Annotated in this window: 41 protein-coding genes; 22 read left to right on the top strand and 19 right to left on the bottom strand. The window is 35.1% G+C overall.

Annotated features, from left to right (window positions below; genetic code table 11):
• Positions 1-113: 113 nt before the first annotated feature.
• Positions 114-1,622: an acetyl-CoA carboxylase biotin carboxylase subunit gene (locus tag J2Y60_RS16485; RefSeq protein ID WP_309920186.1), complete on the bottom strand. Its 1,509-nt coding sequence runs from the start codon at positions 1,620-1,622 to the stop codon at positions 114-116.
• Positions 1,623-2,337: 715 nt separating this feature from the next.
• Between J2Y60_RS16485 and J2Y60_RS16480 the strand changes: the two genes are divergently transcribed.
• Positions 2,338-4,662 carry an LruC domain-containing protein gene (locus J2Y60_RS16480; RefSeq protein WP_309920183.1) on the top strand — a complete coding sequence of 775 codons (2,325 nt, stop codon included), beginning with the start codon at positions 2,338-2,340 and terminating at the stop codon, positions 4,660-4,662.
• A gap of 117 nt (positions 4,663-4,779) precedes the next feature.
• On the opposite strand, the gene J2Y60_RS16475 is transcribed toward J2Y60_RS16480, so the two are convergent.
• Positions 4,780-5,148 (bottom strand): hypothetical protein, encoded by a 369-nt coding sequence (locus J2Y60_RS16475; protein WP_309920180.1) that lies wholly within the window; start codon positions 5,146-5,148, stop codon positions 4,780-4,782.
• Between the two features lie 371 nt (positions 5,149-5,519).
• Between J2Y60_RS16475 and J2Y60_RS16470 the strand changes: the two genes are divergently transcribed.
• Positions 5,520-6,797: a pyridoxal phosphate-dependent aminotransferase family protein gene (locus tag J2Y60_RS16470; protein WP_309920178.1), complete on the top strand. Its 1,278-nt coding sequence runs from the start codon at positions 5,520-5,522 to the stop codon at positions 6,795-6,797.
• 150 nt (positions 6,798-6,947) lie between these two features.
• A complete protein-coding gene (locus J2Y60_RS16465) occupies positions 6,948-7,130 on the top strand; it encodes a histone H1 (RefSeq protein WP_309920175.1) in 183 nt (60 codons plus the stop codon).
• A 60-nt stretch (positions 7,131-7,190) separates the two neighbouring features.
• On the opposite strand, the gene J2Y60_RS16460 is transcribed toward J2Y60_RS16465, so the two are convergent.
• Positions 7,191-7,595: a MaoC family dehydratase gene (locus J2Y60_RS16460; protein WP_309920172.1), complete on the bottom strand. Its 405-nt coding sequence runs from the start codon at positions 7,593-7,595 to the stop codon at positions 7,191-7,193.
• A 405-nt stretch (positions 7,596-8,000) separates the two neighbouring features.
• Complete coding sequence (locus tag J2Y60_RS16455) at positions 8,001-8,429, bottom strand: nuclear transport factor 2 family protein (RefSeq protein ID WP_309920169.1); 429 nt, start codon at positions 8,427-8,429, stop codon at positions 8,001-8,003.
• 205 nt (positions 8,430-8,634) lie between these two features.
• Here J2Y60_RS16455 and J2Y60_RS16450 point away from each other — a divergent pair, with 205 nt between their 5' ends.
• Both J2Y60_RS16450 and J2Y60_RS16445 read left to right on the top strand, forming a co-directional pair.
• The gene (locus tag J2Y60_RS16450) at positions 8,635-9,501 is read left to right on the top strand and encodes a diacylglycerol kinase family protein (protein ID WP_309994693.1); all 867 of its coding nucleotides are present in this window, start codon (positions 8,635-8,637) and stop codon (positions 9,499-9,501) included.
• Positions 9,494-9,838: a translation initiation factor gene (locus tag J2Y60_RS16445; protein ID WP_309920165.1), complete on the top strand. Its 345-nt coding sequence runs from the start codon at positions 9,494-9,496 to the stop codon at positions 9,836-9,838. The genes J2Y60_RS16450 and J2Y60_RS16445 overlap by 8 nt, the downstream gene beginning before the upstream one ends.
• Here the strand turns inward: J2Y60_RS16445 and scpA are convergent, their stop codons facing one another.
• Complete coding sequence (gene scpA / locus J2Y60_RS16440; protein ID WP_309920163.1) at positions 9,839-11,971, bottom strand: methylmalonyl-CoA mutase; 2,133 nt, start codon at positions 11,969-11,971, stop codon at positions 9,839-9,841.
• 15 nt (positions 11,972-11,986) lie between these two features.
• Positions 11,987-13,378: a methylmalonyl-CoA mutase family protein gene (locus tag J2Y60_RS16435; protein ID WP_309920160.1), complete on the bottom strand. Its 1,392-nt coding sequence runs from the start codon at positions 13,376-13,378 to the stop codon at positions 11,987-11,989.
• Between the two features lie 317 nt (positions 13,379-13,695).
• On the opposite strand from J2Y60_RS16435, the gene dnaA reads away from it, so the two are divergent.
• Positions 13,696-15,138, top strand: coding sequence for a chromosomal replication initiator protein DnaA (gene dnaA / locus J2Y60_RS16430; protein WP_309920157.1), 1,443 nt, complete (start codon positions 13,696-13,698; stop codon positions 15,136-15,138).
• 125 nt (positions 15,139-15,263) lie between these two features.
• Positions 15,264-15,557 (top strand): hypothetical protein, encoded by a 294-nt coding sequence (locus tag J2Y60_RS16425; RefSeq protein WP_309920154.1) that lies wholly within the window; start codon positions 15,264-15,266, stop codon positions 15,555-15,557.
• Positions 15,558-15,594: 37 nt separating this feature from the next.
• On the opposite strand, the gene J2Y60_RS16420 is transcribed toward J2Y60_RS16425, so the two are convergent.
• Both J2Y60_RS16420 and recA read right to left on the bottom strand, forming a co-directional pair.
• Positions 15,595-17,196 carry a DUF3667 domain-containing protein gene (locus J2Y60_RS16420; protein ID WP_309920151.1) on the bottom strand — a complete coding sequence of 534 codons (1,602 nt, stop codon included), beginning with the start codon at positions 17,194-17,196 and terminating at the stop codon, positions 15,595-15,597.
• A gap of 123 nt (positions 17,197-17,319) precedes the next feature.
• Positions 17,320-18,396, bottom strand: a complete 1,077-nt coding sequence (recA, locus tag J2Y60_RS16415) for a recombinase RecA (protein WP_309920149.1) — start codon at positions 18,394-18,396, stop codon at positions 17,320-17,322.
• Between the two features lie 196 nt (positions 18,397-18,592).
• On the opposite strand from recA, the gene J2Y60_RS16410 reads away from it, so the two are divergent.
• Both J2Y60_RS16410 and J2Y60_RS16405 read left to right on the top strand, forming a co-directional pair.
• Positions 18,593-19,714, top strand: a complete 1,122-nt coding sequence (locus J2Y60_RS16410; protein ID WP_309920147.1) for a hypothetical protein — start codon at positions 18,593-18,595, stop codon at positions 19,712-19,714.
• Between the two features lie 67 nt (positions 19,715-19,781).
• Positions 19,782-20,225, top strand: coding sequence for a DUF4920 domain-containing protein (locus J2Y60_RS16405; protein ID WP_309920145.1), 444 nt, complete (start codon positions 19,782-19,784; stop codon positions 20,223-20,225).
• A gap of 199 nt (positions 20,226-20,424) precedes the next feature.
• Here J2Y60_RS16405 and J2Y60_RS16400 read toward each other — a convergent pair whose 3' ends face one another.
• Positions 20,425-21,198 (bottom strand): class I SAM-dependent methyltransferase, encoded by a 774-nt coding sequence (locus tag J2Y60_RS16400; protein ID WP_309920142.1) that lies wholly within the window; start codon positions 21,196-21,198, stop codon positions 20,425-20,427.
• A gap of 64 nt (positions 21,199-21,262) precedes the next feature.
• Positions 21,263-21,649, bottom strand: coding sequence for a Co2+/Mg2+ efflux protein ApaG (gene apaG / locus J2Y60_RS16395; RefSeq protein ID WP_309920139.1), 387 nt, complete (start codon positions 21,647-21,649; stop codon positions 21,263-21,265).
• A gap of 99 nt (positions 21,650-21,748) precedes the next feature.
• Here apaG and ung point away from each other — a divergent pair, with 99 nt between their 5' ends.
• From ung to J2Y60_RS16355, 8 genes are all read left to right on the top strand, one after another.
• Positions 21,749-22,414 (top strand): uracil-DNA glycosylase, encoded by a 666-nt coding sequence (ung, locus tag J2Y60_RS16390; protein ID WP_309920136.1) that lies wholly within the window; start codon positions 21,749-21,751, stop codon positions 22,412-22,414.
• A gap of 23 nt (positions 22,415-22,437) precedes the next feature.
• Complete coding sequence (locus J2Y60_RS16385; protein ID WP_309920133.1) at positions 22,438-23,091, top strand: GDSL-type esterase/lipase family protein; 654 nt, start codon at positions 22,438-22,440, stop codon at positions 23,089-23,091.
• A 294-nt stretch (positions 23,092-23,385) separates the two neighbouring features.
• Complete coding sequence (locus tag J2Y60_RS16380; RefSeq protein WP_309920131.1) at positions 23,386-24,828, top strand: TlpA disulfide reductase family protein; 1,443 nt, start codon at positions 23,386-23,388, stop codon at positions 24,826-24,828.
• Positions 24,829-24,983: 155 nt separating this feature from the next.
• A complete protein-coding gene (locus J2Y60_RS16375; RefSeq protein ID WP_309920128.1) occupies positions 24,984-25,604 on the top strand; it encodes a hypothetical protein in 621 nt (206 codons plus the stop codon).
• Between the two features lie 183 nt (positions 25,605-25,787).
• Positions 25,788-26,390 carry a cyclic nucleotide-binding domain-containing protein gene (locus tag J2Y60_RS16370; RefSeq protein WP_309920126.1) on the top strand — a complete coding sequence of 201 codons (603 nt, stop codon included), beginning with the start codon at positions 25,788-25,790 and terminating at the stop codon, positions 26,388-26,390.
• A gap of 78 nt (positions 26,391-26,468) precedes the next feature.
• The gene (locus J2Y60_RS16365) at positions 26,469-26,822 is read left to right on the top strand and encodes a YciI family protein (RefSeq protein WP_309920122.1); all 354 of its coding nucleotides are present in this window, start codon (positions 26,469-26,471) and stop codon (positions 26,820-26,822) included.
• 12 nt (positions 26,823-26,834) lie between these two features.
• Positions 26,835-27,251, top strand: coding sequence for a hypothetical protein (locus tag J2Y60_RS16360; protein WP_309920119.1), 417 nt, complete (start codon positions 26,835-26,837; stop codon positions 27,249-27,251).
• Positions 27,252-27,269: 18 nt separating this feature from the next.
• Positions 27,270-27,656: a VOC family protein gene (locus J2Y60_RS16355; RefSeq protein WP_309920116.1), complete on the top strand. Its 387-nt coding sequence runs from the start codon at positions 27,270-27,272 to the stop codon at positions 27,654-27,656.
• A gap of 84 nt (positions 27,657-27,740) precedes the next feature.
• Here J2Y60_RS16355 and J2Y60_RS16350 read toward each other — a convergent pair whose 3' ends face one another.
• Entirely contained in the window at positions 27,741-28,694 is a 954-nt protein-coding gene (locus tag J2Y60_RS16350; RefSeq protein ID WP_309920113.1) for a 3',5'-cyclic-nucleotide phosphodiesterase, read from the bottom strand.
• A 103-nt stretch (positions 28,695-28,797) separates the two neighbouring features.
• Positions 28,798-30,021: a hypothetical protein gene (locus J2Y60_RS16345; RefSeq protein ID WP_309920111.1), complete on the bottom strand. Its 1,224-nt coding sequence runs from the start codon at positions 30,019-30,021 to the stop codon at positions 28,798-28,800.
• A gap of 622 nt (positions 30,022-30,643) precedes the next feature.
• Between J2Y60_RS16345 and J2Y60_RS16340 the strand changes: the two genes are divergently transcribed.
• The 3 genes from J2Y60_RS16340 to J2Y60_RS16330 all read left to right on the top strand — a co-directional run bounded on the left by J2Y60_RS16340 (position 30,644) and on the right by J2Y60_RS16330 (position 37,596).
• On the top strand, positions 30,644-32,467 hold the full coding sequence (locus J2Y60_RS16340) for a DEAD/DEAH box helicase (RefSeq protein WP_309920108.1): 1,824 nt from the start codon (positions 30,644-30,646) through the stop codon (positions 32,465-32,467).
• Positions 32,468-32,975: 508 nt separating this feature from the next.
• Entirely contained in the window at positions 32,976-36,083 is a 3,108-nt protein-coding gene (locus tag J2Y60_RS16335) for a TonB-dependent receptor (RefSeq protein WP_309920105.1), read from the top strand.
• 19 nt (positions 36,084-36,102) lie between these two features.
• Positions 36,103-37,596: a RagB/SusD family nutrient uptake outer membrane protein gene (locus J2Y60_RS16330; RefSeq protein ID WP_309920102.1), complete on the top strand. Its 1,494-nt coding sequence runs from the start codon at positions 36,103-36,105 to the stop codon at positions 37,594-37,596.
• Positions 37,597-37,694: 98 nt separating this feature from the next.
• On the opposite strand, the gene J2Y60_RS16325 is transcribed toward J2Y60_RS16330, so the two are convergent.
• From J2Y60_RS16325 to J2Y60_RS16300, 6 genes are all read right to left on the bottom strand, one after another.
• Complete coding sequence (locus J2Y60_RS16325) at positions 37,695-38,717, bottom strand: nucleoside hydrolase (protein WP_309920099.1); 1,023 nt, start codon at positions 38,715-38,717, stop codon at positions 37,695-37,697.
• 366 nt (positions 38,718-39,083) lie between these two features.
• Positions 39,084-39,827, bottom strand: coding sequence for an ankyrin repeat domain-containing protein (locus J2Y60_RS16320; RefSeq protein WP_309920096.1), 744 nt, complete (start codon positions 39,825-39,827; stop codon positions 39,084-39,086).
• Positions 39,828-40,116: 289 nt separating this feature from the next.
• Positions 40,117-40,878, bottom strand: coding sequence for a tRNA(His) guanylyltransferase Thg1 family protein (locus J2Y60_RS16315; RefSeq protein ID WP_309920093.1), 762 nt, complete (start codon positions 40,876-40,878; stop codon positions 40,117-40,119).
• Positions 40,868-41,314, bottom strand: a complete 447-nt coding sequence (locus tag J2Y60_RS16310; RefSeq protein WP_309920090.1) for an ATP-binding protein — start codon at positions 41,312-41,314, stop codon at positions 40,868-40,870. Before J2Y60_RS16310 ends, J2Y60_RS16315 begins: the two co-directional genes overlap by 11 nt.
• A 393-nt stretch (positions 41,315-41,707) precedes the next feature.
• The gene (locus J2Y60_RS16305) at positions 41,708-42,142 is read right to left on the bottom strand and encodes an EVE domain-containing protein (protein ID WP_309920085.1); all 435 of its coding nucleotides are present in this window, start codon (positions 42,140-42,142) and stop codon (positions 41,708-41,710) included.
• 114 nt (positions 42,143-42,256) lie between these two features.
• The gene (locus J2Y60_RS16300) at positions 42,257-42,682 is read right to left on the bottom strand and encodes a response regulator (protein WP_309920083.1); all 426 of its coding nucleotides are present in this window, start codon (positions 42,680-42,682) and stop codon (positions 42,257-42,259) included.
• A 183-nt stretch (positions 42,683-42,865) separates the two neighbouring features.
• On the opposite strand from J2Y60_RS16300, the gene J2Y60_RS16295 reads away from it, so the two are divergent.
• Positions 42,866-43,555 carry a pseudouridine synthase gene (locus J2Y60_RS16295; RefSeq protein ID WP_309920080.1) on the top strand — a complete coding sequence of 230 codons (690 nt, stop codon included), beginning with the start codon at positions 42,866-42,868 and terminating at the stop codon, positions 43,553-43,555.
• A gap of 62 nt (positions 43,556-43,617) precedes the next feature.
• Positions 43,618-45,792, top strand: coding sequence for a S9 family peptidase (locus tag J2Y60_RS16290; RefSeq protein ID WP_309920076.1), 2,175 nt, complete (start codon positions 43,618-43,620; stop codon positions 45,790-45,792).
• A 106-nt stretch (positions 45,793-45,898) separates the two neighbouring features.
• On the opposite strand, the gene J2Y60_RS16285 is transcribed toward J2Y60_RS16290, so the two are convergent.
• Positions 45,899-47,563 (bottom strand): hypothetical protein, encoded by a 1,665-nt coding sequence (locus J2Y60_RS16285; RefSeq protein ID WP_309920073.1) that lies wholly within the window; start codon positions 47,561-47,563, stop codon positions 45,899-45,901.
• Positions 47,564-47,694: the final 131 nt, after the last annotated feature.

Raw genomic sequence — 47,694 nt, 5'->3', positions numbered from 1 at the left:
CCTCCTGTTTTTTGTGTTTGTCGTAATTCACAAAATAAACAAGGAGGTTTTTATTTGGCAAGCCATCCACAAAATTCGGGATGACTCATGTTTTAATTTCCCTTTCGTTATCCTTAACGATAGCTCAAACGATTTGCTTGCCAATTACTTGTTTTTACAACAGTTTGAGTGTCCGCTTGTACTTGCACTGAAACTTTTTTAGTAGTAATTAAATAATTAGCCAATGCCGCTGCTAATTTTTCTTCTTCAGGATTAGGTAATCCGTCCAACAGTGCTGGTGAAAAATATAAATTGATAAACCTCGTATCGAAATTTCCAGACAAGAATGCTTCGTGTTTCATCACAAATTTGCAGAAAGGTAAAGTCGTTTCGATGCCAGAGATTTTGAATTCATCAATAGCCCGAATCATTTTAATAATGGCTTCTTCACGGTTTTTACCATAAGTAATCAGTTTTGCAATCATTGGGTCATAGAAAATCGGGATGGTCATTCCTTGCTCAAAACCATCGTCTACTCTCACTCCATTCCCTTCGGGTCTGACATAAGTATTTAATGTTCCGATGTCTGGCAGAAAATTATTTTTGGGGTCTTCTGCGCATACCCTGATTTCTATCGCATGGCCGTGTATTTGTAAATCTTCTTGTTTGAATGATATGCATTCCCCCTCCGCAATACGAATCATTTCCTTTACTAAATCAATGCCTGTAATTAATTCAGTAACGGGATGTTCTACTTGTAGGCGAGTATTCATCTCTAAAAAATAAAAATCAAGCTTCTCGTCAACAATAAATTCTACCGTACCAGCACCATAATAATTACAAGCTTTAGCCACATCGACGGCACAACGCCCCATAGCCTCACGGATTTCAGGTGTTAATACAGCAGATGGAGCTTCTTCAACAACCTTTTGATGTCGACGCTGAATAGAACATTCTCTTTCAAATAAATGAACCACATTTCCGTGCTGGTCGCCCAATACTTGAATTTCAATATGCTTGGGAGCAGTAATATATTTTTCGATAAAAACTGCACCATTTCCGAATGATGTAATGGCTTCTGAAACAGCCCTATCCATTTGGTCATCAAAATCTTCCTCCTTTTCTACTACCCGCATTCCTTTTCCACCACCACCTGCGGAGGCTTTAATCAAAACAGGATAGCCAATTTCTAAAGATTTCTTTTTGGCAGTAGCTCTGTCTGTAACGGCATCGGGCGTACCCGGAACCATCGGAATATTGTATTTAGCGACAGTATGTTTTGATGTTAGTTTATCTCCCATCAACTCGATGCTCTCGGGCGAAGGCCCAATAAAGATTAACCCAGCTTCAATTACTTTTTTGCAAAAGGAAGCATTTTCAGAAAGAAACCCATAGCCTGGATGAATGGCATCTACCCCTAAGTCTTTGCAAATTTCAATGATTTTATCACCTAGTAAATAAGATTCATGTGAAGGCGGTGGACCAATGCACACAGCTTCGTCAGCAAAACGGACGTGGGGTGAATTTCTATCTGCCTCAGAAAAAATAGCTACTGTTTGAATATTAAGTTCGCGAGCAGTCCGCATAATGCGTAAGGCTATTTCTCCACGATTGGCTATCAATATTTTGTTTATTCTTGGCATACACTAGGCTCAGGTTTTATAGTGCTTTAGTATCTCTATCAAACAAAGATAAACTTTAGCTAGAAACTTATTGGTTTTTTTTAATTTTTTCTGGTAAGTGTTATATACCCAGTGAGAAATTTATTTAGCAAGGTTTGAAACTCAACAACGAAGTATTTATTGAGCACAAACCATCAGTTAGCTGATTTATTAAATATGTTATCTAATTATTTATTAGGTAGCTTTTTTTTGAAAAAAAGCGAATATTTTCTTTAAAAATATGTTATTTGGTACGGTAATTGCTTTTGAATAAGCGTTAATAATAAGGATTTCCTAAAACTAAATTTTAGTAATAAATACAAAAAATATTTTCTTGTATTTTTTTAGGAACACTAAAAAAAGTTATACGTATTTGATGAACGTTCCTTTATTTATATAAGCGAAGATAATAAATGAGGTTCAATAATGTGTTTGACTGAAAAATACAAGATTTATTTGTAATTTATTGATAATCAGTAGTTTATTGTTATAGTGATATACGTCTTTTGTCGTTTGAAAAATTAGAATTAATTTTGTAGTTAATATTTAAGGCAGAATCATTACATTATGCAATACTAAACTTTACCAAGATTTTAATAAAATAAAGAAATACTCAAAAATTACCATAGATTAAAAGATAAGTTACTAAAACTATCGTTAACTTAATGTTCTATTTATAGAACGAAAAATAAATAAAATGAAAACTAAAATTCTATCAATTGTATTCGCCTTAGGAATTATTGCTTCATCATGTGTATCCGAGCTTGTTGTTGACGATAAAGTTGCCAATGATATCAATAATTTAGTAGTGCCTGCAGGTTTCGATTGGTCAACTGCAAGAGACGTAAGTTTTAATGTTACAATAAGTGATATTCGTTTCAAGAATTCACTTCATGTAGTTGCTGTTTACACTGCTGATCCATCAACAGGTGTAGCTAAGGCGCTATCAAAAGGAACAGCTTCATTAGCTTCTTCATTCAAAACTAAAATTTCAATTCCAGCTGGTGTTAAAGAAGTTTACTTCGTTAAAACAGCTCCAGATGGTACTAAATATACTCAAAAAGTAGCTTTAACCGCTACTAGTAGTCTTGCAGTAGCTTTAGGGGCAACTCCTTCTGGAAGATTGAGTGCAAACACTGAATTATATGCTACTACAGAAACAAGTCCTGATTGTAATACAGGATGTGATATGTCAGTAAGCAGCTCAACAACTATCGACCTTGATTCAAAAACTGGTTCACAAACAATTTGTTTGACAGGTAGCGATTATACTGTAAACTTCAATCCAAATACATTAAATGGTGGTACGCTTCGTATTTGTGGTACTAACATTACGCTTAATAATTTGAATTTTAATTCAGGTGCTAAGTATACTGTAATCATTACTTCAAAAGGTTCAGCTAATTTCAGCAATGTAAACTGGAACTCAGCAGATGTAACAGTGAAAAACTTTGGTACATTGAATTCTTCGGGTAACCTTATCGTTGGTGGTACTTTCTATAACTACGGTGTTGTGAATGCTAATTCAGAATTACAATCTCGTTCAGGTTCAAACATCATTAACGAAGGACAAATCATTGTTAAAGGTGCTTCTCCATTAGATGGCGCAATGACAAACAATGCTGAAATTTCATTCGCTGGCGAAGTTAGATTAAATTCTTCTGGACAGACTGTAACTAACAACGGTACAATGACTGCTGCTGGAAACTTTATCATCAACAATTCTACTACGATGACTAACAATAGCTATATGACTGTTGCTGATATGCAAGTAAATAGCTCAGGTATTCTTAATAACAAATGTCATTTAATTATCAAAAATACATTAGGTATCGACAAAACTGTAAATAACGATAGCTATATCTCTGTAGGAAGCTGGACACGTATCAATGGCTCAGGTGTTGTTAACTTATACAATGGTGCTTTATTCGTAACTAACTCTTTATCAACTTACGATGGTAAAATTACGGGTACAGGGGATAACTATTCATTATTCAAAGTATTAACTGCTGCGGGTGGTAACATCAACAACGGAGGTGGTCAGAAACTTACAGGTACTGTTCAATTCTCAGAACCAAGCGATATTCTTAAAGCTGATTTCTTAGATAAATTTGCTCAGAAAACTAAAGATGGTGGTATTTATATCGCAAAAACATCTTGTAACGAAGGAAACGGAACTGCACCAGTATCAAGCAATGACTCAGATAAAGACGGTGTAATTGATTCGGAAGATGCTTATCCAAATGATCCTGCTAAAGCTTTCAACAACTACAATGTTCCTTCAACAGTAGCTTTTGAAGACCAATGGCCATCTGTAGGGGATTATGACTTGAACGACGTAATCCTTGCCTTTACTTACACAATCGTTACAAGTTCAACAAACCAAGTGGTTCAAGTTAAAGCAGATTATACACTTCAAGCAACTGGTGGTTCATTCAACAACGGTGCAGGTATTCAGTTTAACATCCCAACTGGTAATGCTAAAAACTTCACAGGTACTTCTACTATCGGTGCAGGCTTAGAGGCAGGTCAAGACAGTGTGGTTGTAATCTTATTCAACAACGCTAGAAACGAACAATCAGCATGGAATACACGTCCAAATGAACCAGTGGTAGCTTATAAAACTTACTCGTTCTCATTTGATGTAACAAACGGTCCTTCTATCGGAGCATTCGGGCTTGGTTCATACAATCCATTTATCTTCAATAATACATCTGGTTTTGGTAGAGGTTACGAAACACACTTATACGGTAAAAATCCTACAAAATTAGTAAACAAAGCATTGTTCGGAACGAAAGATGACGCTTCTACTGGAAGTGCTTATTATGCGACATCGAAAAAATTACCTTGGGGTATCGAAATATCAACAGCTAACTTCAAATATCCAAAAGAAGGAGTTAAAATCACTGATACATATTTGAAATTTGCTAACTGGGCATCGTCAGGTGGTACTTCAAGTATAGACTGGTATTCAAACACAGCGGATGGTTATAGAAATGTTTCAAATATTTTCAATCCATAGTCCTAAGTAGTTTAAACAAAAAGAGCTTCGGAAGTTAATTCCGAAGCTCTTTTTGTTTATGGGGTATATATATGATTAAACAATGAATCAGAATTCCCAAATCAAGACTCAAAAGTTTTATTCTTCTTCAAAATCTGCTCTATTAAACAAAGCTTTAAAGGTCTCAGACATAGCAATAAGGTCGTGAACCTTATTTTTAGCTAATTTCAATGTCCTAGTTTCTTGGCAATCATGAATTCTTTTATCGAAATGATTCCATAAATTAATCATGTCGTTCATATTTTCTGCAAAACGCTCTACGATATACCGTTCAAATTTAGGCTTTTCTCCCTCAGCCAAGTAAAGTATGATATGAAAGTTTTCATCAACAAAAAACCAAGAAAGATGACTTCTAGTAAAGTCCTTAATCATCGCATTGTTATCTACCAAGAAGTCTATGATATCAACTTCATTGTTGATGGAATAGAGGTTTTGATCGTTTTTCATATCATTATTGTATTTTTTTAAGAAGATACACTCTAAAAATTTTACAAATATTTGACTACTATAAACGTTAGGCATAATCAATATAATAATAAGAATTCATATTTTAGATAAAAAAATATAAGTTCTTGAAATATTACCAGAAATTATTAGGGAATTGTCTAATTCAAATGAAATAGCACTTAATATTCAGACATTTTTGCAGAAAGAAAATAATACCTTAACTTTGTGATTATTTAAAGATTATAAAATGTTTTTCTCTTGAAATATATAACAATATTTAGACAGCAGAATATTTTATAATTGAACTCATAGAATGCCCTGTTGCTTTCGTGAAGCTCATATTATTTTTAATCATTAAAACATAAAAAAAAGTGGATATTTTCGATAAAGTCAGCAAAGGTCTGGGACCTATCGGCGCCCATGCTCATTATTCTCATCACTACTTTACTTTCCCTAAGTTGACAGGAGAGTTAGGACCAAGAATGACCTTCATGGGAAAAGAAATGTTAAACTGGTCATTGAACAATTACTTAGGTTTAGCTAATCATCCTGAAGTTCGTGAAGCTGATAATAAGGGAACGCAAGATTACGGTTTGGCTTATCCAATGGGCGCAAGGATGATGTCAGGTAATTCAGATTTACATGAGGAATTTGAAGCTCAGTTAGCTGAATTTGTTGGAAAAGAAGATGCCTTTTTATTGAACTTTGGTTATCAAGGAGTAATGTCAGTAATTGAGTGTATTTGTGACCGTAACGATATTATTGTTTATGATGCTGAAGCACACGCATGTTTGATTGATGGTATTCGTTTGCACAAAGCTAAAATGGGTGATTATTATAAGTTTAATCACAACGACATGGATTCTTTGCGTAAAAACTTAGAAAGAGCTACTAAAAAGGTTGCTGAAACAGGTGGAGGTATTTTAGTAATTACTGAAGGTGTTTTTGGAATGTCGGGTAAAGTAGGTTCATTGGATGAAATTGTGAAAATGAAAGAAGATTTCAATTTCAGAATTTTAGTAGATGATGCTCATGGTTTTGGAACGATGGGACCAAACGGTAGAGGTGTTCATGAAGCCTTGAATTGTATGGATGGTATCGATTTATATTTCTCTACTTTTGCTAAGTCAATGGCAGCAATTGGTGCTTTTATTGCAGCAAGTAAAGAAATTGTAATGTTCTTGAAATATAATATGCGTTCACAAATCTATGCAAAAGCATTACCAATGCCATTTGTAGTAGGAGGGATGAAACGCTTAGAATTGATTAAAAAACATCCAGAATTCCGTGAGAAATTGTGGGAAAATGTAAGAGCTATCCAAACAGGATTTAAAGCGAAAGGATTTGATGTGGGTGAGACCACATCTCCAGTAACGCCGATTTTCTTACATGGAGACTACGAATTATCACACGTAACGGCGCTTGTACGTGATATGCGTGAAAATATGGGTGTGTTCTGTTCTATCGTAACTTACCCAGTAGTACCGAAAGGACAGATTATGTTAAGAATTATTCCTACAGCTTCGCATACTTTAGAAGATGTGGCTTATACACTAGATTGCTTTGAAAAGGTACAACAACGTCTGCAAGACGGTACTTATCGCAGAATTGCTGAAGAATTCTTAGCTCAGCAAGCAGAATTAGCATAATTTATATAGGTTTTTGACTTATTTCGCTTAAATTTTGGTGCTTGGATTTGTAAGATGTAATAAAATAGCTATATTTCGGACACAAAAAATGCGTCTCAACGCTATTAAAGGCTTTTTCAACCAATTATCAACTTAAATCCAGTTTCTATTATGAACAGATTTGCAGAAGTGAAGGACTTAATTTTGTCCTTAGAAGGAGATTTCGAGAAGTTTTATGACAAAGGCAATCAAGCTGCTGGTACTCGAGTAAGAGGTGGTATGCAACAATTGAAAACTTTAGCTCAAGAAATCCGTACAGAGGTTCAAGAGATAAAAAACAATGAAGCGAAATAATGCTAAATAGTTAAAATTCAATAAAAAGGCTCAATAATTATTGAGCCTTTTTATTTTGGGTTAAAATTCTTCTTTGTTCATGATTGATGCCGAACCTTCAGTAGTTTTCTTTCCAGTTTGTACATCAAAAATTTCTGTTGAAATTTCTCCTATGTGTTTATCAGCATTAATGGCTGTTACAGTGAATACTGCTTCATATTCAGTTTCTACAAACATTGGGCGTTTATACTCTGAACTCTGCTTTAAATAAACACTTCCAAAGCCAGGAAATTCTGTTCCCATGATTTTTGAAAAAACACTCGAGGCAAGTGCTCCATGTATAATTGGGCGTTTGAATGAAGTAGTTGCTGCAAATTCAGCATCCAAGTGAAGAGGATTATTATCACCTGATACTTTAGCAAATAAAATTACATCCTCTTGGGTAAATGAAAATTTATGACGGTAAACCGTTCCGAGTTGAATCATTGTTTAATAAATCTTAATCTTTATGATTGTACTTAAATAAAGAAGCTGTTTAAACTTTCCGTTTCTGAGGTGAAAGTATTGTATTTTTGAATTGATTTTTTCAAAATTTAGTAAGCATAGCATCGCTACGTTGAGTAAATTTTGGAACAAGCTATTCTAAAAGACTTAGTTTAACCCGAAAAGGAAAGTTTAAACAGCTTCAAAGGCAAAATTACGACAAATTATCTCCAATATTAAATGATAGGTCATTTGAATAGGTAATTGCGTATAGAATTAGTGATTGATAATTAGTAAATAGTAATTGGTAAATAGTGATTGGTAAACAGTCCGCCATCGTGATAGCCTTTCAAATTATAAGCCTTAAATGCTTTAAGCTCATTGCTCAAAGCTCATAGCTTAGAGCTTTTAAGATGAATGATCAGCAACAATTACCCATTCTCCTTTTATCTTGCGCCAAAGCAACGTATAATGTCCGCCAATATCACCTTTTTCAGGGCGAGTTAAATGCCATTTTCCTACTACAAAACAGGCATCTTTCGCAATAAAATTCACCTTGATAATATCAAATTTCAATTGCCCCATCGTGGCTTTATCGGGGTAGTTTTTACGGTAACTTTCTAAGGTTGCTTTGTAGCCATATTTAACGCCACTTTTGCCGATGTACATTAATGAATCTGAAACCCAGTAGCCATGCATGAAGTTTTCAACATCGCCATTGTTCCATGCTTTTGTCTGAGCATCCAAAATGTTTAAGATTATTTCCTTGTCTTTGCCCGTCTGAGCGAACACTTTCAGTGATATGAATGTTAATGAAAGTAAGAGTAATTTTTTCATCCCTTAATTTTTGTGTAAATTTGAATAGATATTAAAATGATATTCAAATATAAGCATATGTTTAAACACTCTTGATGAAGAGTTTGCTTCCTTATGAAATTCAAAGAATTTTACGAAAAATACAAAGATTATTATTTAGTTGACGGAATGATGTATTTATCATTCATCATTATGATAATATTGATGTTTATCTTTTTTAGCTGATATGGTTTGGTTTGTGATGAATCCTAAGTCGGGGACTACTACGCCCGCACAAAAAAATAAGATTACTAGTTTAGTAGCAAAACAGGCAAATACAAAGTTGTTTTTTACTGACTATAGTGGGCATGCTACTGAAATTGCCCAACAAGCAGTTAAAGAAGGAATTGTTAAAGTAATAGCTGTTGGTGGAGATGGCACTGTAAACGAAGTAGCACGTGGCTTGGTAGGCTCGCATACGGCTTTAGGTATTGTACCGATTGGTTCAGGTAATGGTTTGGCTAGGCATTTAAAAATTCCATTAAAGATAGAAAAGGCTATTAATTTTGCTCTTTCAGCCCATTTGTCTGCCATAGATGTATGCTTTTTGAATGAGATTCCTTTTTTTTGTACGGCAGGAGTAGGCTTTGATGCGTATGTAGCCAATGAATTTGCGCAGCAAGATTCGCGTGGGCTAAAGACCTATGCAAAGATGTCTTTGAAATCCTTTAGAACATACAAAGCTGAATCGTATCATTTAGAATCGAAAGAAAGTACAGCCATTAAAAATGCTTTTTCGGTTACTTTTGCCAATGCAACTCAATATGGTAATAATGCTTTGATTTCGCCAAAATCTAAAATTGATGATGGTTTAATTGAAATGGTTGTTTTAAAACCCTTTCCTTTTGGTGCTGCGCCAATCATTGGTGTACGTTTATTCAGAGGAACGCTACCGAACTCAAGGTATATTGAAACGGCATCTGACACAGAATTTATCTTGAAGGCAGATGAAAATTTATTGATTCATTATGACGGAGAACCCTTGCAGTTATCTACTAATGTGTTGAAAATTACGTTGAAACCCAAAGCTTTAAAAGTAATTGGTTATGTCTAAAAATAAAAAAATACCAGTTGGAGTAGTATTTTCTACCAATCCAGATTTTGATTTTGCCTTTGAAAATGATGCAGAAGTTGAAACTTTAGCACCCAATCAGCAAAATCTAAAAGTCCAGTTAGACAAAAAAGCACGTGCTGGAAAACAAGTAACGCTAATTTCGGGCTTTGTTGGCAAAGATGATGACCTAGAAGTATTATCTAAAAAACTCAAGAACCTTTGTGGCTGTGGAGGTTCTGCCAAAGACGGCGAGATTTTGATACAGGGAGATTTTAGAGACAAGATATTAACATTCTTGACTACGTCAGGATATAAAGCTAAAAAAGTAGGAGGGTGATTAGCCCTCCATTAAATCTTTCAAGATTTTCTGAGCAGCAATAGAGATAACCGTACCAGGGCCAAAAACGCCAGATACGCCAGCATCATACAAGAATTGATAATCCTGAGCAGGAATTACGCCACCCGCAATCACCATTATATCTTCACGGCCATATTTTTTCAATGCTTCAATCAAGGCAGGAATCAGCGTTTTATGGCCTGCTGCTAAGCTAGAAGCGCCTACAATATGCACATCGTTCTCGATGGCTTGTTTGGCTACTTCCTCAGGCGTTTGAAAAAGTGGCGTAATATCTACATCAAAACCAAGGTCGGCAAAACTAGTTGCTATTACTTTTGCCCCACGGTCATGCCCATCCTGTCCCATTTTAGCCACCATTATTCTTGGTCGCCTGCCATCCATCTTGGCAAATTCGTTGGCCATTTCTCTGGCTATTCTAAAGTTTTCGTCGTCTGTCACTTCTGCTGAATATACTCCTGAAATAGAGCGAATAATGGCTTTATGTCTGCTAAATACTACTTCTAACGCATCTGAAATTTCCCCTAATGTCGCCCTTAAACGAGCCGCTTCGATAGCTAATTGTAATAAATTTCCCTCTCCAGTTTTAGCCGAATCAGTTAATTTTTCTAAGGCATCCTTAACAGCTAAGGTATTTCTGGTGGCTTTAATCTGGTTTAACCTTTCAATTTGTGAAAGCCTCACCGCCTGATTATCTACATCTCTTACTTCCAGTTTGGTTTCTGTTTCAATTTTAAAACGATTCACACCCACAATAACATCCTTTCCTGCGTCAATCCTTGCTTGCTTTCTAGCGGCGGCTTCTTCAATCCTCATTTTGGGTAAGCCCGTTTCAATGGCTTTGGCCATCCCGCCCAATTCCTCTACCTCTTCAATAAGTTTCCAAGCTTTTTGAGCCAACTCTTGCGTGAGGTATTCAACATAATAAGAACCTCCCCAAGGGTCTATTACTTTCGTAATATTGGTTTCTTGTTGAATGTATAACTGCGTATTACGGGCTATTCTTGCTGAGAAATCAGTCGGCAATGCGATGGCTTCGTCTAGTGAATTAGTATGCAAACTTTGTGTATGCCCCAACGTGGCTGCCATGGCTTCAATACAAGTACGTGCTACATTATTGAAAGGGTCTTGCTCAGTAAGCGACCAACCAGAGGTTTGGCAGTGTGTTCTGAGCATCAAAGATTTATCATTCTTAGGATTAAATTTCTTGACTATTTTTGCCCACAGCAGTCTGCCAGCACGCATTTTAGCGATTTCCATAAAATGATTCATGCCTATCGCCCAAAAGAACGATAATCTTGGGGCAAAATTGTCAATGTCTAAGCCCGCTTGGATGCCAGTTTTTAAATATTCTAGTCCATCTGCTAAGGTATAAGCCAATTCTAAATCTGCCGTAGCACCAGCCTCTTGCATATGATAGCCGGATATAGAGATAGAGTTGAATTTAGGCATATTTTTAGCGGTATAAGCAAAAATATCGGCAATGATACGCATAGAAGGAATAGGCGGATAAATGTAGGTATTCCGCACCATAAATTCCTTTAAAATGTCATTCTGAATAGTGCCAGACAGTTTTTCTGGCGATACGCCTTGTTCTTCGGCCGCTACGATATAAAATGCCATAATCGGTAAAACAGCCCCGTTCATGGTCATCGAAACAGACATTTCGTCTAAGGGAATCTGATTGAAGAGTATTTTCATATCTTCCACAGAATCGATGGCTACACCAGCTTTGCCGACATCCCCCGTCACTCTTGGATGGTCTGAATCATAGCCACGGTGAGTAGCTAAATCAAAAGCTACAGATAGCCCTTTTTGTCCTGCTGCTAAATTCTTGCGATAGAAAGCATTTGATTCCTCAGCCGTAGAAAAACCAGCATATTGGCGGATTGTCCAAGGTTGTTGAGTGTACATCGTAGCATACGGACCTCTCAGAAAAGGAGATAAGCCTGCTCCAAAACCAAGGTGTTCGGCTTCTTTTACATCTTCAGCATCAAAGTAAGGTTTGATAAAAATACCTTCTGACGACCGCCACTTCTGCGTAGAAATAGTACTCGTCTTTTCTTCATCCTGACTTTGATTATCCAACGATATTTTTGATAGATTTGGTCTCATGGCTTTGCTTCGTTACTATACTTCAAAAATGGCTGATAGATGTAAATTCGGGAGTAAGACTAAATCACTATCATAATTAGGCGAACTCATTGCCTTTTTTTGAAAGGGCTTTTCATCAAACCTAAATTTATTTACACCCACCATTATGTACTTATGCTGTGCTAAATCCTCTTGTTTTTTCAGGTGTTCAAGGCTGATTTGCTCTTGAATAAATCCTTTTTTGAAAGCTTCCATAATGCCACCCATTTCTTCTACCTCTTTTAGGAGCTTAAATGCTTCATCGGCTATTTCTTTGGTAAGTACCTCAATGAAATAACTACCTGCCGAAGGGTCAATTACCTTATCAAAATAACTTTCTTCCTTCAATATAATAGAAATGTTGCGTGCTATTCTATCGCCAAAATCGTCAGCGTCTTCTTCTTCGCTATCAAAAGGTAATATGCTGATGGCATCGCACCCACCGATAATAGCAGACATAGCTTCGGTAGTAGTTCTTAACAAATTGGTTTGTGGGGTGATTGACGCATGATAATAGGAAGATGTTTGACAATGAAACGAAGTCGAGTTAGTCAAAGACGCATCAATGTCATAACCTTCTATTACTATTTTTTTCCATAAGAATTTTAATGCCCTGAGCTTGGCAATTTCAACAAAATAATTGGTGCCTACAGATACGGAAAATTCAATATTTTTAAGAATATCTTGTATCGCTACCCCTTCTTGACTAAGCTTATCAAGCACTTCAATAGCTTGAGCTAACGAGAAAGCCAGCTCTTGAACAGCATTTGCACCAGCATTATGGTAATGATGACTAGATAAATTAAGGGCTTTAAATTGAGGAGAATCTTGTACTTTTCTAAGAAGTTCTGCGGTGTTTTTCCAGTGATTTTCCTCCCAATTGCCCGTATACATCCATCTTTCAAAAGGATTATTGACGATGCCCCCTTTTAATTGATAGGGTGCAACCTTTTGTAACTCATTTACTAAATTTAATGCTTGATTTTCTACTTTAAAAAAAAAGGGTGTGTCAGATAGTTTGAAATTGTGTAACAATTTCTTAATTTCAACATCAGAAAGTAACACGTCGCTTAAGTCAATCAGAAAAGAATCAACACCCGATTTTAATAGTTTGAGTATCAATGAATTAGTCTCTTTTTCTGATGTATATCTAACCATTTCCCGATATTGCCAATTGAAGTTAACTCTTTGATTTTGAGCTTGTTGTATGTGTTTTGTGGATTGAAAGTCAATATCTTCAGAAGCATAGTAAGGTTCTATGTGAATATTTTTGTCGATATCCCAAATCATTGTTTCGTCGAAGTTTTTACCTTTTAATTCTTTGACGGCCTGTTGTTTCCATTGCTGTTTTGTATGAGCATGAAATTCATTAAAAAGTTTATTCGCCATATAATTATTTTCTGAAATATTTGACTTTTCAAAGTTAACGAAATTTATGAATTTTGACTTTTCAAAACAAAAAAACAAGGAAAGTTACCAAATATGCTGGTGTTATTGTACTTTACCATGATGTAAGGCTTCCATATTAAATTAATATTTATTTTAAGTGAGAATGAAACGAAATTGATTTTTCTCTCCAAGAAAATTCACTAATTTTGCCATCCTTTTGAGGGAATCAAATATAGATTTTCAGTTAGATAGCTAATCGTTTGAAAATCAAATATTTAATAAAGTGCTTTTTCTAAGAGCCGCCAATATAGCTTACTATGCATTCAACATCTCAACTTCAAGCAAGGCAAGTTTGGTCAAAGTGCCTTGAGATTATACATAATGATATCAACGAACAAAGTTTTAAAACTTGGTTTGAACCTATTATACCCCTGAATGTAAGTAATCAAACTCTTTCTATACAGGTACCAAGCCAATTTTTCTATGAATGGCTTGAGGAAAACTATATCCATGTACTTCGTAAGGCGATAGATTATACCTTAGGGAAAAACGGAATGCTTGAATACTCGATTATCGTTGATAAAGGAGACAAGAAAAACCCACCCATTGCTTATAATATCCCGAATCAAAAACCAACAGTTCCAGTTCCTGCTCAGCGTAAACCAGAACCTACTTTGTATGAAAGTCCATTTCAATTAAAAGATTTGGATTCGTTAGAATTAGATTCTTATTTAAATGAACATTATACCTTCGATAATTTCGTAGAAGGAGATTGTAATCGTTTGGGGCGTTCGGCGGGCTTAGCTGTAGCACAGAGACCCGGTGTTACGTCTTTCAATCCATTAATGATATATGGAAGTGTAGGGCTTGGGAAAACACACTTGATTCAAGCGATTGGTAATTATATCAAAAATACACAGACCAATAAGTTTGTACTATACGTTACTTCTGAAAAATTCTGTAATCAGTTTATCAATGCCATTAAAAATAATACGCTACAAGCATTTACAAATTTTTATATGCAGGTAGATTGTTTGATTATTGATGATGTGCAGTTTTTGGCAGGGAAAGAAAAAACACAAGAATCGTTCTTCCATATTTTTAACCATTTACATCAGTCGGGTAAACAAATCATCATGTCGTCTGATAGGGCTCCTAGAGAATTAGCTGGTATGCAAGATCGTTTGTTATCACGTTTTAAATGGGGATTGACGGCCGATGTGCAACAGCCTGATTTTGAAACGAGGATTGCTATTTTACAGAAGAAGTTACAAGCTGACGGCATTTATATTGAAGATAAGGTAATAGAATACTTGGCTCATAGTATCGATACCAACGTCCGTGAAATGGAAGGCGTTATCGTTTCATTAATGGCACATGCTTCGCTGAACCGTAAGGAAATAGACATGGATTTGGCTAGGACTACGCTCAAGAATATTGTAGTAGATAATGAAAAAGAAGTGACAGTAGATTCTATTTTGGATGCTGTGACAAGCCATTTTGATGTAAATATGTCGGATTTGAAAAGTAAAAGCCGCAAGAAAGAAACGGTTTTTCCTCGACAAATTGCCATGTATTTGATGAAGGAATTTACCAATTTACCTTTAAAGTCAATCGGTTATCATTTTGGAGGTAGAGACCACAGTACGGTAATCCATGCCGTTCAAACCATTAGCATTATGCTAGAGACGGATAAGGAGGTAGAGAAGACCATGCAGAAATTATATAAATATTTCAACCGAGTAAGAGTTAAAAACTAGGTATAAAACCAAGAAAAGCCCGAAGATAAAAGTAATTTTTCTTCGGGCTTTTTTGCGTAGTGTCTTGTAAAATTGTTTTCAACTCGTATTTTTGTTTTACTATTCAGCTCTTCAAATATAATCTTATGAAAAAAAAGATACTCTTTACCCTCTTATTAATAAGTACATTTTGTGTGAAATCTTTTGCCGAAGATATTGACCCAATTGAACTTATGCCATTGAAACATACAAACGTGGTGATAGATAACCCGAAAGGGAAACTGAAAATCAAGTTTGTCTTAAATGATTATAGAGATACTGGCGATACAACCAAACCCAAAAGTTTGTTTGCGAAGCTTAAAAATATTGTAAACGGACTATTAGATGCCTCTGACAACCCACCTTTTAAAGTACGGGTAGTAAGAGAAAAGAAAAATTAAAAGGGTTGAGTTTTTGATACTCAACCCTTTTAATTTTTTATGACAAGGCAAATTTGATAGCGCCAGTAATACTCAGAATAGTGAAGAATGAAATAATGTATAAGAAAAATAAGATAAACGATTTGAAAATAGTTTTCACTACTCTTTGCCGGTAAACTACTTTCAAGGCTACTATAAAATAGAGTGCAAAGCCAAACATCGTAGCTGTAAGGGCCTGTCGCCAATAGCCTAAAAATATACCACCTCCTACAAAAATAACAATCATCAGAAACATCACACTATGAATGTGTATCGAAAAGATAAGGTGTTCATAATAATAGCGTGTATGCCCTTCATTGATGCGTGGTATTCCTTGATATTTTCTTGTTTTTCTGAATCGAATCAGATACAAAATCCAATCCCATAAATAACGTAAAATCCTGAAAGGATAAGTAAAAAAGCTATGGGTGCGGGTACTATAAATGACTTTTAATAAATAAGCTACAATAGGCATCAGGATAAACATCATTACCGAAAATACCCCGATACCAAAATGAGTGATTTCTCTGATAGCTTCTTCAGCATCATTTTCAAAGGCTAATTCATAATGGGTAACATTTCTTAAAAAGCCTCTTTCAAGTGGTTTTAGCCCCATGATGTTCATCTCATGTCCTTTTTTCTCTCTGATGACAAGTAAACTATCCAATTCTCTATCAGACATCTTAAGAAGCCTTTCTTTATAAGCTTTGTTTTCAAGGTTTCCATCACTTCCTTTAATCGTGATAATAGTATCTTGAAAATAATGGATGGGTATTTCAGCATTATTCTTCAAGGAATGTAGCCTCAAGGTATATTTTAGCTGATTTTTTGTACCGATAGTTTCAGTAAAATATTCACTCATTTCATTACTTACATCGGTTAGTTCTTCGGTATTAATACTATCTAAAACGATTTGTTTCTGAATCGCAATCAGCCTTTGGCGTTGTTTAGTTTCAGGCAGGTTCTTGATTAATTTTCTTAATGTATCATCTTCCTGAATGTTCATTTCATCTAAAATTTCACCAGCATCAAGATCCACAAAATCTATCCAACCATTCGTTTGTTTTTTTATTTCGTTCGTTTGTTCTTTTAAATCCTCAATATCACTTTTTATTTCTTCATAATCTTGTTGTGCTTCATACAATCCATTTGTATCGTTTGATGATTTAATGGCTTTTAGCTTTTGAGAAGCCTCTTTTAGTTTTTTCTTATTTTCTTTTTCTTCTTTACTTTTAGTAGTAGATACTTTATCCACAAAGCCATTCAAAGAACCATTTTGTCCTTGTTCAATAGCTTCGTCAGCCATAATGCCTAAGAACAAGAAGAACACAGCAGAAGCTAGAAAATACAGACGGATAGGAGGAATGTAGCGTCCTCTGCGTCCTTCAAGAAAATCTTTCGTGATTTTACCCGGATAAAGAAAAATAGACCGTAGTGTATTGAATAATTTAGTGTCGAGATGAGTAAACCCTTCGATTACTTCAAATAATAAGTGACCGATAGGTACTTTTAAATCATGGTTTTCTTGACCACAATTTGGACAAAAATTATCTTCAGGTCTTAATAATGTATGACAATTATGACAAATTTCTACTTTCCTACGTTTTTTGTGTTCAGACATTCTTATGGGTATTACGAAGCCAGATTTAGATTTTCTTTTGAAAGTAATAAAAAAAAGGTGAAAATCATTTGATTTTCACCTTTTTAATGCAAAAAACTATCTAGTTTTTGCTAAAAGCCTAAATTATTCTAATTCACCGTCATCAGCAATGTTGGGTTCTAGCGTATCAAGCAAGGCTTTCTCGTCACCTTTGATTTTTTCCTTGATTTTGTTTTCAAGTTCTTCTAACAAATCTGGATTGTCTTTCAACATATCTTTCACGCCGTCACGTCCTTGACCTAAACGGTTAGTACCATAACTGAACCATGAACCTGATTTTTTTACCACTTCCATGTCAACGGCTAAATCTAATACTTCACCAGCCTTAGAAATACCTTCGCCATACATGATATCGAACTCAACTACCTTGAACGGAGGAGCTACTTTGTTTTTAACAACCTTTACACGAGTACGGTTACCGATTACATTGTCGCCATCTTTGATTTGACCAATTCTACGAATATCCAAACGTACAGATGCATAGAATTTCAAGGCATTACCCCCCGTAGTTGTTTCAGGGCTACCAAACATTACGCCGATTTTATCACGCAATTGGTTGATAAAAATACAGCAACAGCCAGTTCTATTGATAACACCCGTTAATTTACGCAAAGCCTGAGACATCAAACGAGCTTGAAGACCCATCTTAGAATCACCCATATCGCCTTCAAGCTCAGCCTTAGGAACAAGGGCTGCCACAGAGTCAATCACACAAATATCAATCGCACCTGATGAAATCAATTGTTCAGCAATTTCTAAAGCTTGTTCACCGCTATCTGGCTGTGAAATCAATAAATTAGCCGTATCAATTCCTAATTTTTCAGCATATCCTTTGTCAAAAGCGTGTTCAGCATCAATAAAAGCTGCCAAACCACCTGCTTTTTGTGCTTCTGCAATACAGTGCATTGTTAGGGTAGTTTTACCTGAAGATTCTGGACCGTAGATTTCGATTACTCTTCCACGTGGTACGCCCCCTACACCAAGGGCTAAATCTAGACCTAATGAACCTGTTGAAATGACAGGAACATCAAGTACTTTACTATCTGACAAACGCATTACTGTACCTTTGCCGTAAGCTTTGTCTAATTTTTCAAGCGTTGTTTGTAATGCTTTTAATTTTTCGTTGGCAGGATTTGTTGCCTCCGCTTGTTGTTTTGCCATGATGGATTTTAGGTTAAATTTTGGTTTTAATTCGGGAAATCAAGCTGCTCATTGAAATTTTATTAAAAACAACGTGCCATAGGGAATCAATGAAAAGATTTTAGTGTCATTGATAAGTAGAACTCAATACCCGAATTCAAAATTTTTATTGGTGAAATTACCAATTTTTCAGCAATTTAAAGTACTTTGCTAGCAAATGTTCAGACGATTTTTTCAAATAACTTTAGCCCTCTTTTTGTTTACAGCTCAGTATACCTTTGCTCAGTTAAACAATACTCGCTTGGAGACTTTCCAGCACATTGATTCCACCAAAAATCAACAGCTTTATTTTCAATTCAATAGCTTCAGTTTTCTGAAGAATAATGAATACTTTGGAAAAATTGCAGATGGTTATACGCTTTTTGGGAATCAATTTTCGCCCAAACTTATTTACCAACCAGCACCCAATGTCAGCATAGAAGCTGGGGTGTATGCTTGGAAAGATTTTGGCAATGATAAATTCACGGCAGTTCAGCCAATTTTTACTATCAGGGTTCAAAAAGATTCTTCCCAATTTTTATTTGGCAATTTGGATGGACAACTAAATCATCATTTGGTTGAACCGATGATGAATTTTGAACGGGTGATTCTGAACCGACAAGAATTAGGTATCCAATACACCAAACGCACTTCAAAGACTTTTTTTGATAGCTGGATTGATTGGCAACAAATGATTTATAAAGGCTCTGATTTTCAAGAGAAAATCTTTGCAGGATTTTCTTGGAACAAGCGCTTAATTCAACGAAAAAACTTTAGCCTATCTCTTCCTGTTCAATTGACTTTATTACATCATGGTGGGCAAATAACGAGCGATAAGGATACCAATCAAGTAGTAACCTATACGAATGTTGCTCTTGGCGTAGAAGCTGCATTGAAAACCAACGGTTTTATTCAAAGTATAAAAACACAGAACTACTGGTTAGGTTATCGTCAAAATTCGGGTTATAGTCCGTACTTCTCAGACGGCTCTGGTATTTATTTGAATATATTAGCAGAAACAAAGGTGATGAATTTGATGTTGAGCTATTGGCAGTCAAATGGTTATAGTTCAGAAATGGGCGGAGATTTGTATCAATCTGTTGGAAGAATTTACAGAAACCCCAATCAATTAGAAAAAGAACGTAAGCTATTATTCTTTAGGTTTATGAAAGATTGGAAGCTGATTGATAACCTATGGCTAACATTCAGGTTTGAGCCTTATCTGGATTTAAACAATCATTCTTTTGAACATTCCGAAGGTTTATTTTTAACCTATCGCCAAGGTTTTAAACTTAAATAGTAAAAGTAAAATAAACTCTATTCTTTAATTTTGTGCTATTCATTAAACACATATAAAAACTAAGAAAATGAAAAAGTTAATACTTGTATTATCATTAATGGCAGGAGCATTTACCATTAATGCACAAAGTAAATTTGGAGAAGAAATTACGGAAGAAGGTGCTATATCAACAGCTGAATTATTAAAGAAAGCGAATGATAATGAACAGATTACAGCCAAAGTGTCGGGTGTAGTAGAGTCTGTTTGTCAAGCAAAAGGATGTTGGATGAAAGTAAAGTTAGACGACGGACAAACAATGCGTGTGACTTTTAAAGATTACGGCTTTTTTGTACCCAAAGATATTGCTGGTAAGACAGTCGTAATCGATGGAACAGCTAAAGTAAAAACTACTTCGGTCATTGATTTGAAACACTATGCCGAAGATGCTGGAAAAAGTAAAGACGAAATTGCTAAAATCAAGAAACCAGAAAAAGCCTTAGGTTTTGTAGCTACTGGTGTAATTGTCAAGTAAGAGTTTTTTGAGTTATCAGTAATGAGCTGTGAGCTTCGAGTGATGAGCTTTGAGTTTAAGGTGTTGATTTAATTCTAAAAATAAAGTAGTTTAATAACATCTTCCAAAGTGTAATGTATTAATCACTAAATCGCTCATTCACTAAATCACTCAATAACAAAAAAAGTCTCTGAGAAAATTTTCTCAGAGACTTTTTTTGTTAGAACCTTAATATAAAATCTTGTTTAGGCTGGTTTTTTCTGAAAAAAACTAAACCAATAAAAAACAAGTCTATTGTAATCATCACACTCGGATGTGCCTTGATATATTGCCATGCTTCCTGCATTTCTTCTGACCAATGGATGTCATCAAATATAAAAAGCGAAGATTCGTGGGCTTTTTCTAAACATATTTCAAAATACTTCACAGTGGGTTCATAGCGATGATTGGCATCAAAGAAAGCAAAATCAAGTCTCTCAATTTTTGCGATTTGTTTCGTTAGCGTTTCATCCAAATTCCCCACGACAATTTCTATATTATTGGCTTCTAATGCATCGAAATTCTCTTGGGCAATTTTTGCGGTAGTTGGGCATCCCTCAAACGTAACTATTTTAGCATCTTGTTTCGCTTTAGACTCATACACAGTAGTGACACCTAATGAAGTTCCTAAATCGAAAATTACCTTTGGCTCAAAATGTTGAATAAGCCTGAAAATTAATTTGCCAAATTTTGAGGGCTTTTCAGCACTTTTGGCAATTTGCTTGATTTGCCTAGAAGTTGATTTGTGTATTTTAGACCCTGCCCCAAAATCTGTAATTTCAATAACCCTTTCATTTTTCAACAAACGTTTTCTTAAATCCTCAATAGCTGTGAAATATGGTGACTTAAACTTTTTTGCGAGAATAATTTGTGTGTAAAGTTGAAAAACAAAGGGCGAATGAATAGCGTGCTCGTTTTTTGAAGCAAGTAAATATTGAAAATATCTTTTAAACAAAATCGACTGGGTTGATGAGTTATAAGTTGTGAATTATGAGTTTTTATTACTGATATACAGTATTTTAATTCATTCTAAAAGGAGCAACCATCGTAAAGTCAGGGATGACAACATTGAAAAATTTGCCATCAAAAATACGCTCCATTTGATAAGTACCTGCCATTTTGCCAAGCGAAGTGTTTAAATTACATCCACTTGTATATTCATAAGATTGACCCGGTTCTAAGGTAGGTTGTTGCCCTACTACACCTTCGCCCTCTACCTCGCGCACAAGTCCGTTAGCATCATGAATATACCAATGACGACGCAAAAGTTTTACAGTATAATCGCTTCCATTATGAATTTTGATATGATATGAAAAAACAAAATTTCCTTGAAATGGATTAGAATATTCAGGTTGAAAGTGGGTCAAAACGCTTACCTTTACACCATTTGTGATAGCTGAGACCATTTTTTTTATTAGTTTTTTTACAATATATTTTACCGAAAATTACATTACATTGTCTGAAAAATCAACGTAATTAAGAAATTTATTAAAACCCATTGAATAATGAACGTGAAAATTGAAGATTCTTGGAAAGAAAAATTAAACCCAGAATTTGAAAAACCTTATTTTAAAACCTTGGTTGACTTTGTTAAAAACGAGTATAGCATCGGAACAGTATATCCACCCGGAAAACTTATTTTCAATGCTTTTGATAAATGCTCTTTTGAGAACACAAAAGTAGTTATTCTAGGGCAAGATCCTTATCATGGAGCAGGACAGGCAATGGGGCTTTCTTTCTCTGTGAATGATGGCATACCTGCACCTCCGTCACTGATTAATATTTTTAAAGAAATAAAAGACGATTTAGGCATCCCAGTACCCAAATCTGGTAATTTAGAACGCTGGGCAAATCAAGGAGTATTGTTGTTGAATGCTACGTTGACTGTGCGGGCTTCAGAGGCAGGGTCGCACCAAAGAAAAGGCTGGGAAGTTTTTACGGATGCTGTCATCAGGTGTATTTCAGAAGAAAAAGAAGGCGTAGTGTTTATGCTATGGGGAAAGTATGCACAGGATAAAGGGGCAATCATAAATGCTTCAAAACACTTAGTTTTAAAATCTAAACATCCCTCGCCAATGGCCGCCAATTCGGGTGGTTGGTTTGGGAATAAGCATTTTTCACAAGCCAATGAATATTTACAAAGCAAAGGATTGACTGGTATTCAATGGTAATTAAACTCAAAAAATAATCTCAAATGAAAAAAGTATTGTTAATTGCCGCAATTTTAGTGAGTCAGTTTTGTTGGGCACAAAATAAATTTGAAAATGAAATCAAAGCTTTTGAAAAAAGCGATTCAATTTCAATGCCAGCTCCCAAGCAAATATTATTGGTTGGAAGTTCTTCCCTTCGCTTATGGACTACTTACAAAGAAGATTTAACAGGCTATGCCGTTATTAACCGAGGTTTTGGTGGGTCTGTGATGAGTGATGCCAACGAGTATTTTGATAGAATTGTGGCTAAATATCAACCCAAACACATTTTAGTGTATGAAGGTGATAACGACTTAGCATCTGGAAAAAGTCCAGAAACAGTGTTTGAAGACTTTAAAATATTTGTTGAGAAAGCAAAGAAGCAATTGCCAAAAGCTACTATTGCGTATATTTCAATTCGCCCAAGTATTGCTAGAGTAAAAATAGTAGACCAACAAAAAAAGGCTAACCAATTGATTGAAGACTATTGCAAAACAACTAAAAAACTTCATTTTATTGATGTACAAAAGCACTATTATTTGCCTAATGGTGAGCTGATGCAAGATGTTTTCGTAGCCGACAACCTACATTTGAATGCAAAAGGCTATCAAATTTGGACAGCAGCGATTAGAAAATACTTAGCAAAACATGTGAAGTGAGGATAGCTGTAAGATTTGAGCTTTACTGATTACTCACAAGTTTATAATTAACTGAAAATCAGTATATTAATCTCTATTAAAGGACTTAAGTCCCTCGCTAGGGATGAGGTCTTCAAGGCTTGGTTTTAAAAGCAATTTAAGCCCATTTTAACCAATTTTATCAATAATCCTATCTCCATTTCAACTTTTTAAAAGATATGGGTAATCAGTAGGATTTGAGCTGTTCTCTAGTGCGGTTTAAAGTGTTTACTGCTTTATTTACCCTGCAACGACGTTTATTTTAATGTGATAATTATGAAATATTTCCTTTCAATGCTTTTGCTCATAGTAGCACAATTTACTTTTGGGCAAAATGTAACCATTTCGGGAAAAGTAGATAATGCCAAGGGCGATACGCTTACTTTAGTGTATGATGCCTTGATGTTAGGCGTTAAACCATCGGTACAAAAAACAGCTTTGACTGGTGAAAACCGTTTTCAGTTTAAGCTAACTGTTCCACAAAATGCGGTAGTAGCATTGAAAGTAAAGGAGCGGTACATTGAGTTGTTTGTAGGAAAAGGGAATCAGATTGAACTTGAATTCGATGCCCAAGATGTCAATAAACCTATCACATTGAAAGGAGATAAGGCATTAGAAAATAATTTTCTAACTAAATTTTATCAGCAATTCAAGACTGACTTTACACCTTCGTTAATGCTGAAAAAGGTGATGCAAGTGCCTGTTGATGAACTTGAAATGAATTTGTTTGAATCAAAAAAAGCACAATCTGACTATTATAAGACATTTCCAGACCAAGCCAAATTTTCGGATGAATTCAAGCAATACATTGAAAATCAGATTCGATGGAATTATTGGACTTATATATTAGCATATCCTATTGAAAGAGGAAATGCTAATCAAGCGCAAGCACAGGTTTTATCATTGCCAAGTACTTTGTTGGAGGGATTAGATGAAAAAAAGATTCAGGATGAAACAGCCCTGCTTTCATCTTCTTACCGTAGCTTCTTGATTTATTATGTGACTTACTTTAATACCAAAGCTCATGGCTTTCAGAAGTATGCTGATGTAAACAAGTCTATGGAGGATAAGCATTTTTTTGCCAGAGAACATTTGCCTGTAAAAGCATATCAATTTTATTTAGCTTATTTATTAAACAGTCAGTGCCAATATTGCTTGCCTTCGGTTGTCCGAAATACTTTTGCTGCGTTAACGGCTACACCTAATTCAGAGCAATATGCTACTTTAATCAAAGAAAAATGTGGCGAAGTAATGAGCAAAAAAGACGAGGTAGTAAAGGCTAAAGAGGAGGATAGTAAATGGTTTAAAGCAATTACTCCAGATGGTAAAGAATTATCATTGGCTAGTTTAAAAGGGAAAGTAGTTTACTTAGATTTCTGGGCATCTTGGTGTGGACCATGTCGTAAGGAGTTCCCTTTTTCAAAACAGTTGCAAGAAAAATTAAGTGAGAAACAACGCAAAGAAGTAGTTTTCTTATACATCTCTATCGACGAAGAAGAACAGAACTGGCGTAAAGCAATGAAAGATTTAGATATTGAAAATCAGAAAAATATCTATTCAAAAGGAGGGTGGGAGTCTGGTGCAGCCAAATTTTTCAAGCTAGAATCTATCCCAAGGTATATGCTGATGGATAAAAAAGGGAATATCGTAGATAGTGATGCCAAACGCCCAAGTGACCCTAAAATTTTGTCGGATATTTTGAAGTTGGTGGGGGAGTAGAAGTCGGTAAAAGTAAGACTGTTCGACTTGTTCTGTAATGTCAAGTCAAACGATAAAAAAAACTTTTTCTGAGTACAAAGCTGTTCGACTTGTTCCGTAAGGGCAAGTCGAACGATAGATATTAACGTTCTCCGAACGTTTAACACAAAACCTCCATGCTAAAAAGATATTCAGTTCTCATTGGAATAATCATATCCTTAACATTAATTCTGGTAGCGACATTTAACTATCCGGGTGGTTCGATATTTGACAAAAACTCCATTGGTTTTAACTGGAAAAGTAATTTCATTAGTAATCTTTTTGGGGAGAAAGCAGTAAATGGTTTAGATAACCCTGCTCGTTTTTGGGCTATTGTAGGAATGATTTTTCTTTCGGCAAGTTTTGCAATATTTTTTAGTAAATTTTCAAAGAAAATACCGAACAAAGGTGCTGCTAATGTCATTAAATACTGTGGAGGTATTGGTATGGTATTTACTTTTTTAATAGCGACTCCCTTGCACGATACAATGATTACTATCGCAAGTACAATGTTTCTTATCAGTATTTTTTACATTACTGTTTTCGTTTTCAAATCGAAGTTACATTTATTCAAAGCTCTGTCTGTTATTTGTCTTCTTGTTTTTTATGGTACGCTATATCTCTATGGATCTGGTACTTTCCTGATTTTCTTACCGATCATGCAAAAACTTAATTTTGCCATTACGATAATATTAATTGTAGGATTAGAATATTTTACCAAGAAAGAAGATTTTGAGCATATCAAAGTGGGTAAATAAATACGGTAACATTACTCATGGCATTACTTGCAAAGTAATGCCATGAGTAATGTTACGAAAGAATATACGCTTACATTCCTTTCTACGGGTTAATAGGTTCTCGGTAAAAGCCATTTGCTTTAAAAACCAATAATTGAAAAAGTTAATATTAAATTTAAAAACATATAATTCCCCAATTTGGTTATGAGTATAATCCTCAAAATCAAATTAATTGTGATTATCAATATTCTTCGCGAGCATATCATAGAAAGGCTTGGGAATAACGTTCCCCGATTGGATGAAGTACTTCAGTGCTTCAAACCCTTAAAAATTAAACGTAACGAACAGATTTTAAGTCAAGGAGAAATCTGTAAATATGTTTATTTTGTGGCAGAGGGTTGTTTACAAGTATATGTTTACGACCGTGAGTCCAATGAAAATACCCGTGATATTATCACTGAAAACAATTGGTGTTCGGAATTAATGAGTTTTGGAAGCCAGTCCCCAGCTACCGAAAACATAAGGGCAGTAGAACCGTGTAGTCTTTTAGCCATTGATAGGCAGAGTTTCCAGTTATTAGTTGAAACTGTGCCACAATTTGATAAAGTGTATAAACAAATCTTAGAGGCATCTTACGCCAATTCAGTGTATAGAATTAACACCTTTGTTTCATTAACGGCTCTGGAAAGAATAAAGTGGTTAATGGAATACCGCCCCAAATTAATGACCCGTCTTTCAAGTAAACTCATTGCTTCTTATTTAGGCATTTCTCAGGAAACTTTTAGTAGATTAAAAGCAAAACTCTAAAACGTTGACATTTGTCAATGTTCATGGTGCTTGAATTGTAGAATTTTGTTTCATCATTCACAATTTAATAACAGACCAATGAAAGAGTACTTACTTTTATTCCGAGATATCAGTGGTGATAATGCCTATATCACTACTCCCCAAGATATGGCAGAAGATATGCCTGCTTGGCAAGCTTGGATCGGCAATATTGCTATGCAAGGCAAGTTGGTATCAACCCAGCCAATAGAATATTATGGACAGGTTGTTAGTAAGCAAGGTATTAGCGAAGGGCCAGACAAAACTGAGCGTAATTTGCTGGTAGCGGGTTACCTTATTTGTAAAGCCGAAACCCTTCAAGAAGTACAACAGTGGAGTAAAACCTGCCCTATGCTAAAATATGAAAATGGCAGTGTCGAAATTCGTCCTATTATTCCTTTTCCAACCATATAAACTTGCAATACCATGGAAAAATTTCTAAATTTAGGTCGTTGGATATTCCCCATTTCCTTTTTGATGTATGTTGGGTTACATTTCGGAAAACCTGACGTCGGGGCAGCTTTTGTGCCAGATTATTTACCTTTCCCTTACTTTTTAAATTACTTTACAGCTTTTTGTATTCTTGCCTTTATTATCAGTGCTTTAATTGGTAAATATGATAAACTAGCCTATACTCTGATGGCAGTTTATGTAATATTAATGGCCATTTTGGTGCATTTTCCCCGAGCGATGGGTCATGAACTTGGTACAGAAATGATGGCTGAAAACCTTAACAGAGAGAAAGAACTAGAAATGGTGAATTTCTTTCGTAATATCATGGTGACGGGTGCTTTGTTGGGTTTTGCTAAATATGTGGCTAAAGACAATAGAATTATTAATTAAACCTTTAATACTGTTAACATGGAAAAATTAAGTGCCACAACCAATGCTTTGAATTGGTTTGAAATCCCCATTATTGATGTGGAAAGAGCAAAAAAGTTTTATGAAACAATCTTTGATATAGAGATGATTCCCCTCGAAATGATGAGTATGCAAATGCTAATGTTCCCCTCGCAAAGTCCGAAGTCTGGTGGTGCATTGGTAAAAAGCCCTTATCATACTCCGAGTACAACCGGTGCTCTTATTTACTTGAATGCCAACCCCGACTTACAATTGGTGTTAGATAAAATAGAAAGTGCCGGAGGTACTGTTACCATGCCCAAAACCAACATCGACCCCGAAACAGGTAATATGGCTTTCTTTATCGATACAGAGGGCAATCTGGTTGGCTTACACTCTGGTCAATAGATTCTGTCGAGTACTTTTCAAAAATAAAACCCTGTGTGATAGCATTTGACATCACACAGGGTTTTGAATAAACTTAACATCAATTTACAATTCAAAACGTTTTCCTTGTTCTGGGAAAATAAGGTTTAACCCCAAGGTATTTTGTGCTATTAATTGTTTTTTGATTTTTGCTTCATTGATTGCTGGAGGTTTTAAATGTGTAATAATCAACTTAAAACCTTTCAAGGCTTCTTTTCCTGTTAAATCACTCAGTTTATTCATTTCTTTCATAATCCAATTTGGTGTAAGGTGCCCAAACAGTGATTTGTCAGGCTGCTCATTAGGGAATGATACTTCAATAAAAATACCTCTCAATTGCTTCTGTTGAATTAGTGGGGCGATTTCTTTCCAGAGTAAAGCCAATTTGTTGCTTTTTTCAACTTCATCTGGACCAGTATCACCAAGATATAAGGCATAATCGTTCTGATTCCTAATTAAAAAAGCTGTGCTTTCATAAGGGTTAACATGGCTTAAAGGTAAAGCCTTTACTGTCATAGAAGTATTGGTGATATTGCTTTCCTCACCAACTTTTAACGTTTGAAAATGGTATTTTTTGATTAGGAATCCTTTGCCTTCATCGCCAAAATTAGCCCAAGTTTGGTCATTAAAATAATGATTTTGCATCATTTGCATACATTTGTCGGTGGCATAAACGGTTTTGGAAGAATCTCCAGGAGAGTTAATGATTAAGCCAGAAACATGGTCTAGGTGGGCATGAGAAATAAAATAACCTTTGATGTATTTTCTTAATACTTCTGTGGCAGTTACTTTAAATACTTTGTTCTCTACAGCTTTCTCTATCCCTGCATACACAGTGCCAGCATCCAGACAGACATAGTCGTTGGTAGCGATAGGAGCGAGCATATAAGCCGAAAGATTTCTTTCATCTGTTCCGCCTTTTACACCCAAGGGAACAACTTGAAAAGCCGAAGGCTGTTTTTGCTGAGCAAAGAGGTTGACAGACAATAAAAGTAAAATTAATAATGAACGATAAGACATATGTGATGGAGTTGATGGTTTGTCGAAAATATGAGCAATCAGTGCATAAAAATACCTCCTTCTTTTGAGAAAGAGGTATTTTGTAGATAAAGATTTAAAAAAATTAAAGTATCTTATAAATATCAACAGAATCAATTTTATCCTTCAATTCCTTGATATTGATACTTGACTTAATGGCCGAATCTTTCTTTTTCTTTTTCGCTCCCAGTTCTTTTATTAAATCATCATAAACCATCTGTGCTGGGCGGTCGCCTACGGCTTCGATAATATTATTGGCTTTAGCTACGCTGATTGCCTGTTTAACTTGGTCAAAATAGCGGTTTTCTAAGTCAAAATATTGGTCATGAATACCAATAAAACGATTGCACAGACTTTGTAAATAATCTAAATTATTGTTTACATGTCTAACGTCCAGTTCTGTTTGAAGCATATCTGCTAAATTTATTTTGCCATCTTTTTGAGTGTACTTGCTTTCAATATCAGCTACTCTTTTCTTTACATAGTCTGTATTAAATTCACCCACCAAATAATTGAAATAATCGTCCAACGATTCATCATTTCTAATATCTCTCGGATTATAACCAACCTTTTGGACGTCCTTCTTGAATTTTTCCAATAAATCTAATTGAAGTGCTTCTAGCAAAGTAACTGTTTGCGAACTTGAATTGGTATTGGTTAAATTGGCTTTATCTAAAGCATTATAAAAACCCGTATAGCGTTGAAGCTCCTTTTCAAATTCACGGATTTTATCAAAATTGACCTTTTTGTCTTGTACTCCAGCTGCATAAGCTACATTCACCGCTGCCGTCGAAAGATTGACAGCCTGCGAAGCATAAGGAATTAGGCCTACGATTGGGCTATCCTTTAAACTCTTTAATACAGTCATGAAACGTTCGTTCTTTTCTTTTTTAGTGAAAATGGCTTTGTTTTGAGCCGTCTTCATGATTACCTCTTCAAAAGAAAATCCTAATGGCCCTTTTTCAACCGAGCTAAGTTTTTTAATATACCCTTGATAGTCTTGGTTAATTACCTGTGATTTTAAATCGATAATATCATCACTTAAAATTTTATATACCTCCGCACTTTTTACCAAGTTAGTTCTAATTTTCTCCCATTTGGTTTTATCACTGAGCGATTGATTCTTAGAAATGTCCGACAGTGAACGACTTTGCATTTCTAAACGGCTTTTTAGGTTTTCGTTTTCGCCTTGAAGCTTACCTATCGTACCTTGGATATTTATAAATACAGAATCTGAGAAAACTTGCGAAAAACCCGTATTAATACAAATTAAATAGCCGAATAAACTTAATAAGATTGATTTTTTCATGGAATAATACAAATTGTTATTTTAGATATAACGCTTATATCTATTTAAATATTGGTTAAAGTTTTCACAAATTTTACATAAATCTGTTTGGTTCTGCAATAATTTTTGAAAAGGGAATCAGTATTGGTATAAAGTCGTTTGGTTTATGTCAGGTTTTAAAGGCATAAATGCATTCCTATGTTGTGTGATAGTATTATTTAAAGGTTAACATTGTAAAGGTTAAATTTTATTTTCTAAAAAAAATGCAAGAAAGATTTGCTAATACAAAACATTGGCGTACCTTTGTGAAAAATTAATACAAAAAACATCCGCACGTCTCTGTGTACGTTTCGTTGGATACGAAACAATTCTTCTCAGGAACTTTTTACAGTTCTAAGTCGGTCTCCCAGAGCTTTAACGGATGTTCGGGCATCATTAAAGCAATTATTTCAAATCAATTACAAATTATTAGTCTCAGGAACGAGTGGAGCATCAGGTCGATGCCCTCAATCTTCTTCATGTCGTTTGATAGGCTATACAAACAAAGGCAACGAAATCTTTGAATACCACATATCCCAAAGAAATTGGTTTTATCCTATTTCTTATTGATTGTGCACGTCTTTGAAATCGTTTTAGAAAAATCATGAGTGAAATCACAAGATTAAGATTCGATGAGCTTTCCGTGTCGGAAGACATCAAAAATGCAGTAAAGGACATGGGGTTCGAAACTGCTTCACCAATCCAATCAGAAGCAATTCCTTATTTATTAGAAGGTCGTGATGTAATCGGACAAGCACAAACAGGTACAGGTAAGACTGCGGCGTTTGGTATCCCGATGATTGACAAAGTTATCGCTTTCGATAAATACGTACAAGGTTTAGTACTTTGCCCAACACGTGAGTTGGCTGTTCAAGTAACTGAAGAAATTAAAAAATTATCAAAATACAAAAAAGGCGTTTGGGTAACTACTGTATTCGGTGGTGATTCAATCGAACGTCAAATCAAGTCATTAAAAGCAGGTGCAAACATCGTTGTTGGTACGCCAGGACGTGTTATCGATTTAATCGAAAGACGTGCTTTGAAACTTGAAAATGTTAAAATGGCTGTTCTTGACGAAGCAGATGAAATGCTAGACATGGGCTTCCGTGAAGATATCGAAAGTATCTTACAAGAAACTAACGAAGACCGTCAAACAGTTTTCTTCTCAGCTACGATGTCTAAGCCTATCATGGCCTTGACTTCTCGCTACCAGAACAATCCTAAATTAGTGAAAGTAGTGAAAAACGAAATTACTAATGCTAACATCGAACAATTATACTTTGATGTAAAAGGAAAAGCTAAGTTAGAAGTAATGACTCGTTTGATGGATTTACATGCTGTTAAATTAGCGTTGGTATTCTGTAACCAAAAGAAAAAAGTTGACGAAGTTGTAGAAGAATTAGTATTACGTGGTTATGCAGCTGAAGGTCTTCATGGAGATTTACGCCAAGCACAACGTACAAATGTAATGGCTAAATTCCGTTCAGGCGTAGTAACTATTTTAGTAGCTACAGACGTTGCTGCTCGTGGTATTGACGTAAGTGATGTGGATGCTGTATTTAACTATGACATTCCATTAGATGAAGAATATTATGTACACCGTATCGGTCGTACTGGTCGTGCTGGTAAATCAGGTAAAGCATTTACTTTGGTAGTAGGTTCAGAACGTAACCGTCTACGCGACATCATGAATTATACTAAAGTTAAAATTGACAAAGGTGTAATTCCATCGTTCTCGGATGTTGTTGGTGTTAAAAAAGGAATGTTTATCGAACGTCTTCAAAATACTATCCAAGAAGGAGATTTAGATTTGTTCGGTGATGTATATGCATCTTTAGAACATTCTGGATTTACTGCTGAGCAAATCATCGCTGCTTTAGTTAAAATGAACATGGGTGTTGCTAAAAACGAATTCGCTGATGAAAACTTAGACGGAGAAGCAGAACGCAATGCACGTAGAAACGAACGTGGTGGAAGTGGTGACCGTTTCGGAAGCAGAGATGCTGGTCGTGGTGGAAATCGTGAATCAGGAAATCGTTTTGGAAACAGAGAAGGTGGACGTTTCGAACGTGGTAATTCACGCGACGACCGTTCAGGTGGTCGTTCAAACGACCGTCAGCCTCGTTCTTTTGAAGACCGTGGTCCTCGTACAGACAAAGCTGGTAAACCATACCGTCAGGATGCCAACATGGTAAGAATGTTTGTTAACATTGGTTTTGACGAAAAGATTTCTCCTGCTAATATCGTAGGTGCTTTCGCCGGAGAATCAGGAATACCTGGAAACACTCTAGGACAAATCAATATCTTTGATAAATATTCATTTGTTGATGTTCCAAAAGAATACGCAACTACTGTTTTGAACCGTATGGAAGGTGCTTCTATTAAAGGCAAAAGAGTAAATGTTGAGATTGCTAAACCAAGCAATTAATCTTAACAAAAATAATATAAAACGCCCCTGTGAGTCTTCATAGGGGCGTTTTGCATTTATATCAGTTAGGCTTTAGCAAGTATTTTAATAGGCTAGAATGTTAAATTACTCAATGCCTATTTTTTTGAAATCGTATTTTTAGGATTTGGTTGAATAAAATAGGATATAATTACTTATAATTATTTGCAAAGGATTATAAAATATTATTTGGTAATAAGTACTAATTGCCATAAGATGAATGGCTATTCTAGTGATATTCTGGTTTATAATTCTGCAATATTAAAATTAAGTAAAATATTACTTTAAAATATTATTGCTAAAAACGCAATAATTTGGTATTAAATTATTTTTTCGTTGGATTTATTAAAGTTTTTTTAATTTGTATTAAAAAAGTTATTGTTTTAACAATTGTTACTGCATATTTTCACATATCGAAAATGTTAACGAAATATTAACATTTCAAGTAATGTAAGTATAAACTATCAACAAACTAAAACTCCATTATTGCATGAAGAAGAGACTTCTACTTACCATGCTGTTAGTCTTCAGTGCGAGCATACTTTTTGCTCAAAATAAGATTACAGGAAAAGTCACAACGTCAGAAAATGGCTCAGAGCTACCAGGAGTAAGTGTATCTGTAATGGGTACAACTCGTGGAACCACAACAAGTGCAAATGGCTCATTCACTATCAATGCTTCGCCAAGCGAAACCCTTGTATTTACTTTTGTAGGTTTTAAGCCTAAGTCTGTAAAGGTTGGTAATCAAAAAACAATCAATGCTCAATTAGATTTGGATATTTCTGAATTGAACGAAGTTGTAGTAGTTGGTTACGGTACTCAGAGCAAGAAAGTAATTACTGGAGCAGTAACTTCAGTTTCTGGAAAGCAGATTGCTTCACAGCCAGTACAATCATTTGACCAAGGTTTACAAGGACGCGTATCTGGTGTGAATATTACAACACCAAACGGTGTATTGAATAATGCTCCTGTTATTCGTGTACGTGGTACATCTTCAATCAACCAAAGTTCTTCTCCATTAATCGTAATTGATGGAATGCCTATCAACTCTGGTGATGTATCTGCAGGTGGTTATACTGTAAACAACCCACTTGGTGATATTAACCCCTCTGATATTGAGTCAGTTGAGATTTTGAAAGATGCTTCTGCAACAGCTATTTATGGTTCAAGAGCGGCTGCAGGGGTAATGTTGGTTACTACTAAAAAAGGAAAAGAAGGCAGAGCTAAGTTAACTTATGATACTTGGGTGGGTTCTACTCAGGCTTTCAGAAAGTTTAAAATGTTAGACGCCCAGCAGTTCATGGACATCAAGAACGAAGCGGCTAAAAACGCAGGTTTGGCTAATCAATTCTTCCCTTCATACAATGCTGATGGTAGCTTAGTAAATACAAACTGGTATGATTATGTTTACCAAACAGGTATTTCACAAAGCCATAACTTAAGCTTGAATGGTGGAAATAAGGAAACAAAGTATTCGTTTTCAGTGGGTTATACTGATCAAGATGGTATGATTAAGAAAAATACTTTTAGTCGTATGACTGGCCGTATGAACGTTTCGCACAAACTGAACGATTATATCACGATAGGTTCAAATATTACTTACGCAAACAGTTTCAATCAATCGCCTAACACAGGAACAACAGGTGCGTTCTCTACAGGTGGTTTAGGTCGTTTACCTTTAGTATTGGCTCCAAACATTGCTCCTTACAATGCTGATGGTTCATACAACATCAACAAAGCAGGAAACAACATGGGCTTAGGTAATAACTTACAAGGCCCTGGTGGATATTATAACCCACTTCCCGATTTGGACTTAAGCAAGTTTACTTCTGAGAATGCTCACTTAATAGCAAATGTTTTTGCTGATGTTAAATTGTACAAAGGCTTGGTATTCAGAACATCTTATGGTATGGATAATACACAAGTGGAAGATATTAGCTTTAGTAACCCTGTTCATGGTGAAGGTGGCGGAAGTAATGGTATTGCTACAAACTATTATACAAGCATCAAACAGTGGAACTGGCAAAATTATTTAACGTATGATTTTGGTGTTGGTAAAAACAATGCAACCATTGTTGTAGGTACTGAAGCTCAAAAATTCACAGTTAACCGTTGGGGTGCTACAAGAAACAACGTATCTGACCCATTCTTTACTAGTTTCCAAGGAAGTTTCGTGAACAACGTAGCGGGAGGTAGCAATTATCAAACTCAAAATGGTTTACTTTCTTATTTTGGACGTTTGAACTACGATTACGACAAAAAATATATCGCTTCATTCACATTGCGTCGTGATGGTTACTCTGCTTATGCTACTGGTAACAAATGGGGTAACTTCCCTGGTGCATCGTTAGGATGGCGTTTATCGGAAGAATCATTCTGGAAAGGATCATCATTGGCTAATACAGTTAACGAATTAAAATTACGTTCTAGCTGGGGCCGTGTAGGTAACACGGGTGTAAGTGACTTTGCTTCTCTAAGCTTATTCGGTTCTGGTTTATATGGTTCATCTCCAACTTGGGTATTTGCTCAAGCAGGTAATCCAAACCTTAGATGGGAACAAAGTACTAAGTTAGATATCGGTTTAAGCTATGGTTTGTTCAATGACAGAATTACTGGGGAAATTAACTATTACAAAAACGATATTACAGACTTAGTATTGGCTGAACCTCAAGCACCTTCGCGTGGTGTACCTAACAACTCAATCAACACTAACGTTGGTTCGATGATTAATAAAGGTTGGGAATTTACATTGAGTGCTTTAGTACTTGAAAAGAAAGGATTTACTTGGAATGCTAACTTCAACATCTCGACAAACTCAAACGAAGTATTGTCTTTAGCAAACAACAATGCTGATATCATTGCTCAAACAGGTGGTTTAGAAAGCTCAAACATCGTTCGCGTTGGCTATCCTGTAGGTAGTATTTTCGTAGTAGAAACAAGAGGCGTTAACCCTAAAAATGGACAACGTATTTTTGTAAATGCTGCTGGTAAAGAAGTACAATATTCACACCCAGGAAAATGGACTTATGTAACTGACGGAACAACTGCTCCTTCTATTACAGGTTCTGACCGTAAGGTTTGGGGTACTGCTTTCCCTACATTCTTTGGAGGTTTAGACAATAATTTCAAATACAAATCATTTGATTTAGGTGTATTCTTACAATTCTCAGGAGGTAACTATATCTACAATGGTACAAAGGCGGGTCTTCGTGACCAACGTGCTTGGAACAACCACACTGACATCTTGAATCGTTGGCAAAAAGATGGAGATATTACTAATATTCCACGCTTAGTATTTGGTGATAATATCTCAAATGGTTCTTCAACGCCAATCTCTGAAAACGTAGAAAAAGGAGACTTTATCCGTATGCGTAATATCTCTTTGGGATATACTTTCAAGAAAGGTTTATTGGAAAAAGCTAAAATCTCAAGTGCTAGATTATATGCTCAAGTACAAAATGCTTTTATCATAACAGGATACACTGGTGCTGACCCAGAAATTTCAACAAACCGTAACTCGAACATTGCTCCAGGTGTTGACCGTAACTCTACGCCACAAGCACGTACTTACACAGTTGGTTTATCAGTTAGTTTCTAATTTTAAAATTGATTTTAAGATGAAAAAAAATATAAATATTACTTTTAAAACTATAGGCAGAACTGTCAAACTATCGATGGCTTCCCTCATCATGCTGACAACCATGTTGTCGTGTGAAAAAGATTTGCTAGAAGTCGCACCCATTACATCATTGTCAGATTTAGATGCCTTTGCAACACCCGATCGTGTTTTGGCTCAGGTAAATGGTTTGTATTCAAGTACAAAGAACGGACAATTATATGGTGGTCGTTATTATATCTATAATGATGTACGTGGTGAAGAGTTTTTGAATGTAACTTCCAATGCTGTAACAGCCTTACAAACTTGGAACCATACAAACAACTCGTCTTCAAATGAGCCAACAAATATGTGGAATACTGCCTATTTGGCGATAAACCGTGCGAATTTATTTGCAGAAGGCTTAGATAAAAACGCAGGTGTTGTAGATGCTACTTTGGCTACGCAATATAAAGCTGAAGCAAGATTCTTGAGAGCCTTGATATACTATGCTTTGGTAAACACCTATGCCCAGCCTTATACGAAAGATAATGGTGCTAGTTTAGGAGTACCTTTACGTTTGATTGGCGAAGTTGGTAGCGGTAACAACAATTTGAAAAGAAGTACTGTAGCAGAAGTATATACTCAGATTCTTGCCGATTTGAACTATGCAGAGCAAAACCTTCCTTCAACGTATTCAACAGCATTGTTAAATACTACACGTGCACATAAAAACAGTGCAATTGCCATGAAAGTGCGTGTAAATTTGACAATGGGCAAATGGGCTGATGTAGTGACAGAATCAAATAAGATTGTTTCAACGAGTGCTCCTTTCAAAGCTTCAACTGGTGTAGCTAATGCTTTACAAGCGTCTGTAGCTTCGGTATTTGCAGCACCTTATACTACTGTTGAATCTATCTTCTCATTTCCAATGGGCGATAACGATTTACCAGGTACTCAAAATGGTTTGGCTAGTTATTACTTACCTTTAATTGGTATTGGTGATTTCTCTTTGAATCCTGCTGGTATCTTGGCTAGTTCAGCATTCTCAACAACGGATGCTAGACGTGTTAATTTTGTAAGAAATGATTTTGCAAGTGATGCAGGACGTTTCCGTTTAACAAAATATCCAACTGGCCCTGTTCACAAGGATTTTGTTCCAGTCTTGCGTTATGCTGAGGTTTTATTAAACTTGGCTGAAGCTAAAGCTAGATTAGGTGGTGCAAGTGTTGATGCTTCGGCATTGGCTTTATTAAATGCTGTAAGAGGTCGTTCTACGGCAGCTTATACTGCTGCTGATTTTGCAACTGGAACAGACTTAGTAAATGCTATATTAACAGAAAGAAGAATCGAATTCTTAGGTGAAGGTTTCCGTTCAATTGATTTGCAACGTAATAATTTACCGCTTCCTGCTAAAGCTAACATTGCTGCGATTCCTGTTACATCTCCAGCTTATATCTGGCCGATTCCACAGTCAGAAATCAACGTTAATAAAGATTGTGTTCCTAACCCATAATTATTAATGTAGCTTTTACTAAAAAAGGGTCAGTTGAAATATTTCAACTGACCCTTTTTAGTTGGAGTTATTCATATTAAACTTCCGAAATAAAGCAATCAATAAGGATTCATTAACGCTAGTTTTGCAAAAAAGTCTTCAAACATTAAATGAGTATCTAAGTGATTATAAACCCGAATCGGTCTTCCTTTATGATTATATTCGTAAGCCCCAAACTTATTGATTTTGGGAGCCAACTTAACTACATAACTACTTGATGAGGGGTCTGCTTCAAAAGATGATTGAAGAGCTGTTAATAATACTAGAGGACTATCTCCTAAAACATAGGTCTCGCCAATATTATAATAAGGTTGGATTCTCTTCATCAAATTTTCTAACACAGTAGTCAAATAATTCCCCACTTTTCCTGTTGGTTTCACCTTTACCAAAAGCTGCGAGTAAGAAACGATACATTGTCGATAGGCATTTCTTGGAATTTGCCACAAAGCAATATTTGATTTATTGAATACAACTGCCCCTGCTGAAATGTCTATTTTAAGGTTGTATTCTGGGTCAGAAAAATTGGGTGGAGGTAATGCCAAATCGTTATATTCAGGGCCACCAATCCAAATTAATGTTAACTTATTGGCTATTTGTGGGTTGGTTAATACAGCCGAAGCAATCTCCGTTAAACCTGCTCCGCAAAGCACATACAAAGGCAATTTAGTATCAGTGCGTAAAGCTTCTTGGATAATAAAATTTACAGCCTCACTTTTCACAGGAGTACTGTCATTCAACATAGCAGTATTTGAACCCGCAAAGACAGGGATATTATTTTTGATAGCCATTACTTGTAATAATTCCTTTGCTTTGTTAGCAGCATTATCAGCTTGTGTTTTAGAAGGGTCGAAGCCATCATTAACACTTAAGTGAGAGCCAATAATACCTCTTATTTCCACCGAGGGTGAAAGTAATAAATGTGCAAGCTGAAACAACCCATCAGGGTCGCCACTGAAATCATTATCGACGATAACTCTCATTCGGGGTATTACAGCATTGTTACTCGTAACATTCTGAGCGCAAGTTGTAGCAGCTACTATTAGCAGAAGCATTAATAGTAGAAGATTGTTTTTTTTAAGCATTGTTTTTCATGGTTTGATAGATTGATTAGAAAGTCAAATTTACATTGCTTTTCCAACTAAATTAAATCCATGAAAAGGTTTTGGTTTTTTCTTGTTGTTTTTACTAGGTCGCAAAGACTAACAAAACGTACATTCCAACGAGAGCGAAGATGTAGCAGAATTGTCAACTTTTTAAAAGTTGACAATTCTAACGAGGTTATCCTATTATGTTGGTTTGTTGCAGACATACGTGTCTTTGGGAATATGCTAGGGCGAATCTATTTACATAAGTACTTCACTTGCAGACTTAATCTGCGTTATCTTTATCGTTCCGATTCAAAAAAAGACTTACAGTAACGTGGGGAATACGATGGTGCAATTCTTTTTCTAATTGTTTAAATATTTATTAGGAACATTTGTAGGAAAATAGTCTATACTATATGCTGCTTTTAATAATAAAGAGACTACTTTATAGATTTGTTGCTCTGTTCTTTGAAATTGTCTAAGCAATCCCATCATTGCATAACTTATTGGATTTACTGATGGAATGAATGTTTCCCATTCATAACCTTTTCCCCATATTAATCCCTGCACTGTTAGTGACAAATCTGCACTTTGTGAAACAAGATATTCAAGTACGTCAAGGCAAGCATTTGCATGTTGATTAACAGTATGGAAAATTGGGCTTTGTCCTCCAAATCCGAAATTATCAACTCCAGCTTTGTTATTGATGTCGATTCCATGATTTACAAGAATTTTAGCACATGACAAATGGTTATATTCTGCACAAATATGCAAAAGGGATACTTGATATAGAGGAGTAAAAGTGCAGTTTAATGAATATTTTTTGTATAATAGTGTTTTGTCATTAGTTAGAAGTCTGTCAAGTGTTCTTGCATCATCAAGTAAAACAGACAATAATACTTTGTCTTCAAATTTTAAACCATAATCTACAAAAGCTTTAATGCAGTCTTTGAATTTAGGGCTTCGCAGATACATGTTTATCATTTCATAAACAAGAGGTTTGTCATTGTGTATTTGATTTGGGTCAATACCATTTTCAAAACATTCTATAATTCCTTCTACTGAGTGAATCTCAAAGTCTCCAATAATTTTATGTAAATAGTCCATTTGAAATGATTGTTAGGTGACTCATAAAATAATGTTCGCCTTTATTGTTTTGTCGCTAACCTACATCGCTTTTTTGATAACTACAATTAGTGCAATCTATTTAGAGAAGTACTTCACTTGCAGACTGAGTCGGCATTTTATTTATCGTTCCAAGTCAAAAAGACATGGAACAGCGAGCGAATTTTCAACATGAAAGTTCAATCGAAGAACGAATGTTGAACCTTGCACAAATGCCTAATCAAAGCCGTACAGCTTCAATTTTAGCAATACCGTGTTAGCAGTTTGGCTTTTAATTTCTGTCAATTATTTCTGATATAAATTGATTATAATCGTCACGCATTGGTAAGTTAAAGTCCGTAAACAGTTCTCGTCTGTCAACTAAAACCTTTTCATTGGTCTTGGGATTATAACCTTCCTTTTTAGTGTCTATCCAATAAACGCCAATTCCTCTTTTTTGCCAATTTGGTAATTCGTTAAAATTAATTCCATATTGAAATAAAAGTTCGTTTTTTTCAGCGATACTTATTCCCTCAATTTTTGCCGTTGCTTCGCTTTGAGAAAAATTGTCTTGTCGCAAACGCCAGTAACAATGCGCATTTAAAGCATTTCGGTGAGCATCTTCATTTCTCCACCTGAAATAATCTTCCACAAGTTGTTTGTTGGGAATTTCGGAAAGTCTGCAATCGAACGCACCAATGTCGCCAAGTAACGATGAAAATTTTGCACTTGCCTCGCCAGCTAAAATTGAGATAAACTTTCTTGTCTTACGAGAAAAAGCTGTTTCGTTGAAGTGAAACAATAAAGAAATTTCGTCACTTTCAGTAAAACCGTAAATTACATTAAATCCGCAGTTCATAAGATGTTTTACCGTTTCAACCATAAGGTCACGAAACTTTTCGTCAAAAGGTGCTTTGAATTTATGAATATCTTTTGTCAGTTTTGTAAAACTTCTACCGTCAATTCTTGCGACGATATACATATTCGGCAAGACACAACGGTCTTGCGAAGTTTCATATACACGCATCTTATTATCCAAGTCGTCAAATTTCATTTTCCCATTCTTTTATTTTAAAATTATTGTCGTCAATTTCGACAAAATATAACTCATCAAATCCTTCGTCAAAAGTAGGGATTTCTAATTTGTTGAATGTTCCTTTTATTCCAACTTCGGGAATATTTTCTTTTCCTAAACGCTGACTATTTCTGTTTAAAGCGTCATTTATCTTGGATTGGAAATAATAACCGACTACTTTAAACTTGTTTGCTTTTGCATCGGAGATATATTTTGCCCTATCTACTTTTGTCGGATTGGTGTTGTCTACCACATAGCGTTGTTGAGTGGCTAAACAAGTGTCAATAAATTTCTGTTCTTTGTTTCGTGTTTTAAGTAAGTCAAGAGAAATACGAATATGTGTCTTAAAGAAATTCTCTTTAAAAAAAGTAGTTTTTCCTGTCGCTTGTATTCCGCAAAATATCACTGTTTCCATTGATTGGGTTCATTTCTGTGTGGTTTGTTAAACTGACCGCTAACTCATAAATATATGGATGTTTAAGTCTTTTTTTTAAAAGTAAATGATTGATATAAATAAACCAATTCTTACTTTTTTGAATGTGTAAATGCTTTATTTTTAAATAATTAAATTTGTTATTTTGATGGTTTTATCTTATGATAATACAAAATGAGCAATATGTTTTTTGTCCTTGTTGGTGTTTTTTCTCCAACAAAGCGTAGGTTAGTAATAAATTAATTCGCTATTTTATCATATTGATTTGTTACTGACGTACTTCTAGTGAAAGATAACTACAACTAGGGCAATCTATTTAGAGAAGTACTTCACTTACAGACTTAGTCAGCGTTTTAAAGGGTAAATTCAATCTCTTTAAACATATTCATTTTCTAACATTTGTGAAGCAATTAAATCAAAATCATGTTTATTGATTTCTAAAAAGCCAAATCTGAGCGGATATCCCCAAGATTTTTTGTTTTGAATAAATTGTAAATCATTAATGAGTGGTAAGATAGAAACGGCTTTGCTCTCAAAGAAATGTATATTTCGCCTAAACGGACAAAACTCTGGTGACATCTGATACTGATAGACCTCTTCATCTTTTACTTGCCCGATGGCTGTAAACTCTTGGCATTTATCATCTTGCCCCATGATGAGTTTTCCTGAATAATAAACGATATAATCATAAGGTCTCATTCTTCTAAGAGGGGAAGACTTTCCGTGACAAGCTTGGGCAATACCTTCAGCAATGCCATTTTGAACGTGGTCTTTAGAAGCCACTATTATCCAATATTTCGTTTCAGCCATTGTAGTATTATTTTGTTGTCATAAATATAATGTACACTACTATAAAAAGCGACAAAAAAAAGATTTTGAAATGTTCACTTATAAATGTTAAATGAGTCAGGGTTAAAAGGGTAATTACTTAATATAATTGGGAGATTCGCATTCTAACCAATATTCTACAATTATTTTTATGGTACTTTTTAATTTTTCAAAAGTATTAGGCTTAACAAAAAAGCCTTGCACTGACTTTGAATAAGCATCAACAACGTACTTTTGTTCGGCACTTGTAGTAAAGAATAAGTACGGAATACATTTTATTCTTAAATCTTCGTTTGTATTAATTTTTTCTCTTAACTCTATGCCGTTTAATTTGGGCATATTTATATCTGAAAGGATAAGGAAAGGTTCTAGTGAGGTCTTAATCAAGTAGTCAAGTGCTTTTTCTCCTTCTTTAAAATAGATAATTTCGTTTTTAAAATTAAGCTCTTTAAAAATTTCATCTAAAATCTCTTGATCGTCTATATCGTCTTCTATCACTATTATTGGTCCAGTTTTATTCATATTTTGGTTTTATATATTTTAAAAAAGCATTAAATCAGACCTTCTTATTCTAATGCTGGCAATAAGCAAAATGTAATCATTAAATACAACTAACATTGAAAGTTAAATGATGTTTTACAAAATCATCTTATAACCCATATCAAAAAATCTACAGTATATTGCAAATAAAATATTAATCCCCAAATGACTTTCAGAAATCGTCTTCAATATTTACTCGTTAAACGTCTCCAAATTGCTAACAAAATGGCTTTGTCGCTGATTCAATCTGGGGTGATTATGGTCAATGGTTTGGTGGTTAATGAGAATGTCATTATCAACCTTGAAGATGAAGTCGTTTATAATAATCAACTTATCAAAGAAGGAAAAAAAATGATTTATCTAGCCTTCTATAAACCCAGAGGCATAGAAACGACATTGAATACAAACATTCCTGAAAATCTGAAAGAGATTTTGCCTTTTGAAGACGCTCTGTTCCCAGTAGGCAGACTAGATAAGGAATCAGAAGGCTTATTATTATTGACCAATGATGGTCGGCTGTTTGATAAAACCCTTCGTAAAGAACACCAAACTGAAAAAGAGTATTTCGTGACTGTCGATAAAGTAATAGATGAAGAATTTATTACTAGAATGTCAAACGGGATACAAATCATGGGTAAAATGACTTTGCCATGCAAGGTAGAAAAAATCACGGATTTCAGTTTTAAGATTATTTTAGTGCAAGGGTTGAATAGACAAATCAGGAGAATGTGCTATCAATTGCACTACGAAGTATTAGAACTTATCAGAACCCGAATAGGGAATGTATTATTAGAAAACCTAACGCCCAGCACATACAGGCATTTATCAATGACAGAAATTCAACAGGAAGTTTAGCCAATGATAGGTATAAGCAAAATGTTTTGCTATTTTCGTCTTTCATTCATCAATTAAAAATCATGAACAAAAAACACTTTACTAAACTATTACTAACCCTGATACTTATTCCAGCAGGATTGTTTGCTCAGGGCATTAATTGGGATACTGATGGAACTTCTTATACAGCATTAGAAGGTAGTCAAATCTCAAGAGTAAATCTTCCTTCTTTACAAAAAACAGTTATTGTTACATCAGATTTATTGATTCCTAAAGGACAGACCTCTGCTTTATCAATCAAAAGCTATACCTTTTCTGATGATGCTAAAAAAGTATTGATTTTTACCAACAGCAAAAAAGTATGGCGTTATGAAACGCGTGGTGATTATTGGGTATTAGACATTGCCACCAAACAACTTAAGCAATTAGGAAAAGGCATGCCAGTATCATCTTTGATGTTTGCGAAGTTTTCGCCTGATGGGTCAAAAGTTGCTTATGTTTCAAAACATAATATTTATGTTGAAGACCTGGCCACCAATAAAATCAAAGCATTGACAAAGGACGGAACTACGAAGTTAATCAACGGTACTTTCGACTGGGTATATGAAGAAGAATTTGACTGTAGAGACGGTTTTCGTTGGAGTCCAGATAGCAAATCTATTGCCTATTGGCAGATTGATGCTAATACCATTCGTGATTATTTCATGTTGAATACCACAGACTCTATCTATTCGCAAGTAATTCCTGTAGAATATCCAAAAGTAGGAGAAAAGCCTTCGGCTTGTAAAGTAGGCGTTGTAGATATTGCTACTGCTAAAACGATTTGGATGAAAGTGCCGGGGGAATCAACCAATAACTATATTCCTAAAATGGAATGGGCAGGTAATTCATCTGAAATCATTATCCAACAATTGCCACGTAAGCAAAACGAAACAAAATTGATGCTTTGTAATGCTAAAACGGGCGTAGCCAAAACTTTTTATAGTGAATCTGATAAAGCTTGGGTAAATGTAAATAACCGCGCAGGAGAGTCTGTAGGCTGGGATTGGTTGAAAAATGGAAAAGATTTTATCTGGCAATCGGAAAAAGATGGCTGGAATCACTTATATATTGTTGGAAAAGACGGTAAAGAAAAGTTGATAACTGCGGGTGATTTTGATGTAATTAGTTTCTTAGCATTCAATGAAGAAACAAATGTAATTTACTTCACAGCTTCACCAGAAAATGCTACGCAACAATATTTATATAGAACTACGTTAGATGGAAAAGGAAAAGCAGAGAGAGTTTCACCTTTGAACCAAGCAGGAACACACAGTTATAATGTTTCGCCAACGGGTAAGTTCGCTCAACATCGTTTTACTAGCTCGACAGTTAGTCCCGTAAGTGAAATGATTACGTTGCCCGACCATAAGCCTTTTAACGAAGCAGAAGGTGTTGATGCGAAAATAGCCAAGCAAAAACCAAGAAAAAACAAGGTTGAATTTTTAAAAATCAAGACCGAAGATAACATCACTGTGGATGCATGGATGGTAAAACCTTATGATTTTGATTCTACTAAAAAGTATCCAATTGTATTTATGGTTTATACAGAACCTGCTTCGGCAACGGTAAAAGATACTTATTCGGCAGGCTCAAATGGTTTATACGTTGGTGATATGGCAAAAGATGGTTATATCTATGTATCAATCGATGGAAGAGGAACGCCATCTCCTAAAGGTCGTGAGTGGAGAAAAGCAATTTATCGTAAAATTGGACAAATCAATATCCGTGACCAAGCAATGGCAGCGAAGGAATTATTGAAAAATAAATACATCGACCCAACAAGAGTAGCAGTTCATGGTTGGAGTGGCGGAGGGTCAACTACGTTAAATTTATTATTTCAATACCCAGAAATTTATCAAACAGGTATTGCTGTAGCAGCAGTAGCTAATCAGCTTTCTTATGATAATATTTATCAGGAAAGATATATGGGTATCCCTCAAGAAAATCGTGAGGATTTTGTAAATGGTTCTCCGATTACTTATGCTAAAAACCTGAAAGGGAATTTATTATACATTCATGGAACAGGCGATGATAATGTACATTATCAAAATGCTGAAATGTTAGTGAATGAATTAATTAAGTACAACAAACAGTTTCAATTTATGGCATATCCAAATCGTTCGCATGGCATTTATGAAGGCGAAGGAACAAGAATGCACTTGAATACTTTGTACACTAATTACTTGAAACAATATTGCCCACCGGGAGGAAGATAATAATAGCTGTGAGTGATGAGCTTTGAGCATTCAGCTGTATTTCAAACAAAACACCCGATAGTCTAAAATCTATCGGGTGTTTTTGTTTGAATCCTTTTTAACAATGCTACAGCACAGAACCTTTTATCCCTTCCAATAGTCCCTTCCAAAGCGTATAGAAAAAAGGCTTGTCAGGTATCCTCTGATAATTGATAATAGCAACTCTTGGAGGTTTCTTTCCTGTTGGATTACTTTTTTTGATGACAAATGTATTAGCTATAAAAGATAGTAATTTCCGTTTTTTAAAGACACCGTCTTCAGGAGGGAATTTATATATCATTACATTTAAGTCTTGATAGAGCATCGTAGTAGAACCCTTCAGCCCGAATTTATTTCCATGCATATCAAAAGCAAAATAACTAAGATATCCTTCTTGAGCCTTCGCCATTACTAAGGCTTCGGTTACCTGATTTACAGTGGCTATTTGCATATTGAATACTTTACCATTACAACTAAAATCTCCTTGTTTATCTGCTATATTGAAGCGAAAGGAGAAATGAACGTTTGCTTTATTAATCAATTTAGATTTCAAAAAAACCATACAATTTGGATTTTTTGCTAAGGGGACAGAGTCATTCGTGAAATTATGTACATAACCATTGGCTTTGTCAAAAATCACGTTGCCCACTAAATTTGTTTGAGGATTGTATTCAGAATACGTTATTTTAAAACGACTTAATTTTATCGTATCAATTAAAAATTTAAGTTGCCATTTCCTAAAAGCTTCATGAGGAAAAGGGCGATAATCCATTTTCTTATGTGGTTTGAAAAGACGCGTGTCTGTAAACACATTTATCTGTCCATTGTTAATGCCAAGGTTTTTCGCATATATTTTTTTCTCCTCAAAAAGCTTGTGTAAATCTATAGAATCTAGTTTGATATTTTTACAAATAATACTGATTCTATCATCCCCATCAGTTTTATTGCCATAGGCAATTTCTTTATACTGAGGTTCATATTCCAAGTGTTCAAGCGATAATGATTTAGATTTAGTAGAGAATAATAATTCCTTTATTTTAAATTTATTCAATGAATCCTCTGTCAGTATTTCTAGTTTGTCTAACTTGAAGACACACTCTTTCATATAATAAAAACGACTTTTATCACGATGAGATGTAGAGTCTATTAATAAGTCGGTGAGTTCAATATCTAAATGTTCAACCTTACTGGTACTAGGCGTTTTCTTTTCAGAATGATTAATAAAAGTAAAATTGATATTATCTAAACTTACCTTTTCTACGGAAAATGATTTTACAAATTTTGAAAGTATCGTATAGAAAGGTGTAATTGTCTTGAAAGAATTATAATATTGCCTGTGATGGTTAATCTGAATAACGGGTTCTTTAATGCTGATTGATTGTAAGTGTAACTTTGATGAAAAAATAATTTTCCAAGGATTAATTCCTGTCAAATGAATTTCATCTACTTGAGCTTGATAAATATTATCAGGCATTTTTTTTGCCAAATCGAGTTGCTTGTACAAAGTAGTATCTGCTTGCCAACGCACGCCCAAAATGCGAGCATCACCACCAGTAATATTATACTGAATGTCTTTGAAATCAATGTGATATAAACTATCAGTACTTTTTAATACTGCATATTGAATCCGTTTTGATAATAAAGGCTTTAATCCCCATAGCCCTACAATGGTAGCGATTGCTAAAAATGCAAGTAATGTATAAAGACTAATAATTAGTCCTTTTTTGAAGCGATTTTTTGGATTTTGTGTCATAGAATTAATGGTAAAGAGTCAACTACTTAAAGACCTAAATTTCTATGCCAGTAGATAGTAAAATAGCGGTATTACTATAAAATAAATGTTTGTTTGTCCAACATACTTAACATAAGTTGATTTACTGATTG

The organism is Arcicella sp. BE140, assembly GCF_031456255.1.
Lineage (GTDB): Bacteria > Bacteroidota > Bacteroidia > Cytophagales > Spirosomataceae > Arcicella > Arcicella aquatica.
Note: the sequence above shows the minus strand (reverse complement) of the source record. Positions and strands in the feature narration are given on the sequence as shown.

Excerpts from the sequence above, each read along its gene's own strand:
- J2Y60_RS16485 (WP_309920186.1), bottom strand. The coding sequence starts at position 1,622 with ATGCCAAGAATAAACAAAATATTGATAGCCAATCGTGGAGAAATAGCC.
- J2Y60_RS16480 (WP_309920183.1), top strand. The coding sequence starts at position 2,338 with ATGAAAACTAAAATTCTATCAATTGTATTCGCCTTAGGAATTATTGCT.
- J2Y60_RS16475 (WP_309920180.1), bottom strand. The coding sequence starts at position 5,148 with ATGAAAAACGATCAAAACCTCTATTCCATCAACAATGAAGTTGATATC.
- J2Y60_RS16465 (WP_309920175.1), top strand. The coding sequence starts at position 6,948 with ATGAACAGATTTGCAGAAGTGAAGGACTTAATTTTGTCCTTAGAAGGA.
- J2Y60_RS16460 (WP_309920172.1), bottom strand. The coding sequence starts at position 7,595 with ATGATTCAACTCGGAACGGTTTACCGTCATAAATTTTCATTTACCCAA.
- J2Y60_RS16455 (WP_309920169.1), bottom strand. The coding sequence starts at position 8,429 with ATGAAAAAATTACTCTTACTTTCATTAACATTCATATCACTGAAAGTG.
- J2Y60_RS16450 (WP_309994693.1), top strand. The coding sequence starts at position 8,635 with ATGGTTTGGTTTGTGATGAATCCTAAGTCGGGGACTACTACGCCCGCA.
- J2Y60_RS16445 (WP_309920165.1), top strand. The coding sequence starts at position 9,494 with ATGTCTAAAAATAAAAAAATACCAGTTGGAGTAGTATTTTCTACCAAT.
- scpA (WP_309920163.1), bottom strand. The coding sequence starts at position 11,971 with ATGAGACCAAATCTATCAAAAATATCGTTGGATAATCAAAGTCAGGAT.
- J2Y60_RS16435 (WP_309920160.1), bottom strand. The coding sequence starts at position 13,378 with ATGGCGAATAAACTTTTTAATGAATTTCATGCTCATACAAAACAGCAA.
- dnaA (WP_309920157.1), top strand. The coding sequence starts at position 13,696 with ATGCATTCAACATCTCAACTTCAAGCAAGGCAAGTTTGGTCAAAGTGC.
- J2Y60_RS16425 (WP_309920154.1), top strand. The coding sequence starts at position 15,264 with ATGAAAAAAAAGATACTCTTTACCCTCTTATTAATAAGTACATTTTGT.
- J2Y60_RS16420 (WP_309920151.1), bottom strand. The coding sequence starts at position 17,196 with ATGTCTGAACACAAAAAACGTAGGAAAGTAGAAATTTGTCATAATTGT.
- recA (WP_309920149.1), bottom strand. The coding sequence starts at position 18,396 with ATGGCAAAACAACAAGCGGAGGCAACAAATCCTGCCAACGAAAAATTA.
- J2Y60_RS16410 (WP_309920147.1), top strand. The coding sequence starts at position 18,593 with ATGTTCAGACGATTTTTTCAAATAACTTTAGCCCTCTTTTTGTTTACA.
- J2Y60_RS16405 (WP_309920145.1), top strand. The coding sequence starts at position 19,782 with ATGAAAAAGTTAATACTTGTATTATCATTAATGGCAGGAGCATTTACC.
- apaG (WP_309920139.1), bottom strand. The coding sequence starts at position 21,649 with ATGGTCTCAGCTATCACAAATGGTGTAAAGGTAAGCGTTTTGACCCAC.
- ung (WP_309920136.1), top strand. The coding sequence starts at position 21,749 with ATGAACGTGAAAATTGAAGATTCTTGGAAAGAAAAATTAAACCCAGAA.
- J2Y60_RS16385 (WP_309920133.1), top strand. The coding sequence starts at position 22,438 with ATGAAAAAAGTATTGTTAATTGCCGCAATTTTAGTGAGTCAGTTTTGT.
- J2Y60_RS16380 (WP_309920131.1), top strand. The coding sequence starts at position 23,386 with ATGAAATATTTCCTTTCAATGCTTTTGCTCATAGTAGCACAATTTACT.
- J2Y60_RS16375 (WP_309920128.1), top strand. The coding sequence starts at position 24,984 with ATGCTAAAAAGATATTCAGTTCTCATTGGAATAATCATATCCTTAACA.
- J2Y60_RS16370 (WP_309920126.1), top strand. The coding sequence starts at position 25,788 with ATGAGTATAATCCTCAAAATCAAATTAATTGTGATTATCAATATTCTT.
- J2Y60_RS16365 (WP_309920122.1), top strand. The coding sequence starts at position 26,469 with ATGAAAGAGTACTTACTTTTATTCCGAGATATCAGTGGTGATAATGCC.
- J2Y60_RS16360 (WP_309920119.1), top strand. The coding sequence starts at position 26,835 with ATGGAAAAATTTCTAAATTTAGGTCGTTGGATATTCCCCATTTCCTTT.
- J2Y60_RS16355 (WP_309920116.1), top strand. The coding sequence starts at position 27,270 with ATGGAAAAATTAAGTGCCACAACCAATGCTTTGAATTGGTTTGAAATC.
- J2Y60_RS16350 (WP_309920113.1), bottom strand. The coding sequence starts at position 28,694 with ATGTCTTATCGTTCATTATTAATTTTACTTTTATTGTCTGTCAACCTC.
- J2Y60_RS16345 (WP_309920111.1), bottom strand. The coding sequence starts at position 30,021 with ATGAAAAAATCAATCTTATTAAGTTTATTCGGCTATTTAATTTGTATT.
- J2Y60_RS16340 (WP_309920108.1), top strand. The coding sequence starts at position 30,644 with ATGAGTGAAATCACAAGATTAAGATTCGATGAGCTTTCCGTGTCGGAA.
- J2Y60_RS16335 (WP_309920105.1), top strand. The coding sequence starts at position 32,976 with ATGAAGAAGAGACTTCTACTTACCATGCTGTTAGTCTTCAGTGCGAGC.
- J2Y60_RS16330 (WP_309920102.1), top strand. The coding sequence starts at position 36,103 with ATGAAAAAAAATATAAATATTACTTTTAAAACTATAGGCAGAACTGTC.
- J2Y60_RS16325 (WP_309920099.1), bottom strand. The coding sequence starts at position 38,717 with ATGCTTAAAAAAAACAATCTTCTACTATTAATGCTTCTGCTAATAGTA.
- J2Y60_RS16320 (WP_309920096.1), bottom strand. The coding sequence starts at position 39,827 with ATGGACTATTTACATAAAATTATTGGAGACTTTGAGATTCACTCAGTA.
- J2Y60_RS16315 (WP_309920093.1), bottom strand. The coding sequence starts at position 40,878 with ATGAAATTTGACGACTTGGATAATAAGATGCGTGTATATGAAACTTCG.
- J2Y60_RS16310 (WP_309920090.1), bottom strand. The coding sequence starts at position 41,314 with ATGGAAACAGTGATATTTTGCGGAATACAAGCGACAGGAAAAACTACT.
- J2Y60_RS16305 (WP_309920085.1), bottom strand. The coding sequence starts at position 42,142 with ATGGCTGAAACGAAATATTGGATAATAGTGGCTTCTAAAGACCACGTT.
- J2Y60_RS16300 (WP_309920083.1), bottom strand. The coding sequence starts at position 42,682 with ATGAATAAAACTGGACCAATAATAGTGATAGAAGACGATATAGACGAT.
- J2Y60_RS16295 (WP_309920080.1), top strand. The coding sequence starts at position 42,866 with ATGACTTTCAGAAATCGTCTTCAATATTTACTCGTTAAACGTCTCCAA.
- J2Y60_RS16290 (WP_309920076.1), top strand. The coding sequence starts at position 43,618 with ATGAACAAAAAACACTTTACTAAACTATTACTAACCCTGATACTTATT.
- J2Y60_RS16285 (WP_309920073.1), bottom strand. The coding sequence starts at position 47,563 with ATGACACAAAATCCAAAAAATCGCTTCAAAAAAGGACTAATTATTAGT.